Origin of the sequence: Aquabacter cavernae, from assembly GCF_003993795.1 — a bacterium.
In the GTDB taxonomy this organism is placed as follows: Bacteria; Pseudomonadota; Alphaproteobacteria; order Rhizobiales; family Xanthobacteraceae; genus Aquabacter; species Aquabacter cavernae.
Map to the genome: position 1 here is coordinate 224905 of NZ_RWKV01000008.1, position 57082 is coordinate 281986.

Consider the following 57082-nt stretch of genomic DNA (forward strand, 5'->3'; position numbering starts at 1 on the left):
TGCCGGAGGGCCGCCGCCTGTTCGCGGATGTGAGCGTGCGCGACAATATCCGCCTGGGCTTCGAGGCCCAGAAAGGGCAGGGGCGCTTTTCCGACAAGCTGGAAGGCATGCTGGACCTGTTCCCCCGCGTGCGCGATCGCATCAACCAGCGGGCGGGCACGCTCTCGGGCGGCGAGCAGGCCATGGTGGCGTTGGCGCGCGCGCTCATCGGCGAGCCGAAGCTGGTCGTCATGGACGAGCCCTCGCTCGGCCTCTCGCCCAAGCTCATCGACGAATATTTCGACACGGTGGCCGAGATCAACCGGCGCGGCACCACCGTCCTGCTCATCGAGCAGAATGCGGAGACCGCGCTCTCCATCGCCCATCGCGGCATCATGCTGGTGAAGGGGCGGGTGGTGGCCACAGGCAATGCGGCCGAGCTTCTGGCCAATGATGCCGTGCGGCATCTCTATCTATGAGCACGCTCGATCTTCTCGACCGGCTCATCGCCTTTCCAACCGCGAGCCGCGATCCCAATCGCGACCTCATCGCCTTCGTAGCGGAGTATCTTGGCGCGCGGGGCGTCGCGGCCGAGATCATCGCCACGCCGGACGGCCGCAAGGCCAATCTCTACGCCACCATCGGGCCGAAGGACCGGCCCGGAATCCTCCTGTCCGGCCATACGGACGTGGTGCCGGTGGACGGGCAGGCCTGGAGCAGCGATCCCTTCCGCCTGCGCGTGGCGGATGGGCGCGCCTATGGGCGCGGGGCGGCGGACATGAAGGGCTTCCTGGCCTGCGCGCTCGCGCTCGCGGACCGGGCGGCGGCGCAGGACGCTGCACAGGACTTGGCCGTGCCGCTCCATCTCGCCTTCAGCCATGACGAGGAAGTGGGGTGCCTGGGTGTGCGCTCGCTCATCGAGCGGCTGGCGCAGGCGCCCGTGCGCCCGCGCCTGTGCATCATCGGCGAGCCCACCTCGCTGCGCATCGCCACCGGCCACAAGGGCAAGCTGGCGGCCCGCGCCACCTGCTGCGGGGTGGAAGGCCATTCGGCCCTGGCCCCCAAGGCGCTCAACGCCATCCATCTCGCCTGCGATTTCGTCGGTCTGCTGCGCGCCGGGCAGGAGCGCCTCGCGGCCGAGGGCCCACGCGACGACGATTATGACGTGCCCTACACCACGCTCCATGCGGGCGTGATCGCGGGGGGCACCGCGCTGAACATCGTGCCGAACCGCTGCACCGTGGATTTCGAGATCCGCAACATCGCCCAGGACGATGCCTCCGCCATCCTCGCGGGGCTGATGGACGAGGCGGCCCGGCTGGTGGCCACGCGACGGGCGCAGTTTCCGCAGGCGGATATCGCCGTGGAGGTGGTGAATTCCTATCCCGGCCTCGCCACCCCGCCCGATGCGGAGGTGGTCTGCTTCGTGAAGGCGCTGGTGGCGGACCCCACCACCTTCAAGGTGGCTTTCGGTACCGAGGGCGGCCTGTTCGACGGCGCCCTCGCCATTCCCACCGTGGTCTGCGGGCCGGGCTCCATGGACCAGGGCCACAAGCCGGACGAGTTCGTGGCGCTGGACCAGCTCGCCGCCTGCGACCGGATGATGGACCGCCTGCTCGCGCGCCTGTCCGGCGCGCCTTCCCCTTCACTCTGAGGTAACGCCATGATCCACAAGCGTATCCGCCCGTTCAACACGGCCAAGACCTATCCCGAGCAGAAGCTGGACAACGACCTCGCCCAGGCGGTGGTGGCGCGCGGCACCACCATCTTCCTGCGCGGCCAGTGCCCGCAGGACCTGGACACGGCTGTGGACGTGGGCATCGGCGATCCCGTGGCCCAGACCCACAAGGTGATGCAGAACATCCGCCAGCTTGTGGAAGAGTCCGGCGGCACCATGGAGCATGTGTGCAAGCTGGTGGTCTATCTCACCGACGTGCGCCACCGCGAGCCGGTCTATCGCACCATGGGCGAGTATATCAAAGGCGTGCACCCGGTCTGCACCGGCCTCGTGGTGGTGGCGCTGGCCCGTCCCAGCTGGCTGGTGGAGATCGACGCCACCGCCGTGATCCCGGACTGACGGGGCACACCATGACCTTCTCCCTCGCCGCGCGCTGCGCGAAGACGGGCCGGTTCGGCATCGTCATCTCCTCCTCCTCGCCGGCGGTGGCCGCCCGCTGCGCCCATGTGCGCGCGGGCGTGGGCGCCGTCTGCTCGCAGAACATCACGGACCCGCGCCTCGGCCCGGCGGCGCTGGACCTGATGGCGCTTGGGGCGTCCGCCTCGGTCGCCGTGGAGACGCTGGTCGCCTCCCGGCCGCATATGGACCATCGCCAGCTCACCGCCGTGGACGGAAAGGGGCGCACCGCCACCTTCTCCGGCTCGGGCACGCTGGGCACCTGGGGGCTGAAGGAAGGGCGCGACTGCGTCGCCGCCGGAAACCTGCTGGCCCATGACGGGGTGCCCGCGGTGATGGTTGCCGCCTTCGAGGGCGCGGAAGGTGATTTGGGCGACCGGCTGATCGCGGCGCTGCAGGCGGGCCTTGCGGCGGGCGGGGAGGCAGGTCCGGTCCATTCCGCCGGTCTGCTCATGGCGGGCGAGGAAGCCTGGCCCATCACGGACCTGCGGGTGGACTGGGACGAGAGCGACCCCATCGGCCGCCTCGCCGCGCTCTGGACGCTGTGGAAGCCGCAGATGGAGGCTTACGTGCAGCGCGCCCTGGAGCCGGTGGCCGCGCCCAGCTACGGCGTGCCGGGAGACGAATGAAAGGCCGCGCAAGCACCGGCCGGGGCGCCTCGCGCGGAGCCCCGGAACAGGCTATTCAACGCTCCATGCGCTACACGCTGAGGCAGCTCGAATATTTCATCGCCGCCGGGGAGACGGGCTCCATCACGCTCGCCTCCGAGCGTATCAGCATTTCCCAGCCCTCCATCTCCACGGCCATCAGCCATCTGGAGCAGGAACTGGGCGTGCAGCTTTTCGTGCGCCACCATGCGCAGGGCCTGTCGCTCACGCCTGTGGGCCGCAAGCTGCTGGCGGAAGCCAAGCACCTGATAGAGCAGGCGGAAGGGCTTTATGCGGTGGCGTCCGAGGCCACCGACCAGGTGCGCGGTCAGCTTTCCGTGGGCTGCATGATCACGCTGGCGCCCATGATCATCCCGGAACTCTCCCACGGCTTCACCTCCGCCTTTCCGGGCACGCAGATCCGCCATGTGGAGGCCAACCAGGAATTGCTGCTGGAGGGGCTGCGGCGGGCGGAGATCGACATCGCCGTCACCTATGACCTGAAGATCCCGGACGGCATTTCCTTCACGCCCTTGGCCAGCCTGCCGCCCCATGTGGTGGTGAGCGAGGCCCATCCCTTCGCGCAGGCGTCCGCCGTGAGCCTTCAGGAACTGGCCGAGGAGCCCCTGATCCTCCTCGATCTGCCCATCAGCGCGGAATATTTCCTCGCGCTGTTCCTGAAGGAAGGTCTCCAGCCCCGGGTCCATTCGCGCTCCGCCCACCAGGAGGTGGTGCGCACCATGGTGGCCAATGGCTACGGCTATACGCTCGCCAATGTCCGGCCCCGCTCCGACCTTGCTTTGGACGGCCGCCGCGTGGTGCGGGTGCGCCTTGCGGGCGAGCACCGCCCCATGGTGGTGGGCCTGGCGACGGTGACCCATTTCAAGAAATCGCGGCTGCTCCAGGCGTTCCAGACGCACTGCCGCTCCTTCATTTCGGATGCCTACATCCCCGGCATGGTGGCCCCCGCCATCGACAGGCGCCAGCGCAAGGGGTGAGGCGGGAGGCCCGTGCGTAACCCACGGACCTCCCTCATGCCTGCTTCAGACCAGCCACTCATCGTGGGGCAGGGTGATGGTGGCGCCCGCCGCGAGGGTGACCATGGAGCCGCCGATCACGTTCCAGATCTCCGCCGTGACGCTGCCGCCCGTGAAGTCCTGGAATGCGCCGTCGGCGCTGATGAGGCCGCGTCCGTCCGTATAGGCTTCCGCGCCCACCGCATTGTCGGTCGCGAAATACTGGTAGGTCTCCGTCCGGTCCGCCGTGCCGTCGCCGTCGAAATCGAAGGTGAGGCGCATCTGCGTGCCGTTGGCGATGCCGGTTCCCGCATCCACCGGAAGGTTGAAGGCGATGCGGCCGCCATCATAGGCCCCGTGAATGTCCTGGGCGGTGAGCACCAGGGCCTCGTGGGGCGTGCCGATATAGCGGCCATGGTTCGCGCCCTCGATCTCCATGGCGGCGGCGGTGGTGAGCCGGATGCCGGCGGGGCCGGAGGACACCAGGAAATCACCGTCCGCCGGTATTTCCGGCTGGGGCTCGGGCTCCGGCTCCGGCTCGGGCTCGGGCTCGGGCATGGTGCCGGGGCCGGTCCCCGGCGTCGAGCTGCCGTCGAACTGGAATGGCAGGCTGAGGGAGGAGGTGGCGAGGTTCACCGCCAGCGCATGGGTTCCCAGCGCCGACCAGAGGTCCACCTTCACCGTGCCGCCATCGAGATCCTGCAGCGCCGCTCCGATGACGGACTTCAGGCCCCACGTGCTGGAATAGGCTTCCCAGCCGGGCACGTCATTGGTGGCGAAATAGGCGTAGGTCTCCACCCGGTCGAAGGTGCCGTCGCCGTCGAAGTCGTAGGAGACGGAGGCCTGCACCGCATCGCCCGCGCCGCCCGCATCCACGTTCAACAGGAAGCCGGTGGCCTGTCCCGAGATATGTGTCGCGGTCAGGTTCTCCAGCGTGAGGCTGGCGGCGGCATGGGGCGTGCCGTCATGGTTCGCGCCGCCCGCCGCGGCGAGCGTGACGGTGCCGCGCGCGGGGTCGAAGTCGGCCGCGCCGTCCACCAGGATCAGGCCGTTGCCGACCGCGTCCGGATTGGGTTCGGGATTGGGTTCCGGCTCCGGCTCCGGCTCGGGTTCCGGCTGGGGCTCGGGGTCCGGGTTCGGCCCGGCGGAGGCCGAGGCGAAAGGCAGGTCGAGGAGCGAGGCGGCAAGGTCCACCTTCACCGGGTGGGTGCCGAGCGCGGTCCACAGCTCGATGGTGACGGTGCCCCCCGTCATGTCCCGCAGCGCGCCGCCGGTGACCGAGCGCGGGCCGGAGGCGCTGGCATAGGTCTCCCATCCGTTCACCGGGTCGGTGGCGAAATAGCGATAGGTCTCCACCCGGTCGATCACGCCATCGCCGTCAAAGTCATAGGAGATGGCGGCCTGCACCGCATCGCCCGCACCGGAGCCCGCATCCACCTTCAGCGCGAAGGCGGCGGCCTGCCCGGCCTCATAGCCGGCGGTGACGTTCTCCAGCGTGAGCTTCGTGGAGGCGACCGGCGTGCCGTCCTGGTTGCGGCCCTGCGCCGAAACCAGGGTGACGGCGCCGCGCGCCGGATCGAAGCCGATCTGCCCGCCGGCCAGGACCAGTCCGTCGCCCGTGACCGGGACTTCCGGATCGGTGGGGACTTCGGGGTCCGTGGGCACTTCCGGATCGGTCGGCACTTCGGGATCGGTGGGCGTGCTGGTGCCCTCGAAGGTGAAGGGCAGGTCGAGCGAGGAGGCCGCGAGCGACACGGTTACCGCATGGGTGCCGAGCGCGGTCCACAGCTCCACCTTCACCGTGCCGCCGTCGAGGTCGCGCATGGCGCTGCCGGTGGCCGATTTGAGGCCCCAGTTCGCCCCGTAGGTCTCCCATCCGCTCACCGGGTCGGTGGCGAAATAGCGGTAGATCTCCACCCGGTCGATGATGCCGTCGCCGTTGAAATCATAGGAGATGGCGGCCTGCACCGCGTCGCCCGCGCCCGCCGCATCGATCTTCAGCGCGAAGCCGGTGGCGGAGGCATCATAATGTCCGGTGACGCCGGAAATGGTGAAGCTGGCCGGGGCATGGGGCGCCCCGTCATGGTTCGCGCCGCCCGCCGAGGCAAGCGTCACCGTGCTCCGCGCCGGATCAAATGCCAGAACGCCGTTTGACAGGACCAGCCCGGCGCTCACGGGCGCGGGGTCGGGATCGGTGCCAGGATCGGTGCCAGGATCCGTTCCGGGGTCCGTACCAGGATCCGTTCCGGGGTCCGTGCCCGGATCCGTCCCGGGCTCGGTGCCTGGTTCCGCTTCGGTGTCGCTGGAGAGGTCGAACAGGGTGACCACGCCGTCCCGCAGGGTGCCCATGGTGTCCGGCACCACGGTGAGCACGGTGCCGTCGGTGAAGTGCACCACGAGGTTCGCTTCGCCGGTATTGTAGGCCACGTAGGTGTTGACGCCGTTCTTGGTGAAGACGGCGTGGAAGGGCGTGTCGGCGCGCACGTCGGTGTTCAGCGTGCCCAGCGTGCTGAGCGAGGCGATCCAGAACAGGGTCTGCACATAGGAGCCCGAGCCGCCCTCATTGAGGCTGTAGTTCGGGTCCGCCATCAGCTCGGCCAGCGCCTGGTCGGGATTGGCCAGCGCCAGATAGCTCCACTGGATGTTCTTCCAATAACGTGGCTCGCCGCCGCTCTCGGCGGCCATCTCGGCGTAATTGGCGAGGATCTTCGCCTGCTCGGTGGCCAGATGCAGCGAGGTGGCCGCGCTGAAGGGCATCAGGTTGATGCCGTGGATGCGCTCGGGATCGTCGCTGAACCAGGTGGTGTGGCTGCCGCCGTCGCTCCACACCATGCCGAGCGCTTCATAGGGGAAGTCGTCCGGGAAGACGGCGTCGTCCACATCGAACCAATATTGCATTACCGCCGCGCTCTCCATGGAATGGAGGGCGATGCCGAAATCGCGCACCGCGTCCCGGTCCGTCACCGCGCCCCAGAGCGCGACCGAGGCCGCGAAATTGAGGGATTCGGAGGAGGATTCCAGGTTGTTGCCGGAGGCGAAGGCCGCGTGGCCCGACGCCCAGCTATGGCCGGCATAGGGATCGAGGCTGCGCAGATAGGGGAAGAGGTCGCTGTCGCGGTCGGTATTGGCCACGTCCGCGATCAGCACGTCCACCATGCCGCCCCACTGGTCCTGGGAGGCCCAGGCCTGGTCGAACATGCCCACCGTGGCCGCCGCCTGCACGAAATAGCCGTAGTGGAAATTGTGGTCGTTGAGCTGCTTCTCGCTGTCGAAGCTGGCGGGATAGCCGACCAGCGTGCCCCATTCGGCGTTGTAGACGAAGTGCTTGTCGTCGCCGCCCTCGGCGGTGAACCAGTCCTCCAGCTCCGCCTTCAGCACCGCCAAATAGGTGTCGCGGATGGCGATCTCGCCCAGCTGGTTGGCGATCTGCGCCAGCTCGGAGAGCCGGCCCAGCTCCTTGCCCGCCGTGTAGGTGTCCTGGAAGGGAATCTTGATGGAGCGGCTGTTCAGCTCCGCCACGTCCGCCTGCAGAAGCTGGCGCACCTGGGCCGCCAGCGCGCCGTCCAGCAGCGGCAGGACCGGCAGCATGGGGCTGGCGTCATAGGTGACGGTGAAGCTCGAATCCGAGGCGAGCTTCATCTCGCCCTTGGCGGAGATGTAGCTGAGGTCGCTGAGCGGCTCGTCGGTATTGATCCATTGGTGGCGATAAAGCGCCGCCAGCGGGTCCTCGCCGGTGGAGGTGGTGACGGAGAAGGTCTGCGTCACCGTTCCGGTGGCCGCGTCATAGTCGAACGCGACCGTGCTACCGGTCACCGCATTGTCCGCATGTTCAGCGAAATACTGGAGCGTCGCCACAGACTTCTCGGGCAGGACGGCCACCGAGAAGGTCTCCGCGCCGCCGAGATCGGACTTCAGCCCGGTCTCCGTCATCACCCAATTGGCGCCCGCCGGGCCGAAGATGCCGTAGTGCACGCCCTGGATGGTGACGCCCACCACGCCGTCGGCGTTGAACCACACCTCGCCCTTGCCGTCCCAGGAGAGGTTTTCCTGGGTGTTGCCCATGGTGTCCGTGACCGCCGCCGTTCCCGCCACCGGGGACAAAGCGGAGGGCGTGTCCGGGGTGGCGCCGCTGCGCAGATAGAGCGTGTCCACCGCCGTACCGGAGGCAACGAGGTTCGCGAAGGGGAGGGTGATGTTGGAGGGATGCGCCGCGCCCGCGGGCGTGTCGGTGCGCACGCCCGGCGTGCCCTCGCCGATGGCGTTCCACATCTCCACCTTCACGGAGCCGCCGGTGAAGTTGGCCATGGCGCCGGTAACGGAGGAGAGGCCCGCGCCCTGGGTGTAGGTCTCCCAGCCGGAAGCGTTGTCGGTGGGGAAGTAATTATAGGTCTCGACCCGGTCGAACTTTCCGTCGCCGTTGAAATCGTAGGAAACGCGCACCTGCGGCCCGTTGCCGATGCCGCTGGCGGCATCGATGGGCAAGGTGAAGGCGGTATTTCCCCCGTTGAAGGCGCCGCTCAGGCCGTCGATCGTGTAGACGAGCGGCATCACGGGATTGCCCACCCGGCTGATGGGCGCGGCTTCCAGCACATTGATGACCGCCGCCCCGTCCCCGCTGCGGTTGAAATAGACGAAGGGCAGGCCGTGGCCGAAGGTCGCCTGGAGCCCGCCGTCGCCATCGGCGTCCGCCCAGTCGGTCGTCACCGTCCAGTCCCCGTAATCGGAGACGGTCACCGTGCCGTTGCCCAGGTCTTCCACGCCCACATGCAGGCCGGGCGAGAAGAAATACTTGTATTGGATGTTGTCCTCGACCTGGAGGCCGGGCCCATCGATGAGCGTGACGTTGGTCTGATGGCCGATCCGGATGCCGGTGCTGTCCGTCTGCAGCGTCATGGGGTCCGCGAAGAGCGGGGCGGAGGTGGCGGATTCGAAATAGTTGAAGACCAGCGAGGACCACCAGTCATTTGTGGGCACGGGCGCCCCTGCGGCGCCGCCGCTCACCTGGGGAACGGCGTGCGTCCCGCTCCAGGTTTGGGGAGATGCAGCCCCTTCGGGCACGACAGTGGAATAGCCACCCAGACCAACCTTCTTCACAGACATGACAAGACCCTCGCCTTACGGCCGCAAATACAAAGCGATACCGTTCGGAATGGCGTGCGCCATCACCGCCCGTCGAAAGACACGACAGGGTCTCGGGCTAGTGCTGCCAGATCTCGGTGAAGTAAGGAGGCGTGCAGTCGCGGGTCAGCATGGGGTAGCGGTCATTCGCATTTGGCATATGGCACGCTTAAGCCGGACGGAAAGCGCCCGGCCTGACGGCCAAATCTGTCGGAAAAGGAATACACCGCCGCGCTGAAGCATGGCGTAAGAGATCATTACAATGTCACCTCCCATTTGGATATGGGAGATAACGGTAGGGAGGGTCACGCTCGCGTGAGCGTAACTGCGCCCGTCAGGCGCCGGTGCCGGGAGGGTCCATCGGCGTGCGGTTGTGCGGCATCATCGACACCACGCCCCCCTGGAACACCACGATGCTGTCCCGACCCGATTGCTTGGCTTGATAGAGGGCCGCGTCGGCCTCCTGGAACAGGCGGCACTGCTCCTTTTCATCGCCGGGCCCCATGCTTGAAACGCCGAGGCTGACGGTCGCCGCGAGCACGCGCCCATCGGACAGGGTGATGCGCGCCCGGTTGACCCGCCCCCGGATGTTCTCGGCCACGTTCAGGGCGCCATCGGGCAAGGTATTGGGCAGGAGCACGACGAACTCTTCACCGCCATAGCGGGCCACCACGTCGCTCGGCCGGCGCACGGCGCGGCTGAGGCGATCGGCGATCATCTGGAGCACCAGGTCGCCGCCCGCATGGCCGAATTCGTCATTGATCGCCTTGAAGTGGTCCCCGTCCAGCACGATCAGGCTCAGGGGCGTCTTGTTGCGGTTCGCGCGCTTCCATTCCCGCTGCAGGGCGTCGTCAAAGGCGCGGCGGTTGGCGAGGCCCGTGAGCGAATCCGTGAGGGCGGCGAGTTCGAGCGTCTCCTCCATGCGGTAGCTGCGCATGAGCATGCGGCGCAGCGCCAGCACCAGGGCGATGATGCCGGCGCTCATGGCCAGGGTCACGCCGGAGATGATCAGCGCCCGCTGGCGCCATTCCGCCATGGCGTCCGGCACGCTGAAGCCCACCGACAGGATCAGCGGAAAATTGGCCACGCGGGAATGCACATAGAAGCGCTTGGTGCCGTCGATGCGGGAGCGTTCCTCGAAAGGCCCCGCACCATGAAGCATGCGTTGGAAGATCGGGCTCGCCGACATGTTCTCGCCGAGATAGTCGGCGCCGTTCTCCGTGGGAGGATGCCGCAGGACGATGGTTCCGTCGGTGAGGATCAGCGTGATCACGTCGCCCGGGCGCAGCTTCACCTCTTTGAAAATGCTCGTGAAGAAGGCGAGCCGCATGGTGGCTGCCGCAACGCCCTGGAACGCGCCGCCGGGGCCGTTCAGGCGGCGGCTGACAGTGATGCTGGGATCGTTGTTGCGCAGTCGGCTGCGGAAGGGATGGCTGAGATAGGTCCCGGCATCCTTCTCGCGCTGCGCGGTGAAATAGTCGCGGTCGCCGAGATGGAGCGTGCGCGGCGTGGGCGAGGCGGAATCGTATTTGATGTGGCCCTGATCATCCAGGACCAGGAGGGAGCCGAGAAATTGCGCGCTGCTGGCCCTGTCGAAGAGGATGGTGTTGCGCAGGGATGGCGGCATGGCGTCGAGGCCGTCGATCTTCAGCGTGTCCTGGACGCCGATGAGCGACAATTCGAGGAGCGCCAGATTGCGCTCAATGCTGACGCGCAGCGTGGACTGGACATTCTCCGCCGACTGGATGGCGGCCCGCCACGCATCCTGCCGCGCCTGCCAGAGTGTCACGGCCTGCAGAAGGATGAAGGCGAAGACCAGGGCGAACGCGAAGAAGAGGGCGGAACGGCTCGCGAAAAGCCGGCGGGACCCCGTCACCATCCCTACGCCTCCACGCCTGATCCGCTTTCGGAGCGGTAGACGACCGTCCGAGCTGGATTCTCCGAATCTAGCGCATGCCCGCCAGCCCCGGAAGCAGCAAGACTATTCGGGCCTTCCCTAAGGTTCGGTTGAGGCGGCGGCCGTGGTGTAGGCATGTATCCGGCAGGCCCATAAAACTCACGCCATCAAGTGGTTAGCGGTAGGTTTTCTGCGGACGCCGTCTGAAGTGGGCGCGGGAGGCTCCCGCCGCATCAATCTTCCGTTCACGACGGCAGCGAGGAAAGCGCGCTCCCATAAGCCCGAGGGCCGCTCCTTAGGGTTCGCTTAAAGCCTGCCGTGCCACGTTTCAAAACGGTTCGGAGGGAGGGCGCGCGGGCGCCAGTGGCAAGGTGAGTGGCTTTCGACCAGAGAGTGCGGGAGCAGCATTCCTTGCCCGTTCGGCGCGCGCCGCGCGCACGGCGGGTGCCCTGGGGCATGTCCTCGGCCATGCCCGGCCGGATCTGGCCGCCGATCCCGGAAGCCTCGCCGTCTTTTCCGCCCATGCGGGCCGGGCCCTGCTGATGCTCGCCGTGCTGGCGGGCGGCTCGGGCGGTGCGCTCCTGGTGGCGCAGGCGACGGGTCTTCTTGTGGGCGCAGGCCCCGAGGCCGGATGGCTTCTGGCCTGCGGGCTCATCGCGGCGGCGCTGTCGGCCGTGGCCGTGGGCCTCTCACGGGCCGCCGCCGCCATGGTGCAGGCCGCCGCTTCGGCGCCCGTGTCCATGGAGATCGCGCGGGAAGAGACCGCGCCGCAGGGTTTCATCACGCTCCATGCCCGCACCGGCGAGACGCTGGCCATCGAGCGCGCGCCGGAGGGGATTGCCGGCCTTGCCCCCGAGGATCTGTCCGGGGCGGGCCTGTCGGAGCGCATTCAGGTGGCGGATCGTCCCGCCTTTCTTGCCGCGCTGTCGGCCTGCGCCGCCGATGGGCGGACGCGCCTTGTGGATCTTCGCCTGCGCTGCGGGGCGCTGGGCGAGGTGCCGCGCTTCATGGCGCTGGAGGCCCGCATCTGTGGAGACGGGCAGGGCACCGCACGGGTTCAGTGGCAGGACCGCGCCGCCCTGGCGGCGGCGGAGCTTCCGGTGGCGGACGACGCCCGCGCCAAGGCGGAACGGGCCAACGACGCCAAGAGCCGCTTCCTGCGCACCATGAGCCATGAATTGCGCACGCCGCTCAATTCCATCCTCGGCTTCTCGGAACTGCTCACCGGGGACGTGGGCGAGATGGACGCGGCGCGGCGGGCCGACTATGCGCGCATCATCCATGAGAGCGGGCAGCACCTGCTGGGCCTCGTCAACGGCATCCTCGATCTGTCGCGGGTGGAGGCGGGCGCCTATGAGCTGGCCTGCGAGGATCTGGACATTCACGGCATCGTGGCAGGCGCGCTGGAAATGCTGGCGCTGGAGGCCGACCGTCGCGGCATCCGCCTCGTCAATGCCATGCCGGCGCACTTGCCGCCTCTGGCCGCCGACCAGCGGGCGCTGCGCCAGGTTCTGCTCAACCTGTTGTCCAACGCGGTGAAGTTCACGCCCGCCGGCGGCGAGGTCGTGGTGGATGCCTCCGTGAGCGGCGGCTTGATGCACCTGAAGGTGCGCGACACGGGCGCGGGCATGCGGGCGGCGGATGTGGAACGGCTCGGCGAGCCCTTCTTCCAGGCCGGCGACATGGACCAGCGCCGGGCGGGCCACGGGCTCGGGCTCGCGGTGGTGCGGGCGCTGGTGGAATTGCACCGGGGTGCGTTCCAGGTGGCGAGCGTGCTGGGTGTCGGGACCACCGTCACCGTGGCTCTGCCCCTGTGCGGCCCCGAAGGGGTGGCGGCAACGCCCCTGCGCATCGCCCTTCCCATGATGGATGCCGGTGATGTTGACCGGAGGTCCGCATGAGCCACGCCATCCATGCCCGCCATTATGACGACGACGACCGGCATGATCCGCACCTGGACGCCTCCCATCTGGGCGCGGGACAGGGGAGTGGACGGGCCGGGCGCCTCGCCCATCGTTTTGCCGATGGGTTTGCTGCGCTTGCGGCGGTGGCTGCCACCGGGGCGGTGATCGCCAACATCTTCTTCCTGCAGCATGCCACGCTACGCTCGGCCTCCACGGGGGCCACCACCGTTTCCGTGGAGCCGAAAGCCCGTGCGTCCGCGTCGGGCGCGCCCGGCACGCCCGCCATGATCTTCGGGCCGCCCTCCGCCGCGACCGCTTCGCCGCCCGCCCCTGCGCGGTCCGCATCGGTGCCCGTCGCGCCTCCGCCGGCCGCCGCGCCCGTTCCGGCCGATGTGGCGGCATTGCTGCCGCCCGCGAGCCTGCCCACGCCCCGCACGCCCTCTCCCCTGGTGGCCGACATCCAGCGCGAGCTGGCCCGGCGCGGCTTCTATGACGGCACGGTGGACGGCCTCAGCGGGCCGCGCACCGAGGCGGCGGTGCGCGCCTTCGAGCAGGCGGCGCGCCTGCGCGTCTCCAGCGGCGAGCCGAACGAGACCGTCATGGCCGAACTGCGCCGTGTTCCGGCCGCCCAGGCGGTCGCCGCTCCGACGGCGCCTGCGGTCGCGCGGCCCGTGGCGGCGCCTCCTGCCGCGGCTCCTTCGGCCGGCCGTCCCATGCTGCCGCCCGCCGCCGTTCCGGGCGATGCGGGCGTTACCGGCTCGGTGCGCCCGCCCAGTGATCTCCAGGCTGCGTCCCCGCGCATCCTCTCCGTTCAGAAGGCGCTGGCGCGCCTCGGCTACGGACCCATCAAGCTGGACGGCCAGCCGGGCACCGAGACGCGCCTCGCCATCCAGCGCTTCGAGCGGGACCGGAACCTGCCCGCCACCGGCGATATCTCGGACCGCATGATGCGCGAACTGGCCGCCGTCTCCGGCGCGCCCATCGAGTGATGCGGCTCAAGAGCGCCATCTTCGTCGCGGCCCTGGTGCGCACCGCCAATGGTGCGGGCGCCTTCGCCGCCGTGCGTCGCCGGGGTTCGGAGGAGGCGGGCGCTGTGTTCGTGAAGGTCGCGACCTTGGACGGGCACGCCGCACTCTATGCGCCCGCGCCCCAGACCGACTTCGACGCCTCCTTTCCCGTCGACCGCCTGTTCCGCCTTGCGGTGGAGCCGGGCCATCCCGAAGCGGACAGCGAGGAGCGGATGGTCAAGGAAATGCGCTTCGATCCCGACCTTTGGTTCGTGGAGATCGAGGACCGGGAGGGGCGCTGCTTCGTGGATCTGGCGCCCGCGTGAAAACCGGGCTTAAGCTTTGGGAAACCATCCGGCCTTAAAGAGAGTTGTCATCACGCTACTCCCGAGGATCGGAGACAGGTGATGGGCACGCTGATTGCTTTTCTCTTGGAGCGTAACGCCCGCCAGAGCGCGCGGGTCGAGCCGGGACACGGTGCTGACATCGTCATCCTTCCGGTGGTGCGGATCGAGCGGCAGGAGGCTCCGGCATCGACGCCGATCCCGCTGCCCAGCCGCCTGCTGGAAGAGCCGCGTCCCGACACGTCCGGTCGCAAGGTCCGCTGAGCGCGGCGCCTGAGCCCGTGTCGGCGGCGCCTCAGTTGGACGAGGTGCAGCTCGCCGCTTCCAGCTGGCGTCGGATGGACTCGCGCAGGTCCGGATAGCGCGCATAGGCGCGGATCAGCACGATGCCCCGGTCCGCGGGGGATTCCACCACAAGGCGGTCCGCCGCCGTGATTTCCTCGTCCTCCGGCAGCGCCGCGCGCTGGCTGGGAGACAGCAGGTCCAATTCGATCACGCGCCCCGCCGCCTGATCGTTCAGCGCATAAAAGGCCAGGCCACGCGCGGTGTAGAACGACACCGACGTATAGTCCGCCGTGGCCGGAACGCGCACCCGCAGCGGGCGCTCCCGCAGATCATACAGGCACACTGCGCTCACGAAGGCCGGGTCCGTCATGGGCAAGGTCATGTCGGCGGGCGTGGCGTCGGGCAGCAGCGTCATGTGGTTCGGCTGCGCCATGTCCAGGAGCCGCTGGTACGCGCTCTTCTGAGCCAGCACCGGCATGGCCAGCACGGAGGCCAGATGCACGATGCCCGCAATCACCAGGATGAAGGCGAGCGGAAGCAGCACATGCTCCGGCAAGGCGGCGCGCATCCTGTCGAAGGCGCGGCGGACCCGGCGCAGCGGGTGCAGGCGCGACGTGCGCGGCAGCAGGCGCTGGCGGCGCAGGGAGGGGAGGAAGTCCGAGAGGCTCACGGGCAATGCTCCGTGGTCACCTGCGGCAGCGTCGAGCTTTCGCCGGTGGCGGACGAGAAGCTGAAGGGGGCATCATAGAGCCGCAGCGCCACCTTCACGCGCCCCCTGGCGCCCGTGGGCAGCCAGTTGCCCGCCTGGGCGCGGGGGGAGAGAACGAGGTCGATGGCGCCGTCCGGTCGATACACCACTTCATTGCTGGTGAAGCCGTAGCGATGGGCGTCGTTGGGGATCAGGTGGCCCTCCTCGTCCATGAGGGTCACGGTCCAGACCTGCGCCTGGGGGAGCGTGCCGGCAATGCGGATGTCGCAGCGTCCATCCAGAGGCGCGCCCGCCGAATCCTGCGCGGCCAGGAACAGCAGCCCGTCCGCCAGTTCCAGCGGCAGTTCGCCGGAGCGGGCGAAGGCGGCGCGGGCATAGGGATCGGCCTGGGTGGTGCCGGAGCGGGGCCATCCCGTCCAGGCGCCCGAGCGCACCGCGTCCATGCCGCGCGACTGGGTCACCGACACATAGGTGAGGCCGAGGCCGAGGGTCACGGCGACGGCGAGGGTGACGGCGAGGGGAAGAGGGCGCACGGCGTCAGTTGGCTTTGGTGGAAGGGCCGGGAATGGCGGCGGTGGGGCCTGTCGCGGGCACGGGCGGCGCCGCGCGCCGGAACAGCTTCTCCAGTTCCGACAGGCGCGCGGCCGAGCGGGGCGAGAGGGTGAGCGGGCGCAGCGAGGATTCCAGGCCCGGCACGTCCAGCGGGGCTGGCGGCTCGTCCAGCTTGGGCGCGGGCTGGTTGCCGATGCCGGGAATGTATTTCGGCTCGATGCCCTGATGGGCATAGGCCATCACCTTCTGCCAGGTCATGGCGGGCAGCGAGCCGCCGGTCATGCGGTTCATGGAGGTGTAGTCGTCATTGCCGAACCAGACGCCGCCCACATAATTGCCGGTGAAGGCCATGAACCACGCATCGCGATAGGCATTGGTGGTGCCGGTCTTGCCGGCCACCTTCACGTCCGGCAGCCGCGAGCGCCGCCCCGTGCCGTTCTCGATCACGTTGTTGAGCATGGGGTTGATCATGTCGATGGCGGAGGGCGGGATGACCTGGAGCGGCTGGGGCGCGTCGCGGTCATAGCGCCAGAGCACCTCGCCCGCGCCCGCCCGCATCTCCACCACGGCGTGAGGATAGACGCTCTTGCCGCCATTGGCGAACACCGCATAGGCGGTGGTCATGTCCACCACGGTCACTTCCACGGCGCCCAGCGGCAGGGGGGCGGTGGGGGTGAGATTGGCGGTGATGCCCATCTTGTGGGAGAGATCGATGATCTTCTGGCGCCCGAAGCGCTCGGCGAGCCGCACCGCCACCGTGTTCAGCGAGTGCTGGAGCGCGGTCTGGAGGGTGATGGAGCCCATATAGGAGCGCCCGTAATTCTGCGGGCACCAATTGCCCAGGCAGATGGGGGCGTCCTGCACGATGGTGTTGGGCTTCATGCCGTTCATGAGCGCCACAGTGTAGACGAACGGCTTGAACGAGGAGCCGGGCTGGCGCAGGGCGTCGGTGGCGCGGTTGAACTGGCTCTCGCCATAATCCCGCCCGCCCACCATGGCCCGCACCGTGCCGTTGGGCTCCATGATGACGATGGCGCCCTGGTTGACCTTGTAGTCCTTGCCGAACTGGCGGAGTGAGGAATCCAGCGCCGCTTCCGACACCTTCTGGATGTTCGGATCGAGGCCCGTGCGCACCACGAAGATGCGCTCCGTCACGCTCTTGGGGAAGGCATCCACGAGGCGGCGGACTTCGGAGAAGGCATAGTCGAGATAATAGTCCGGCACCGCCATGTCGCGCCGGTCCACGGGGGTGGCGGGGTTGCGGCGAGCGCCGAACACCTGACCCTCGGTCATGAAGCCCGCTTCCACCAGATTATCGAGCACCGTGGATGCCCGGGCGCGGGCGGCGGGCAGGTTGACGTGGGGCGCGAATTTGGAGGGCGCCTTGAACAGGCCCGCCAGCATGGCGGCCTCGGCGAGGTTCACCTCGCGGATGGACTTGCCGAAATAGTATTTCGCCGCCGCGTCCGCCCCATAGGCGCCGCCGCCCAGATAGGCGCGGTCCAGATAGAGCTTGAGGATCTGGCTCTTGGTGAGGCGGCTTTCCAGCCACAAGGCGAGGAACGCCTCCTTCACCTTGCGCTCGATGGTGCGCTCGTTGGAGAGGAACAGGTTCTTGGCGAGCTGCTGGGAGAGCGAGGAGCCGCCCTGTCGCACGCCGCCCGCCCGCGCATTAGTGACCACCGCGCGCAGCGTGCCCGCCACGTCGATGCCGAAATGCTCGTAGAAGCGCCGGTCCTCCGTGGCGAGAACGGCCTTCAGCAGATAATCGGGGAAATCCTCCAGCGGTACCGTGTCGTTCTGCCGGACACCGCGCTCGCCGATCACATTGCCGTAGCGATCGAGGAAGGTGACGGCGAGTTCGGTGCGCTTCAGCCAGTCGTCGGAGGTCTCGCGGAAGGCGGGAAGGGCCAGCGCCAGCAGGGCGATGGCACCGAACGTGCCCAGCGTGAAGCCTTCGGAGGTGAGGCCCACCAGCCAGCGTCGCCAGCCGGACAGCGAGAAGCGCTCCATGAAGGCGGAATAGCCGGAGGCCGCGCGCATGAACGCGGTTCCGATGCGGAACAGCGTGGAATCGATGCGCGCATCCGCGTCCAGCCACGCATTGCGCAGCCGCTTCTTCGAGGATGGGTCTTCGCTCTCGCTCACGTCCTGACGGTCTCGCGTTCGTGGACGCGCCGCAGCTTCGCGTCCCTCTCGGCCAGCCTGGAACCGCGACCGCCGGGTTGCCCCTTGCGATCCGGTCCGCCCTTATCCCGCCCCATCATCCTTCATGGTCGCGGTCCGGGGCGGAAACGCGGCAGGAAGGAGCCTGCCTCCGTCTATAGCGCGGGGCGGCGCCGACCGCGAGTCGCCCGCGCCCTTTGCGGCCGGCCGCAAGGCGGGTAGGAAGGCGGCATGGTTGATATCCCGTTCTGGCGCCGCAAGTCGCTTGCCGAAATGACCGCCCCGGAGTGGGAGAGCCTGTGCGACCGGTGCGGGCGGTGCTGCCTCGTGAAGCTGGAAGACGAGGACAGCGGTGACATCGCCTATACGGACGTGGCCTGCCGCCTGTTCGACACGGGGGCCTGCCGCTGCGCGGACTATGAGAACCGCCAGTCCAAGGTGCCGGACTGCGTTCGCCTGACGCCGGACGTGGTGGAGACCTTGTCCTGGCTGCCGCCCACCTGCGGCTATCGGCTGGTGCAGGAGGGGAAGGATTTGCCCTGGTGGCATCCCCTGGTCTCCGGCGATCCCGAGACCGTGCACAAAGCGGGCATTTCGGTGCGCGACCGCGTGGCGGGGCTGGAGGGGGCCTATGGGGTGTTCGAGCTGCTGGACCGCATCGTGTCCTGGCCGCTCAAATGGCCGCGTGGGGCTCGGGGGCGCCCCCGCGCCCCCTGAGCATTTTGGAAACTTGCCGCGGTCAGGCGCTTTTGGCGCGGCTCGCCATGAAGGTGCGGAAGCTGCCATAGGCGGTGATGTCCAGGCAGCCCTCGGCGCCCGCCGCCTCCGCCAGGAAGCCCGCCACCTCGCGCCCATCGGACAGGACCACGCGGCCGAACCCCAGCGGGCCGGGAATGCGGGCGAGCAGCCGCCCGATGCCCTCGAAGGGCAGGGACCAGACCTCGCCCGCAATGGCCGCGCCGCCGCTTGCCACGCGGGTGACGCCGGGGCGCGGGACGGCGCCCTTCAGCAGCGTCATGCGATAGAGCGGCGCGGTTTCCACCGGCGCCACGAGGCGGGCGCCCAGTTCCAGCAACTCGCCGTTCAGCCCCATGCCGGAGAGGTGGGCGCCGAACACGCACAAATCCATGCGCCCCGCCGTTTCCGCCGGCGGCAGGGCCGTGACGGGCGCGGTCTGGCCGCTGGCGCCCAGCGGCAGGTCGCCCGCCGCCACGAAGGCTCGGGCGATGGAGGCGACTTCCGCATCCTGTCCCGCCGGGGCGAGCAGGGTGATGCCGTAGGGAATGCCCTCCGGCGAGATGATGTTGGGCACGGCGGTGCCGCACAGATCCATCAGGTTCACGAAATTGGTGTAGGTGCCGTTGCGTGAATTGAGCCGGATATTGTCCGCCAGCACCGCTTCCAGCGTGTAGGCCGTGGGGGCGGTGGGCAGGAGGATGGCGTCGAAGTCGGCCAGGATGGGGTCCACCTTGGCCTTCAGCTCCCGCAGGCGGTAGGTGGCGCGGAAGGCGTCCGCGGCGCTCGCCTTGCCGCCGGGCTCGGTGATGGCGCGGGTGACGGGATGCACCGCGTCGGGATCGGTGGTGAGCAGCGGCTCCGCCACGATCCAGCGCTCGGCCACCCACGGGCCCTCATAGAGCAGGCGGGCGCATTCCGCGAAGGGCGCATAGTCGAATTCGACGGTTTCCGCGCCCAGCGACTGGAAGCGCGCGATGGCGGCCTCATAGGCGGCGGCGGCGGTGGCGTCGCCGAAGAATTCCCGCTGGTCCGGCGGCAGGATGCCGAGGCGCGGCGGGCGGGGGAGGGTGCCCAGCGTGCCGAGCGGCAGGGGGCGGGAGAAGGCGTCGGCGGCGTCATAGCCGGCCATCACCGCCAACGCGGCCATGGCATCGTCCACGGTGAGGGCGAAAATCGAGATGCAGTCCAAGGTCTTGCAGGCCGGGACGAGGCCGGTATTGGGCACGAGGCCGAGGCTCGGCTTCACGCCCACGATATTCTGGAGCATGGCAGGCACGCGGCCCGAGCCGGCGGTGTCGGTGCCGAGCGCGAGGGGCACGATGCCCGCCGACACGGCGCTGGCGGAGCCGGAGGAGGAGCCGCCGGGCACCAGGGTGGCGTTGAAGGCGTTGCGCGGCACGCCATAGGGCGAGCGGGTGCCCACGAGGCCGGTGGCGAACTGGTCGAGATTGGTCTTGCCGATGATGAGCGCACCGGCCGCTTTCAGGCGGGCGACCACAGTGGCGTCGGCCGTTGCCTCATAGGCGAAGGCGGGGCAGGCGGCGGTGGTGGGCACGCCCGCCACGTCGATATTGTCCTTTATCGCCATAGGGATGCCGTAGAGCGGCAGGTCGGTCTTGCCGCCCGCTTCCAAAGCGGCGGCTTCCGCCAGCAGCTCGGCCTCGGGGCGCAGGGTGATGAACATGGCCGGGTCGTCATGATCGGCGATCCGCCGATAGGTCTCGCGGACCGTGTCGCTCGGCGTGCGCCGTCCTTCGCGATGGGCGGAAAGAAGGGAGGCGAGCGTGTTCATGGCAACTCCTGAGGCCGGTCCAAAGGCAAGCGGCGCGGGGCCGCATGCGCGCGGAAGACCTAGCAGGAAGTGCGCCACTTCAGAGGAGGGGATCTGAAAAAGATAAGCTGTTGTTTTGTATTGTATTTTGTCCGCGCGGCCAGGGCTTGACCGTGCGGATGCGGCGGTGGTGGGCGGGCAAAATATGATTATAAAATATGCAAATTGATCATTTAATAATCAAAAAAGTGCGACTTGCATGCAGTTAAGCACGCTGTGCGCGTCCCCCGGAGCTTGCGCCCGGCGGGCCTCATCGCGTCGGAGTGGCGGGGGCCATGGGCGCGGCGGGCACGTTGGCCGGTGCGCTCTCGGTGGGCTCGGGCGTGCCGCGGCCGGAAAACATCACGGCAGCGCCCAGCGCCGCCGCAAAGATGACGGCGCCGAAGATCAAAGTCATGGAACGGGTCATGGTGCGTCACTCCGATGCTCTTTCGGATGTAACGCTGGGGAAGCGGAGATGGTTCACCTCCGCTTCGCCGTGGATCAGTCGCGGAACACCACGGTCTTGCTGCCGTTCAGCAGAACGCGGTCTTCCAGATGCCAGGAAATGGCCCGCGCCAGCACCCGGCGCTCGATGTCGCGGCCCTTGCGCACAAGATCGTCGGGCGTATCCTGGTGGGAAATACGCTCCACATCCTGCTCGATGATGGGGCCTTCATCCAGGTCCGAGGTGACGTAATGGGCGGTGGCGCCCATGAGCTTCACGCCGCGGGCATGGGCCTGGTGATAGGGCTTGGCACCCTTGAAGCCGGGCAGGAAGGAATGGTGGATGTTGATGCACCGGCCGCTCAATTTGGCCGACAAACCGTCCGAGAGCACCTGCATGTAACGCGCAAGAACCGCCAGTTCCGACTTGCTCTCGCGGAATATCCGCCAGATCTCCGCTTCCTGTTCCAGCTTCGTCGCCTTGGTCACCGGCAGGTGGAAAAACGGTATCGGGTTGAGGTCGAGATGGGCATAGGTCTCGCGGGGATGGTTCGAGATGATGCCGGAGATCTCCATGGGGATCTCGCCGATCCGCCAGCGATAGAGGAGGTCGGCCAGGCAGTGGTCGAACTTCGAGGCCAGCAGCAGCACCCGGCGCTTCTCGGCGCGGTCGCGCATCTGCCACGTCAGCGACAGGCCCTCGGCCACCTCCACGAAGGCGGCGCGGATCGCCGCCAGGTCCGCCTCGCCCTCCACCATGTTGAAGACGACGCGCATGAAGAAGCGGTTGCTCTCCCGGTCGTCGAACTGCTGGGCGTCGAGGATGTTGCCGCCCTGTTCGAACAGGAAGGTGGAGACCCGCGCCACGATGCCGGGGCGGTTGGGGCAGGAGAGGGTGAGGATGAACTGGCGGTCGGGCGCGGTATTTTCAGGCGCGGTCATAAGTCGTCTCGTCAGGAAAAGGGGATGTGAAAGGGCGGGGAGGGCAGCGCGCGTCGCGCCGCCGTCAACCTCGCGCGGGGCCCGCCATTTCAAGGCCGGCCGAGGCCGCGGCGCTCGCCAGTGCCCGCAGGAAGGCGGGGGCGAAGGAGCGGGGAATGGCGAAGCGATAGGCGGGGGAATCGTTGAGCTGCCAGAAGGTGAGCGGCATCAGCGCCACCAGGGTGGCGGCGGCATCGCCCGGCCTGAAGACGCTCGGGTCGAGGTCCACGGGCACCAGCTTGGCGAGCGTTTCCCCCACGGCCGGGCCGTAGAGGTCCAGCATCAGGTTGGCGTCGCTCTGGTCGGTGAGGGCGGCACCGTCGCCGAAGGCGTCCGTGAGGCGCGCCATCAGGGCTTCGGGCGCCTGCGAGGCGGTCACCAGCCAGCGGCCCGGGCCGGTGCCGATGAAGGCGATATCGGCGGTGAAGCTCACCTTCGGGGCATCCGCCAGCGCCACGCCGAACGCAGCCAGGGCCGCCTCGGTGATGCGGGGCACAGCACCCTTGCAGGCCACCAGGGTCGCCACGGCAAGGCGGGACAGAGGATGGGCGATGACACCGGGCGCGCCGTCGGCACGGCCATGGCGGCCGGGCGGCAGCAGGTCGGTGACGGGCAGGTCGGACAGGATCTCAGACACGCAACCGCTCCCCTTCCGGATCAACGAACGCCGGATGGCAGATTTCGACGGGAATGTCGCCGCCCCGCACCGGGTCATAGGCGCGCACGCTCTCGCCGATCCGCTCAGTGCCGCGCGCGATGAGCCCGAGGCCGATCCAGTGACCGAGCAGGGGCGAGAAGGCAACCGAGGTCATGTAGCCCTCGTCATTGGCCGTGGTGCCGCTGCGCCCATGGGGCAGGAAATGGGCGCCCGCCCGCAGCCGGTCGCCGGGATTGACCGGCTTGAAGCCCACGAAGCTCACCCGTCCCTCTTCGAGGAAGGCGGGGCGCTGGGAGAGGACGCGGCCCACATAGTCTTTCTTGGTGGAGGCCATGCGGCCGAGCCCGAGGTCGCGGGCCGAGGTCTGGCCGTTCAGTTCGTTGCCCGAGACATGGCCCTTCTCGATGCGCATGACGCCGAGCGCCTCGGTGCCGTAGGGCGTGATGCCGAAGGGCGCCCCGGCGGCCATGAGCGCTTCCGCGAGCCTGCGCCCCTGGCGGGCGGGAACGGCGATCTCATAGCCCAGCTCCCCGGAGAAGGAGACCCGGAAGATGCGGGCGGCCACGCCGCTGAGCACCGTGCCCTGCGCCACGCCCATATAGGGCAAGGCGGCATTGGACACGTCCAGTCCGTCCACCACCTGTTCCAGCACGGCGCGGGCCTGGGGGCCGGCAATGGAAATCTGCGCCCATTGCTCGGAGACCGAGGCCATCTGCACGTCCAGCTCCGGCCACAGCACCTGCAGGCAGAATTCCAGGTGCTGATAGACCTTGGCGGCATTGGCCGTGGTGGTGGTCATCAGATAATGGCGCTCGCCGAGGCGCGAGGTTGTGCCGTCATCCATGACGATGCCGTCCTCGCGCAGCATCACGCCATAGCGCGCGCGGCCCACCGGCAAGGTGGAGAAGGTGTTGATATAGACCCGGTCGAGGAAGGCGCCTGCGTCCGGCCCCTGGATGTCGATCTTGCCGAAGGTGGATACGTCGATGAGGCCGACGCCGGTGCGCGTGGCGGTCACCTCGCGGTTCACGGTCTCCAGCCAGTCCGTCTCTCCGGGGCGCGGGAAATATTGCGCCCGCAGCCACAGCCCGGCTTCCACGAACACCGCGCCCTGCGCGCGTGCCCAGTCATGGGTGGGCGTCGGCCGGGTGGCGCGGAAATCCTTGCCGCGATGGTGCCCCGCGATGGCGCCGAGCGCCACCGGCGTATAAGGCGGGCGGAACAGGGTGGTGCCGGTGGCGCCCACATCCTGGCCGGTGAGCACGGCCATCATGGCTAGGCCGGTCACGTTGGAGGTGCGCCCCTGGTCGGTGGCCATGCCCAGCGTGGTGTAGCGCTTCAGCAGTTCCACCGCCCGGAATCCTTCCGTGTGGGCGATGGTGATGTCCTTGGCGGTCACATCATTCTGCAGGTCCACGAAGGCCGGGCCGCGTGAGCCCGGCACATGCCAGAAGGGCGTGACGGTGATGGCGTTGTCCCGCGCCTGGGGAACCGGCGTGGCATAAGCGGAGAAGCCCAGTTCGCTCACGGCTTCCGCCGCCTCGGCCGCACCGGCCGCAAGGCAGCGGGCGAGCGAATAGTCGCCCCGCGCCGCGCCCGCCACCCGCATGCCGGGCGGGCAGGCGCCGGGCACGAAGCCCGCAATGTCGGCCCGGTAGACGGGCTTGCCGCCGAAATGGCTGGTGAGGCCCACATTGGGGCTGGAGCCGCCGGAAATGGCGAGCACCTCGGCGGCGATCTTCTCCTCCCCCGTGGCGCTGCGCACGGTGACGGAGGAGAGGAGCCGCCCCGAGGTCGCCACCACCTGACCGCCCTGGATGACGCGCACGCCGCGCCGCTTCGCCCGCTCCAGCTGGATGGGCGGGGCTTCCGGGCGCACATCCACGATGGCGGCGATGTCCACCCCGGCCTCGGCCGCGTCGAAGGCGGCGGACCAGGCATAGCCGTTATTGGCGAACACCACGGCGCGCTTGCCGGGATTGGCCGCGTAGCGCACGGCATAGGTGCGCAGCGCCTGGGCCGACATGACGCCCGGCCGGTCATTGCCGCCGAACACGATGGGCCGGTCGATGGCGCCCGCGCACAGCAGCGAGCGCTTGGCGACGATCTTCCAATAGCGCTGGCGGGGCGTGAAGGCGGGCGGAAGGGGCAGATGGTCCGCCACCCGCTCCAGTGCGCCGAACGTGCCGCCGTCATAGGCGCCGAAAACGGTGGTGCGGGGCAGCAGGCGCACATTGGGCAGAGCGGCCAGTTCCGCCACCGCCCGCTCCACGAAGGCGAGGGAAGGGGCGTCGTCAATCTCCGCGCGCTCGGCGAGGATGCGCCCGCCGAAGCGGAAATCCTCGTCGGCCAGGATCACCCGCGCGCCGCTGCGGCCCGCCGTGAGCGCGGCCATGAGCCCGGCCGCGCCGCCGCCGATCACCAGCAGGTCGCAGAAGGCGAAAGAGCGATCATAGCTGTCCGGGTCCGGCGCTTCCGCCGCCCGGCCGAGGCCCGCCGCGCGGCGGATGAGCGGCTCGTAGAGCTTTTCCCACAGCGCCGCCGGCCACATGAAGGTCTTGTAGTAGAAGCCGGCGCCCAGCAGCGGGCCCAACAGGCCGTTCACCGACTGGATGTCGAAATCGAGGCTCGGCCAGCGGTTCTGGCTGGCGGCGGAGAGGCCGTCATACAGCTCCACCACCGTGGCGCGGCTGTTGGGCTCGCGCCGCGCGCCGTCGCGCAGCTCCACCAGCGCGTTGGGCTCCTCGGAGCCCGACGAGAAGATGCCGCGCGGGCGGTGATATTTGAACGAGCGACCCACGAGGCGCACGTCATTGGCCAGCAGCGCAGAGGCCAGCGTGTCGCCCGCATAGCCGCGCATGGCCTTGCCGTCGAAGCTGAAGGCGAGGGGCTTGGAGCGGTCGATCAGCCCCCCTTCGGACAGGCGGCTCATGACGCATCTCCCGAAGCGCTTCCGGAGGCGAACGTCGCGCCGGCTATGGCATGGGTGCGGGTATCGCGGTCCACCACGATCCAGCGGCGGCATCCGGCGCCGTGGTACCACAGCTCGCGGATCGCCCCGGCCGGGTTGTCGCGCAGATAGACGTAATCGTGGAAGGCATCCGCCGCGTCCGGCGCGGCGGGGTCGGGACGGCGCGGGGCGGCATCTCCCAGATAGGAGAATTCATGGGCGTCGCGCACGCCGCAATAGGGGCAGGGAAGGCGCATGGCTCGCGTGCCTCGCTCAGAGCACGTTCCGATCTGATTGCCTCGCAAGCGGATCGGGAAAACGTTCTCTATCAATGAATTAGGTTCTAGTGGAGGTTCGGCTGGGCGCCGACCCCCTTCTCGTCGATCATGTGCCCGGTGCGGAAGCGGTCCAGACGGTAGGCGGCGTTGAGCGCGTGGGGCGCGTCCTTGGCCAGCGTCCAGGCGAAGCACCAGCCGGAGGCGGGCGTCGCCTTGAAGCCCCCGTAATTCCAGCCGCAATTCAGATAGAGGCCGGGCAGCGGCCCCACATCGATGATGGGCGAGCCGTCCATGCTCATGTCCATGATGCCGCCCCAGGAGCGCAGGACGCGCAGGCGGCCGATCTGCGGCATGAGCGCCATGCCCGCCTCGCACACATCCTCCACCACGGGCAGGTTGCCGCGCTGGGCATAGGAGTTGTAGCCGTCGATATCGCCGCCGAACACGAGCCCGCCCTTGTCCGACTGGCTCACATAGAAATGCCCCGCGCCGAAGGTGACGACGCCCGGCACGAGGGGCTTCAGCCCCTCGGAGACGAAGGCGGTGAGCACATGGCTCTCGATGGGCAGGCGCAGGTCCAGAAGGCGGGTGAGGCGCGAGGTGGAGCCCGCCACCGCAAGGCCCACCTTCCCCGCCCGGATGGGGCCGCGCGTGGTCTCCACGCCCACCACCACGCCGTTCTCGCGGATGAAGCCGGTGACCTCGCAATTCTGCACGATATCCACGCCCAGTTTGTCGGCGGCGCGGGCATAGCCCCACACCACCGCATCATGGCGCGCGGTGCCGCCCCGGCGCTGGAGCAGCCCGCCCTTGATGGGGAAGCGGGCATCGTCGAAATTCAGGAACGGCGCATAGGCGCGCACGCCCGCCTCGTCCAGCAACTCGCTGTCCGCGCCCGCCATTCGCATGGAATTGCCGCGCCGGGCATAGGCGTCGCGCTGGGCGTCGGAATGGTAGAGGTTCAGCACGCCGCGCTGGGAGACCATGGAATTGTAATTGACGTCCTGCTCCAGCCCTTCCCAGAGCTTCATGGACCATTCGTAGAAGGGTTCATTGCCGGGCAGCAGATAGTTGGAGCGGATGATGGTGGTGTTGCGCCCCGCATTGCCCGAGCCGATATGGCCCTTCTCCAGCACCGCCACGTTGCGGATGCCGTGTTCCTTGGCGAGGTAATAGGCGGTCGCGAGGCCGTGCCCGCCGCCGCCCACCACGATCACGTCATAAGCGGGCTTGGGCGCGGCATCGCGCCAGGCCGGGGTCCAGCCCTTCTGGCCGGTGAGGGCATTGGCGAGGAGGGAGAAGACCGAATAGCGGCTCCGCATGGCTCACAAGCTCCGCCGGATGGGCGTTGGGATGATTATGATAACTGAATATCTCATGCCCCAGCATGCTATGATATAAAACTTACTTATAGTGTGGCGGGGATGAGCGACATGGCGCGGGGCGAGGCACTTCCGTTCGACCTGCGGACCCTCGACATCTTCCTGGCGGTCTGCGACCTCGGCTCCATGGCGGGGGCGGCGCGCCATCTCTCGCTCACCCAGCCCGCCGTCTCCCAGGCGGTGGCGGAGCTGGAATCGCGCACCGGCACCATCCTGTTCGATCGCAGCGTGCGCCCGCTTGGTTTGACCCCGGCGGGAGGCGTGCTGCGCCAGCGGGCGAGCGCGCTGCTCACCGAGGCCCGGCAGATCGCCCCGGCGCTGCGCGACACGGAGCGCAGCCGCTATCCGCTGCTGCGGGTGGGGCTGGTGGATTCGCTCTCCCGCGCGCTGGCCGCCCCGCTCGCCTCCCATCTCATGGCGCAGGCGGACGAGGTGTCCGTGCTGGCGGGGCTCACCGCCTCCCATGCCAGCGCGCTCCTGACCCGGCAGCTCGATCTGCTGCTGGGCGCGGACGAGTTGGACGAGGTGGAGGGGCTGGAGCGCCTGCCCATCCTGAGCGAGCCCTATGTGCTGCTGGCGCCGTCCGGCACGGCGCGGCCGGAGCGGCTGGAGGATGTGGCGGCGCTGGCGGAGCGGCTGCCTTTCGTGCGCTATTCGGCGCGCTCGAAGACCGGCATCGAGGTGGAGCGGCATTTGCGGCGCGTGAAGCTGGAGCTGCCGCGCCGCCTGGAATTCGACACGCCCCAGGGCGTGACGGCGGTGGTGCTGCGGGGGGAGGGCTTCGCCATCTCCACGCCGCTCTGCTGGTACGAGGCACAGGTCGCCACGGAGGGGCTGGCCTGCTGGCCGCTGCCGGGACCGGCCTCGGTGCGCCGGCTGGTCCTTGTGGCGCGGCGCCACGAGCTGGGCCGCCTGCCGCGCGAGGTGGCGGCCTTCTGCCGGGAGGAATTGGAGGGGCATGTGTGTCCGGCCCTTCGCGCCGCCATGCCGTGGCTCGGCGGCGCGCTGACGGTGGGAGCCTGACCGGCCCGCCTCGGGGTTCGGCGGGCCGGTCAGGCCAACGGCTCCGGTCGAGGACCGGGGCCGAACGGGTTCAGATATCCAGCGTGTTGTCGCGCTCCCACTGGGTGAGGTGGCGGCAATAGGCGTTCCATTCCTCGGTCTTCAGCTTGAGATAGCCGGAGACGAACGCCTCCCCGAGGCCCTCGCGCAGCACCTTGGACTTCTCCAGCGCGCGCAGGGCATCCAGCATGTTGAGCGGCAGCTTCTTGGCGCCGCGCACCTTGTGGCCGTCCGTATACATGTTGATGTCGAGCCGCTTGCCGGGATCGCGGTTGTTGATGATGCCGTCGAGGCCCGCCGCCAGCATGCCCGCCTGGAGCAGATAGGGGTTGGCGGCGCCGTCCGCGAGGCGGAACTCGAAGCGGCCCGCATCGGGGATGCGGATCATGTGGGTGCGGTTATTGCCCGTATAGGTCACCGAATTGGGCGCCCAGGTGGCGCCGGAGAGGGTGCGCGGGGCATTGATGCGCTTGTATGAATTCACCGTGGGATTGGTGAGCGCGCACAGCGCGTCCGCATTGTGGATGAGCCCGCCGATGAAGGCATAGCCCAGCGCCGAGACGCCCAGCTCGCCCTTGGGATCGGAGAAGGCGTTCTTGCCCTTCTTCCACATGGACACATGGGCGTGGCAGCCGGAGCCGGTGAGGTTGATGAAGGGCTTCGGCATGAAGGTGGCGCGCAGGCCGTGCTTCTCGGCGATGCTCTTCACCATGTATTTGAAGAAGACGTGCCGGTCTGCGGTCAGCAGCGCGTCGTCATAGTTCCAGTTCATCTCGAACTGGCCGTTGGCGTCCTCATGGTCGTTCTGGTAGGCGCCCCAGCCGAGCGACAGCATGGCGTCGCAGATGTCCTTGATCACCTCGTAGCGGCGCATCAAAGCGGACTGGTCGTAGCAGGGCTTTTCCGCCGTATCGGCGCCATCCGAGATGGCGGTGCCGTCCGGCGAGATGAGGAAATATTCGCATTCCACGCCGGTCTTCATGTCGTAGCCGAGCGCGCGGGCGGCGGTGAGCTGGGCTTTCAGCACCGAGCGGGGCGCCTGCGCCACCAGCTTGCCGTCCATATAGAGGTCGGAGGCCAGCCAGCCGATTTCCGGCTTCCAGGGCAGCTGGATGAGCGAGGTGGGATCGGGGACCGCGAACAGGTCCGGGTCGGCGGGGGTCATGTCCAGCCAGGTGGCGAAGCCCGCGAAGCCCGCGCCCGCCGACTGCATCTCCTTGATGGCCGAGGCCGGCACCAGCTTGGCGCGCAGCGCGCCGAACAGGTCCACATAGGAGATGAGGAAGTATTTGATGCCCTTCTCCTTCGCCACCTTCTCAAGGTCGATGGCGGCGGCGGAGGAAGCGCGACCCTCAGTGTCGCGCGTGGCTTCTGGAAAGCGGATCATCATCGGGTTCCCTGGAAGGTCTGGACGGTTTTATTGGTTTGTTGCGCATGCAACCGCCGCGCCATCGAGGGCGCGGCGGGAAAGGGTCAGTAGCCGGTGCGGCCGGGGATCCAGTCGGTGCCCGCCAGCGGCACGCCGGCCATGGCGGCGGCTTCCACGGTGAGGGCCACGAGGTCTTCCGGCTCCAGATTGTGCAGGTGGCTCTTGCCGCAGGCGCGGGCGATGGTCTGCGCCTCCAGGGTCAGCACGCCGAGATAATTGGCGAGCCGCCGTCCCGCCTTCACGGGGTCGAGCCGCGCCCAAAGCTCCGGGTCCTGGGTGGTGATGCCCGCCGGGTCGCGGCCCTCGTGCCAGTCGTCATAGGCGCCTGCCGTGGAGCCCAGAGCCGCATAGTCGGCCTCATAGGCCGGGTCGTTGTCGCCCAGCGCCACGAGGGCGGCGGTGCCGATGGCCACCGCGTCCGCGCCCAGCGCCAGGGCTTTGGCCACATCCGCGCCGGAGCGGATGCCGCCGGAGACGATGAGCTGCACCTTCCGATGCATGCCCAGGTCCCGCAGCGCCTGCACGGCGGGGCGGATGGCGGAGAGGATCGGGATGCCCACATGCTCGATGAACACGTCCTGGGTGGCGGCGGTGCCGCCCTGCATGCCGTCCAGCACCACCACGTCCGCGCCGGACTTCACGGCCAGCGAGATGTCGTAATAGGGCCGCGAGGCACCCACCTTCACATAGATGGGCTTCTCCCAGTCGGTGATCTCGCGCAGTTCCTCGATCTTGATCTCCAGGTCGTCCGGCCCGGTCCAGTCGGGATGGCGGCAGGCGGAGCGCTGGTCGATGCCCTTGGGCAAGGTGCGCATGGCGGCCACGCGGTCGGAGATCTTCTGGCCCAGCAGCATGCCGCCGCCGCCGGGCTTGGCGCCCTGGCCGATCACCACCTCGATGGCGTCCGCCTTGCGCAGATCGTCCGGGTTCATGCCGTAGCGCGAGGGCAGATACTGGTAGACGAGGATGGAGGAATGCCCGCGCTCCTCCGGCGTCATGCCGCCATCGCCGGTGGTGGTGGAGGTGCCCATGGCGGAGGCGCCGCGCCCCAGCGCTTCCTTGGCCGGGGCGGAGAGGGCGCCGAAGCTCATGCCCGCAATGGTCACGGGGGTCTTCAGGTGGATGGGCTTCTTGGCGAAGCGGGTGCCCAGCACCACGTCGGTCCCGCACTTCTCGCGATAGCCTTCCAGCGGATAGCGGGAGACCGAGGCGCCGAGGAACAGCAGGTCGTCGAAATGGGGCAGCTTGCGCTTCGTGCCGCCGCCCCGGATGTCGTAGATGCCGGTCGCGGCCGCGCGGCGGATCTCCGAGAGGGTGTGGGGATCGAAGGTGGCGGAAAAGCGCGGCAGGGTGCGCGGGATATCGGAATGGGAGGTCATGGGATCCTCACGCGGGAAGAGGGATAGCATCTTCCCCTCTCCCCTTGCGGGAGAGGGTGCCGAGCGGAGCGAGGTGGGTGAGGGGGTGGGTGTCGCTCAGGGCGACCTTTGAGGTCAGCGCGGACGGGAGCGCCCCCTCACCCCAACCCTCTCCCGCGAGGGGAGAGGGGGCGCGTGGCACTTGATCCATCGCGTTTGCCTCAATACGCATCGGCATTGTCGATGTGGAAATTGTAGAGCTTGCGCGCCGAGCCGTAGCGCTTGAACTCCGAGATATCGATGCCGCCCGACAGGCCCGCCGCTTCCAGCTTCTGCGCGATCAGCGCCTTGTGCTTGTCGCGCATCTGCTTCTCGACGCAATCCGCGCCGAGGCTCTTCACGGTGCCGCGCACGAACAGCTTCGCCTCATAGAGGCTGTCGCCCAAAGCCTCGCCCGCATCGCCGAACACGATCAGCGCGCCCGCCTGGCCCATGAAGGCGCTCATATGGCCCACGGAGCCCTGGACGATGATGTCCACGCCCTTCATGGAGATGCCGCAGCGGGCCGAGGCATTGCCGTCGATCCGCAGCAGGCCGCCATGGGCGGTGGCGCCCGCCGCCTGGCTGGCATCGCCCTTCACATGGACGAAGCCGCTCATCATGTTTTCCGCGACGCCCACCCCGGCATTGCCGTGGACGATGACGCGGGCCTGCTGGTTCATGCCGGCGCAGTAATAGCCCACATGCCCGTCCACCTCGATGGTGAGGGGGGCGTTGACGCCCGCCGCCACGGCATGGCGGCCATTGGGGTTCAGCACGCGCCAGCGGCGCGCATTGCTCTCGCCCGTGGCCTGGTGGAGCGCGGCGTTCAGCTCGCGCAGCGGCGCCGCCGCGAGGTCGAAGGTGATGTCGGCGGTCATTGGGCGCGGTCCCAGAAATAGACGGTGGCGGGCTCGGGCTCGAAGACCTTGGCCTGGGCGATGCCCGGCAGGTCCACCAGCGCACGATATTCGGAGCCGAAGGCCACGTAGCGGTCAGTCTCGGCCATGACGGCGGGCTTGCAGGCGATGGGATCGCGCAGCACGCCGAAGCCGCTTTCCGTGCCCACCACGAAGGTGAAGAAGCCGTCCAGGTCCTTCAGGCCCGCTTCCAGCGCCGCGCCCAGGGACGCGCCCTCGCGCATGCGCCAGGTGAGATAGCCGGCGGCCACCTCGCTGTCATTGTCGGTGGCGAAGGCGATGCCCTCGCGCCGCAGCGCCCGGCGCAGGTCGTTATGGTTGGAGAGCGAGCCGTTATGCACGAGACACTGGTCGGCGCCCGTGGAGAAGGGATGGGCGCCCGCCGTGGTCACGGCGCTTTCCGTGGCCATGCGGGTGTGGCCGATGCCGTGGGTGCCGCGCATGCCCTCAAGGCCGAACCTCCCGGCGACATCGCGGGGCAGGCCGATTTCCTTGAAGATCTCCATGCGCGCGCCCGCGCCCACCACCGCCACGTCCGGGTGGGCGGCCAGCGCCGCGCGCACCTCGGCCTCATGGGCGACGGGAACCTCGATGATCGCATGGGTGGAGCGCACCGCCACCTTGGGTGCGCCGCCCGAGGACAAGGAGAGCGAGTTGGCGAGGCCCTGGAAATCATAGCCCTCGGCGGCGCGCAGCGAGAGCTTCACATGGCCCGGCGCGCCATCGCCATAAACAGCGAAACCGGCGCTGTCCGGCCCCCGGTCCGTCATCACGCAAAGCATGGAGGCAAGCATGGCGCCGAGATCCGGCTCCAGCTTAGGGTCCTTCAGGAAAAGTCCGACAATTCCGCACATACCGCGCTCCTGGCCCCACGCGGTGTCCCGAACAGGGGACGTCAGGGGCATCCGGGAAAAGAGGTACGGCGGGTCGTTGTCATCGTCAATGCGAAAAGAATATTTTTTTCCTGGAAAGAAACTATCGCCGTTCGTCCCGGGCATAGACGATGACGGAGAGATAGCTCATGGGCCGCACCAGCAGCGCCTCGGGGCCGTGGGCGGCGCCGGAATCGAACATGAGCGAATCCCCCGGCCGCAGGTGATACGCGCGGTCGGCGTGGCGATACATCACCTCGCCGGAGAGCATGAAGATGAACTCCACGCCCGCATGCCGGAACTCCGTATAGGGCACCGCCTCTTCCGACAGGGTGATAAGATAGGGCTCGATGACGATGTCGCCACCCAGGCCATGGCCCAGCAATTCATACTGGTGGCCGACCTTGGTGCCGCGCCGCTCGATGACCACGCCCTGGCCCGCGCGCACGAACGAGCAGTCGCGCCGCTCCTCGAACGCTGAGAACAGGGTGGTGATGGGCACGTTCAGCGCCTTGGCGATGGATTGCAGCGTGGAGAGGGACGGGGAGATCTGGCCGTTCTCGATCTTGGAGAGCATGCCCACGGAGATGCTCGCGGCGCCCGCAAGGTCGGAGACGGTGAGGTCCAGATGGCGCCGGAGCGCGCGCACCTGCGCACCCAGGGCGCTTTCCAGCGTGCCCTCCCGCGCCGCCGGGGCGCCGGAGCCGGTGTGATAGGCGGTGGGGTCAGCCTGCGCCCCTGCCGTTCCCGTCGCCGCGTCCGCGACCTTGGCCTTGCGTTCCGCCACCCGCTGTCATCCTTGTTTCCGCTCAGGAAACTATCCGTGATCGGGAAGGGTGGAAAGAGGGCCTGTGCCGCAGCTCATCCCGCACGGGTGCCGGAGGCGTGCGCGGCCCGGCTCGCGGGTGATCTCCAGCACCTCTTCCAGGTCGGCGCAGTCCGGAATGTAGAAGCCGAGCAATGGCTCCTTGCTCCGGGCGCAACACGTCCGCCGGAAAAATCCTCGCGCGCCTTTGGGCTCACCTTTGTAGTGCATGGGTCACGCGGGGCGGCTAGAGACGTGCGGTGTTACCGTGTATCCGCGGCCGGGGAAAAGCGATGCGGCGTCCTTTCTACAAGATCCTTTACGTGCAGGTGCTGATCGCGGTGGCGGCGGGCATTCTGCTCGGCCACTTCCTGCCCCATGCGGGCGAGGCCATGAAGCCGTTCGGCGACGGCTTCATCAAGCTGGTGAAGATGATCATCGCGCCCGTGGTGTTCTGCACCGTGGTGGTGGGCATCGCCAATATGGGCGACGTGAAGAAGGTGGGCCGGGTCGGCGGCAAGGCGCTGATCTATTTCGAGGTGGTCTCCTCCGTCGCCCTGGTGATCGGCCTGCTGGTGGGCAAGATCGTGCAGCCCGGCGCGGGCTTCAACGTGGATGCCTCCACGCTGGACGCCAAGTCCATCTCCGCCTTCACCTCCGGGGCATCCCATTCCTCCTTCACCGACTTCCTGCTGCACATCATCCCGGACACCATCGTCGGCGCGCTGGCGCAGGGCGAGATCCTCCAGGTGCTGTTCGTGGCGATCCTCACCGGCTTCGCGCTCAGCGCCATGGGCCCGGCGGGCGAGCCCGTGCTGCGGGCGGTGAAGGCGGCGGAGCAGGTGATCTTCACCATCGTCGGCATCGTCATGCGCGCGGCGCCCGTGGGCGCGTTCGGCGCCATGGCGTTCACCATCGGCGCCTACGGCCTCGCCTCCATCGGCAACCTGCTGGAGCTGATCGCCACCTTCTATCTCACCGCCTTGCTGTTCGTGTTGATCGTGCTGGGGCTGATCGCGCGCGTGGTGGGTTTCTCCATCCTCAAGCTGCTGCGCTACATCAAGGAAGAGCTGCTGATCGTGCTCGGCACCTCCTCCTCGGAAAGCGCGCTGCCGGCGCTCATGCGCAAGCTGGAGCATGCCGGCGCACCCAAGGGCGTCGTCTCCCTGGTGGTGCCCACGGGCTATTCGTTCAATCTGGACGGCACCAACATCTACATGACCCTGGCGACGCTGTTCATCGCCCAGGCCACCAACACCCCGCTCACCCTGGAACACGAACTGATGATCCTGGCGGTGGCCATGCTCACCTCCAAGGGCGCGGCGGCGGTGGCGGGCGGCGGCTTCATCACGCTCGCGGCCACGCTCCAGGTGGTGCCGGAAATTCCCGTGGTGGGCATCGCGCTGATCCTGGGCGTGGACCGCTTCATGTCGGAATGCCGCTCGCTCACCAATTTCGTGGGCAATGCGGTGGCGACCCTGGTGGTGGCCCGCTGGGAAGGCGAACTGGACCTCGCCCGCCTCAATGCGGTGCTGAACGGGTCCGTGGAAACGCCCGCCGAGCCGCTTTCCACCCCGCGCTGAGGGTTATGCAGGTGCTGGGGGCGGCGGGGTGAGGCGGGCCGCCCTCGGATGGTGCGAGCGCGATTTCCCCCTCCCAACCCTCCCCCGCAAGCGGGAGAGGGCTTTGCCGGGCGCAGCCTATCCTCCGAGCGCGACAGGTCTCCTCTCCAGCTTGCGCGGGAGGGGGCAGGGAAGGTTGGAGATAGAAAAGGGGGCGTTCCGCGAAAAGCCTTGAGGCCGGGTAGTATTTTCTGAACGGTCGGAACGCTTCCTGGTCAGGCTTCAGTCCGCCTGCCAGCGGGCGGCGGCGTGGTCGTCGCTGTCCTTGGCCGCCACCCAGTCGCCGCCGTCGGCGCGCTCTTCCTTTTTCCAGAAGGGCGCGCTGGTCTTCAGCCAGTCCATGAGGAAGCTCGCGGCGCTGAAGGCCGCCTCCCGGTGGGCCGAGGCGGTCACCACCAGAACGATCTGCTCGCCCGGCACGATGCGGCCGAAGCGGTGGATGATGGAGGCGCCCAGCAGCGGCCAGCGGGCGCGGGCCTCCTCCATGAGCCGCTCCATCTCGGCTTCCGCCATGCCGGGATAATGCTCCAGCACCAGAGCCGTGAGCGGCGTGGCCGCGCCGTCCGCGCTCTTGTCCGCCCGGCAGAAGCCGGTGAAGGACACGACGGCCCCCACATCGCCCGTCCCCGAAAGCGCGGCGATCTCGGCGGCCGCGTCGAACGGCTCGGCCTGCACGCGCACGCGGAAGGGAAGGGGAGCGGTCATGGTCAGCCCCCGGTCATGGGGGGGAAGAAGGCCACTTCCCGTGCCCCCGCCAGCAGGGTTTCGGGCTTCACATGGCGCCGGTCCAGGGCCGCGCGCACCACACCGGGCTTCTCGAACGCATGAGCATGGCCCGGCCCCCGGCCCGCCAGCCAGGCGGCGAGATCGGCCACCGTGCGCACGCTCTCGGGCGGGCTCACCTCTTCTTCCGCGAGGCCCACGCGCTCGCGCAGCCAGGCGAAATAGAGAACCTTCATCAGGCCTCCTCCACCAGATGGCGCGCCCCGGCCCGGAAATAGTCGAACCCGGTATAGATGGTGAGCACCGCCGACACCCACAGAAGGGTGAGGCCGATGAGCGTGATGCCGGGCACCAGCTTGTCGCCCGCCGGCCCCGCCAGGAGGACGCCCACCGCCACCAGCTGGAGCGTGGTCTTCCATTTGGCGAGCCGGGAGACCGGCACGCTCACGCGCAGCTCCGCCAGGAACTCCCGCAGGCCGGAGACCAGGATCTCGCGGCACAGGATGACCACCGCCGCCCAGAGCGACCAGCCCCGGATGGTGCCGTCGGACGCCAGCATGAGCAGGCTGGTGGAGACCAGCAGCTTGTCGGCGATGGGGTCCAGCATGCGGCCGATGGCCGATTGCTGGGAGAGGGCGCGGGCGAGATACCCGTCGAAGAAATCCGTGACGGCGGCGGCGATGAACAGGCCCAGCGCCACCCAGCGCAGCCAGACACCGCCATGCAGGATGTCGGCCCAGAACAGGCAGGCCGCCACCAGCGGCACCGCCGCGCAGCGGGAATAGGTGAGGAGGTTGGGCAGCGACAGGGCGCCGCCGCGTCCGGCGGGGCGCTCAGAGGCAGGGCGTGTCGTGGCGTCGGCCATGTCCATTCGATCTGCTCTTGTGCTGCCCTCAGGCAGCAAGGGGAGTGTGCACCCGGAAGCGGGCGGGGTCGAGGCGGCTGCGCCGACATCGCCCGATCCGGATCATTGCGGCGGCTGCTCGTGGAAATAGCCGTAGATGGCCATTGCCGTCGAGGCATTGATTCCATCCACCTGCTCAAGATCGGCCAGCGAGGCGCGCTCGATGGCCTTCAACGTGCCGAAATGGCGCAGCAAAGCGCGCTTTCGCGTGGGGCCGACGCCGGGAATGGACTGGAGCCCCGCCTCGCTGATGGCCTTCTTGCGCCGCGCCCGGTGGGAACCGATGGCGAAGCGGTGCGCCTCGTCGCGCAGGCGCTGGATGAAATAGAGAACCGGGTCGCGCGGCTCCATGCGGAACGGTGCGCGGCCGGGAATGTGGAACAGCTCGCGCCCCGCCTCCCGGTCCATGCCCTTGGCGATGCCCACCATGGGCACATGGGTGACGCCCAGTTCCCGCGCCACCTCCAAAGCTGCATTGAGCTGGCCCTGGCCGCCGTCGATGAGGACGAGGTCGGGCCACACGCCCGGCTCCTCCGCCACCGCATCCTGCGGGGTGTCGGCCAACTGGGCCTCGCCATCCGGCCCATCCTGGGGGAGGGGGCCGGGGGGCGCCTCCTTCAGCAGGCGCGAGAAGCGGCGATGCAGTACCTCGCGCATCATGCCGTAATCGTCGCCGGGGGTGAGGTCGGCGGACTTGATGTTGAACTTGCGGTACTGATTCTTCCGGAATCCCTCGGGCCCCGCCACGATCATGCCGCCCACCGCATTGGTGCCCATGATGTGGGAATTGTCATAGACCTCGATGCGGCGCGGAGTGGCGGGAAGGCCGAAGGCAGTGGCCAGCCCGTCCAGCAGGCGCGTCTGGGTGGCGGTCTCGGCCAGCTTGCGGCCCAGTGCCTCGCGCGCATTCTGCATGGCGTGGTCCACCAGGTCGCGCTTCTCGCCGCGCCGGGGCACCGCGACCTCCACCTTATATCCGGAGCGGGCGCTCAGCGCCTCGGCGAGAAGCTCGCGCTCCTCCACCTCATGGCTCACCAGCACGAGGCGGGGGCAGGGCTTGTCCTCGTAGAATTGCGAGAGGAAGGCGCCCAGCACCTCGGCCTCGCTCAGGGAGCGGTCGGCGCGGGGATAATAAGCGCGGTTGCCCCAGTTCTGGCCGGTGCGGAAGAAGAACACCTCCACGCAGGTGGCACCGCCCTCCTGGTGGCAGGCGAACACGTCCGCCTCCTCCACGGAGCGCGGATTGATTCCCTGGCTGCCCTGGACGGCGGACAAAGCGGCGAGGCGATCCCGCAGGCGCGCCGCGCGCTCGAATTCCAGCGCCTCGGCGGCCACTTCCATTTCGCGGGCCAGTTCCTCCTTCACCGTGCGCGAGCGGCCGGAGAGGAAGGCGCGGGCCTCGCGCACCAGTTCGGCATAGTCCGTATGGCTCAGTTCCCCCGTGCAGGGGCCGGAGCAGCGCTTGATCTGGAACAGCAGGCAGGGGCGCGTGCGATTCTCGTAATAGCTGTCCGAGCAGGAGCGCAGCAAAAACGCCCGCTGGAGCGCGTTGATGGTGCGATCCACCGCCCAGACGCTGGCGAAGGGGCCGTAATAATCCCCCGGCCGGCTGCGCGCGCCCCGGTGCTTCACGATCTGGGGCGAGGCGTGGTCGGCGGTGATGAGGATGTAGGGAAACGACTTGTCGTCGCGCAGCAGCACGTTGAAGCGCGGCTTCAGCTGCTTGATGAGGTTGGCCTCCAGCAGCAGCGCTTCCGGCTCGGTGCGCGTGGAGACGAATTCCATGGAGGCGGTGGCCGCGATCATGCGGGCGATGCGATTCGTATGGCCCACGGGCCGCGTATAGCTGAGCACCCGCTTCTTGATGCTCTTGGCCTTGCCCACATAGAGAACCGTGCCGTCCGCCGCGATCATGCGGTAGACGCCGGGACTCAGCGGCGCGTGCCGGGCCGCCTGGGTGATGGCCGCGCGCCCGAGCGCCAGCGGGCCTTCCTCCACCAGCCCTTCGTCTTCGGAGGCGAGCAGAAGCAGCGCCTCCTCCTCCGTCTCGGGGACCTCGGGGAGGACGGACGGGTCAAGGTCGTCGGCGGGCGGAGACTGGGGCGGGCGGGCACTCATGCCCCAGAAGTAAGGCGTCGGAGGCGCGAGGGCCAGGGGTGGCCCGTGCCCGTTTACCGGCCGTTCACCGCGCCGCCTAACCACTGATTCACCACGCTTTCGCATGGTGCAGTGCAAGGGCTTGGTGGCCAGACTTCGTTTGCCTTTTCGCCCTAACCCTGTCGGAAAGCACGCGGCTGAGGCCGCCGGGCTGAAAGGAGTTGACGATGAAATACCGTCTCGTGGCGGGCTTGGCCGCGCTGGGGGCGCTGGCGCTTCCGGCCGCCGCGGCCGACATGAACGGCTATGGCTACGCGCCTGCGGCGCCGGTGGGGCCCATGTCGTGGACCGGCTTCTATATCGGCGCCAATGCGGGCTATGGCTGGGGCACGGCCGGGCCCTATTCCCCGGGCGGCTTCCTGGGCGGGCTCCAGGCTGGATACAATTTGCAGTTTGCCGGTTCCGCCTTCGTGGCGGGCCTGGAAACGGACCTCGCCTGGACCGGCATGAATGAGGGCCCGTACAGCGTCAATTATATCGGCACCGTGCGCGCGCGGCTGGGATTCGCGTTTGAACGCTTCCTCGCCTACGGCACGGCCGGCCTTGCTTACGGTGCCGGGCAGTATGAAATCGCAGGTCTGAACAATGACCAGACCCATTGGGGCTGGACCATTGGTGTCGGCGGCGAGTTTGCCTTGGACCGTAACTGGAGTGCCAAGGCTGAATATCTGTACGTTGATCTTGGTAGTTCAACGTACAATTCTTTGATCGGACCCGCCTCCGTTGGGTTTGATGGAAACATTATCAGGGGAGGCGTGAACTATCGTTTCTGAACCGTTAACGCAGATAGTGTGTGCGGAAACGCCGATCTGCGAACGATTTGTGACCAGTCTTGAACGGTTTTGTGTTCACATATAGGCTGTTAACCACATTCCCGCCCCGTTTTCTTAGGGGGGGTGTTGCACTAGAGTTACAGACGACCAAGCCGGCCCGGTGTATATCCGAGCCATCGTGTTTCGTATCTCAACGAAGGGTGTATCCATGTTGAAGCGCGCTCTCGCCGGGGTCTCCGCCCTGGCTCTCCTCGGCGGTGCGGCCTCTGCGGCTGACCTCGCCACCAAGTACCCGGTTAAGGCCCCCGTGGTGGTTCCCGTGTTCTCCTGGACCGGTTTCTACATCGGCGCCAACGTCGGTTGGGCCTGGCAGAACAACGACCTGTCCGTGTCCCCGTCGTTCGGTATCCCGGCGACCAACATCAATGTCGGCTCGTCCAACGGCTTCACCGGTGGTCTGCAGGCTGGCTACAACTGGCAGTTCGCCAACAACGTTGTGCTCGGCCTCGAGGCTGACATCAACTGGACCGACCTCGGCAGCAACGGCGTCGTCGTCGTGAGCCCCGGCTTCGGCCTGGCCTCCGGCCTCGCCACCGGCTCCATGGACTACCTCGGCACGATCCGCGCTCGCCTCGGCTACGCCTTCGACCGCGTCCTGCCCTACGTCACCGGTGGTGTCGCTTACGGCAAGACCGACTTCGGCAACATCTATGGTCTCTCCACCTCCGAGACCAACTGGGGCTGGACGATCGGCGCTGGCGTCGAGTACGCCTTCACCAACAACATCACTGCCAAGCTCGAGTACCTGTATGTGGACCTGAACGGCTCCACCTACACCATCCCGAGCACCCTGGGTTCGGTCGAGGCCGACACCAACACCTCGCTCCTCAAGGTCGGCGTGAACTACAAGTTCTGATCGCCAATCTTTCGAGACTGCGTACGAACCCCGGGCGAAAGCCCGGGGTTTTTTCATGCGCGCACCGGAACGAATGCACCGCACCGCGGGTTGGCCAGACACGGAGACACCCCGTGCCCGCCACCGCTTCGCCACGAGCGGGTCACGGACCTGCCGAGGTGAAGGTGCATGGATGCACCAGAGCCTGGATTGGCCTGGACAGAGGTGCGTTGAATGAAATCGGTTTTCCTGATCGGGGCGACGGCGGGCATGCTTGCGGCTGGACCGGCCTTCGCCGCGGACCTTGCCCCCGCATCCGCATTGCCCGTGAAGGCGCCGGTCGCCCAGCCCGCGCCGGTCTTCTCCTGGACCGGATTCTATATCGGCGGCAATGCCGGCTATAGCTGGGGCTCGGGTAAGAGCGGCATCAGCGGGGTGGACCCCGACGGATGGCTCGCCGGTGGCCAGATCGGCTACAATTACCAGTTCCAGAACAATGTGCTGGTGGGCCTGGAGGCCGACATCCAGGGCGGCGACGTGAGCGGCGGCGCCCAGGGTCTCGACAGCAAGCTGGACTATCTCGGCACGGTGCGCGCGCGCCTCGGCTATTCGCTGGACCGCGTGCTGCCCTACGTGACGGGCGGTCTCGCCTATGGGCGCAATTCCATCACCGATTACGGCTTCGAATCGGCCAAGACCCATGTGGGCTGGACTGCCGGCGCCGGCATCGAGTATGCGCTGACCAACAATTGGACCGCGCGGGCCGAATATCTCTATACGGACCTCGGATCCAAGACCTACGACAATATCGGCACCGATGCCGGACTGACGAGTTCCAGCGCACGGCTCGGAATCAATTACAAGTTCTGACGCCGCAAGGCACGGGACAGGGCGCGCCGGGTCATCGGCGCGCCCTTTTGCTGTCCGGCGGCGGGCGAACCCGCGCGGCCCGGCGGTAATATGCCGACGCAATTATTGAACGTTTCCGCACAGCCGCGGAACGGCCTGTGTCTCGCTTGCGCCCCGTTTCCCGTGATAGAGCCGGGACAAGTGATTTGTCAGACATGAGGATCGACATGGCTCAGACCGACACCGCGCGTCCCCTCCGCGTGGGCGTGGCGGGAATCGGGATCATGGGATCCAACCACGCCCGCGTGCTGGCGGAACTGCCCGGCGCCGAGCTTGTGGCGATCGCCGACCCGGACACGGCCCAGGCCGGCCGCGTGGCGAGCTTCCTGGGGTGCGAGGCGGTGGAGGACCACCACGCGCTGATCGCGCGCGGGCTGGACGCCATCGTGGTGGCCGCGCCCACCCATCTGCATCATCCCGTGGCGCTGGACATCATCAATGCCGGCGTCTCGGTGCTGGTGGAGAAGCCGGTCGCCTCAACGGTGGAGGAGGGCCGCGAGATCGTCGCGGCCGCGCGGGCGAAGAATGTCACGCTCATGATCGGCCATGTGGAGCGCTTCAATCCGGCCGTGCAGGCGGTGAAGAAGGCCATTGCCGACGAGGAGTTGCTGTCCATCGCCATCACCCGCGTGGGTCCGTTTCCCCCGCGCATGTCCAATGTGGGCGTGGTGATCGATCTGGCCGTGCACGACATCGACCTGATCCGCTGGTTCACCGGCTCGGATATCATCGAGGTGCAGCCGCAGACCTCCTCCGCCATGGCGGAGCGCGAGGACATCGCGCTGCTTCAGTTCCGCACCGCCTCCGGCGTGCTGGCGCACATCAACACCAATTGGCTCACGCCCTTCAAGGCGCGCACGGTGCATGTGGCCACGCGCAAGAAATACGTGATCGGCGACCTGCTCACCCGGCAGGTCACCGAGTGCTTCGACTATCGTCCCGACGGCTCCTATTCCATGCGCCACCTGCCGGTGGCCTATGCGGAACCGCTGCGCTCCGAGCTGGAGCAGTTCCTGGGCGCGGTGCGCGGCGGCAAGCCGCCCGCCGTGAGCGGGGACGAGGGCGTCGCCAGCCTCGAAATCGCCATTTCCTGCCTCACTGGCCGCTCCGAAGCGAGCCAGCGCTCCTCCGCCGACCGCCGCCGGGTGGTGGGCTGACAACCGGAATCCAAGGCCGAATGACCACGCATGTGACGAGCCAGATGGCCCCCATCCCCTTCATCGACGTGGCGGCGCAGCGCGCCCGCCTGGGCACGCGCATCGACCGGGCGGTGACCTCGGTCCTGGATAGCTGCCGCTTCATCAATGGCCCGGAAGTGGCGATGCTGGAGGAGCAGCTTGCCGCCTTTGCCGGGGCCAAGCACGCCATTGCCTGCGCCAGCGGCACCGATGCCCTGGCCATGATTCTCATGTCCTGGGGCATCAAGGCGGGCGACGCGGTGTTCTGCCCCGCCTTCACCTTCTGCGCCACCGCCGAAGTGGTGGCGTGGGTGGGGGCGAGCCCGGTCTTCGTGGACGTGAAGCCCGACACCTTCAACATGGACCCCGAGAGCCTGGACCGGGCCGTGGCGGTCGCCAAGGCCGCCGGGCTCACCCCCCGCGTGGTGATGCCGGTGGACCTGTTCGGCCAGGCGGCGGACTATGACGCGCTGCTCCCCGTGGCGCAGAAGCACGGCCTCAAGGTTCTGTGCGATACCGCCCAGGGCTTCGGCGCCAGCTGGCACGGCCGTCGCACCGGCAGCATCGGCGATGCCTCCGCCACCTCCTTCTTCCCCGCCAAGCCGCTCGGCTGCTATGGCGACGGCGGCGCGGTCTTCACCGATGACGACGCGCTGGTGCCCGTGCTCAAGAGTGTGCGCGAGCACGGCCAGGGCGTGGACAAGTATGAGAATGTCCGCATCGGCATGACCGCCCGCCTTGACACCATCCAGGCGGCGGTGCTCATCGAGAAGCTGGACATCTTCGAGGACGAGATCGCGGCGCGCATGCGCATCGCGGCCCGCTACAACAGCCTTCTGGCGGATGTGGCCATCGTGCCCGCCATGGCGGAGGGCGCCACCTCCACCTGGGCGCAATACACCATCCGCCTCGCCCCCGGCCGCCGCGACGCGCTGGCCGACGCCCTGCGCAAGGATGGCGTGCCCACGGCGGTCTATTATCGCATCCCCATGCACAAGCAGCCCGCTTATGCCGCCTATCCGGCTGACCTTCTGCCGGTGAGCGAGGCGCTGTGCGCCGAGGTCATCAGCCTGCCCATGCATGCCTATCTGGACGATGCCACCCAGGACCGCATCGTCGCCGCCGTCCGCCGCGCCTTGACGGCGTGAGGGCAGGGGGGCGTCGGCGTGTTCGGCGCTTGAGTAGCCCCCTTCCTCCTCGCAACGGACTGCCCCCTCCCAACCCTCCCCCGCAAGCGGGAGAGGGCTTTCCGGTGTGAAGGCGGGGAGGGCGTGCGTTCATTCTCCCGCGCGACAGGTCCCCTCTCCCGCTTGCGGGGGAGGGATAGGGAGGGGGCGGCGCGAAGCGGCGCGCGAAGCTCGGGGTGCCGCCCTATCTGGACCCGCGATACGCGGAATCCTTTCCGCGCCAAGCGTGCGCGGCTCAGATTATTCGTACAATTTGTACGATGCGTGCTCTAGGCATGTGAAACTCAGCCACCCCCACGAATCGCCGAACCATGCTGCGCTCCATTCTTTCCGTCGGCGGATTGACGCTGGTCTCGCGGCTGGCGGGATTCGTGCGCGACGTGATCATGGCGGCGGTGCTGGGCGCGGGGCCGGTGGCGGATGCGTTCCTGGTCGCGTTCCGCCTGCCCAACCATTTCCGGGCCATCTTCGCGGAAGGGGCCTTCAACGCCGCCTTCGTGCCCACTTATGCCCGGCTGAAGGAGCAGGACGGCGTTCCCGTGGCGCGGGGCTTCGCGGACGAGATCCTCACCGGCATGATGCTGGTGCACGGCGTTCTGCTGGCCCTCGCGCTGGGGCTGACGCCGCAATTCGTCGGGCTGCTGGCGCCCGGCCTCGCGGAGGATCCGGCGCGCTTCGATCTGGCGGTGACGCTCACCCGCATCACCTTTCCCTATCTCGCCCTTATTTCCGTGGCCACATTGGCCTCCGGCGCGCTGAATGCGGTGAACCGCTTCGCCATGGCGGCGGCCTCGCCCATCCTGCTGAACATCTGCATGATCAGCACGCTGCTGTGCGCGGGTCTGTTCCCCACGGCGGGGCACGCGGCCGCCTGGGGGGTGCTGATTTCCGGCGTGGGGCAGGTGATGCTGCTGCTCTGGGATACCGAGCGCTCGGGAATCGGGCTGAGATTCGCCCGGCCCAAGCTCGATCCCGGCACGCGGCGCTTCCTGAAGGCGCTGGGGCCAGCCATCATTGGCTCGGCGGGTGTGCAGATCGCGCTGTTCGCGGACACGATCATCGCTACCTTCCTGCCGTCCGGCGCGCTCTCCGCGCTTTACTACGCGGATCGCATCAATCAATTGCCCATCGGCGTGGTCGGCATCGCGGTGGGCACGGTGCTGCTGCCGGAAATGTCCCGGCGCCTCGCGGCCAATGACGATGTGGGGGCCGCCAAGGCGCAGGCGCGGGCGGTGGAGTTCGCCGTGCTGCTGGCGGCGCCCTTCGTGGTGGCCTCGCTCCTCATTCCCGATCTCACCATGCGCGCCTTGTTCGCGCGCGGCGCGTTCACGGCAGGAGATGCGGCGGAGGCGGCGGCCACCCTCCAGGCCTATGCCCTGGGGCTCATCGCCTTCGTGGTGCTGCGCGGCTTCATCGCCCCCTTCCATGCCCGCAGCGACACCACCACGCCCATGATCGCCTCGCTCAGCGCGGTGGCAGTGAACGTGGCGCTGAAATTCGTGCTCATGGGCACGCTGGCGCAGGTGGGGCTTGCGCTGGCCACGGCGGTGGGCGGCTGGATCAACCTCGCGCTGCTCATCTTCTTCGCGTGGCGCAAGGGGCTGCCGCTCGGCGACAATCTCCTGGCCGGGCGGCTGGTGCGCCTGTTCATCTGCGCGCTGGTGCTGGCGGGAACGCTGTGGGCCACGCTGCCCTTTGCAAGCCGCCTTGCCGCCCATTTGCCGGACGCGCGTGAAGAAGTGACCTTGCTGCTGGTGGTTGCGGCCGGCGGCTTTGCCTATATAGTTGCGGTCATTGTGCTTTTGGGGCGCGGCGTGTTGCGCCCACTGCTGCGGCGTGCCGGGGGCGGACCACCGCAAACGCCTGCAAAATGAACGCAACTGGCATTTTGCACTGCGAAAAAGCTGTGCTATTCGACGCGAGCGAAAACGGCTCGTCAGTTGCGGGAGATGTCGAATTCGCCACTGACACCCCTCGTGGCGTTTCCGGCGCCCGATCGGAGCCGTAAGAATGTTGGTTTCCCCGCGCCTGACGCAAAAGCTCGCAATCCTCGCCCCCGTGCTCCTGCTGGCCGCCTGCGGCCAGCCGCAGCAGCAGCAGGGTGGCGGCGCGCCTCCGCCCCCCACCGTGACGGTGGCGAAGCCCCAGACGCGCAGCATCACCGAATTTGACGAGTATGTGGGCCGCTTCGTGGCCATCAACCACGTCCAGGTGAATGCCCGCGTCTCCGGCTACCTGGAGAAGATCAGCTTCACGGACGGCCAGATGGTGAAGGAGGGCGACCTGCTCTTCACCCTCGACCAGCGCCCCTACAAGATCGCGCTCCAGCAGGCCGAGGCGAACCTCGCCCAGGCCAAGGCCAATCTCGATTTCGCCACCACGGATCTGGAACGCGCCCGCACCCTCATCGAGGACAAGACCTCGAACGCCATCTCGAAGCAGGCTTTCGACCAGCGCACCCAGACCCAGCGCACCGCGTCCGCCACCGTGCAGGGGCAGGAGGCGGCCGTCGCCCAGGCCAAGCTCGACCTCCAGTTCACCGAGTTGCGCGCCCCCGTCACCGGCCGCATCGGCGACCGGCGCGTGTCCGTCGGCAATTACGTGATCGGCGGCGGCGGCGGCACGCCCACGCTGCTGGCTGTTATCGTCTCGACTGACCCCATCTATTTCGAGTTCACTTTCGATGAAGCCTCGCTGCTGCGCTATCAGCGCGCGCTCCAGAGCGGCGGCATCGACGGCTCGTCCGTCGATCTCAAGCTGATCGACGACAAGGGCTGGCCGTATCACGGCAAGATGGACTTCCTGAACAATCTGGTGGACCGCGAGACCGGCACCATCCGCGGCCGCGCCGTGTTCGACAATAAGAGCGACCTGTTCCGCCCCGGCATGTTCGGCCGCGTGCGCCTGCCCGCCAGCGCTCCGTATCAGGCGCTGACCGTGCCGGACATGGCCATCGGCAGCGAGCAGACCCAGAAGTTCGTCTATGTGGTGGGCCCGGAAAACACCGTGCAGATCCGCCCGGTGGTGCTCGGCCCGCTGGACGGGGACCGCCGCGTGGTGAAGACCGGCCTCAAGCCCGACGACGTGGTCGTGGTGAACGGCCTCATGCGCGTGCGTCCGGGCATAAAGGTGACGCCACAGGAGGAGAAGCCTCCGGCGCCGGCGGACGCGAACGCGCCCAACGGCTCCGCGTCGGCCAAGTGAGGAGGGCGATCTTATGCGCTTGTCCCACTTCTTCATCGACCGCCCCATCTTCGCATGGGTGGTGTCCATCGTCGTGATGCTGCTGGGCGCGATCTCGTATCTGCGCCTGCCCGTGGCTCAATATCCCGACATCGCGCCGCCGGTCATCAACGTGACCGGCCAGTTCCCCGGCGCCAGCGCCGAGACCGTGGCCGACACGGTGGTCGCGCCCATCGAGCAACAGATCAACGGCGTGGAGGGGATGCTCTACGTCTCCTCCAACTCCACCGCCGACGGCCGCTTCTCCATTGCGGTCACCTTTGACCTCGGCGTCGATCTCGACATCGCCCAGGTGCAGGTCCAGAACCGCGTGGCCATCGCCATGCCGCGCCTGCCGCAGGAAGTGCAGCAGATCGGCGTCATCACGGCCAAAAGCTCGCCCGATTTGATGCTGGTGGTGAGCCTCTATTCGCCGGACGGCTCGCGCGACCCGCTGTTCATCTCCAACGTGGCGAACGTCCAGATCAAGGACGTGCTCTCGCGCATCGACGGCGTCGGCTCCATCACGGTGTTCGGCAATCGCGACTACGCCATGCAGGTCTGGCTCGACCCCACCCGCCTCCAGGAGCTGAACCTGACGGTGGGCGACGTGACGGCGGCCCTCCAGGCGCAGAACGTGCAGGTGGCCTCCGGCGTGCTGAACCAGCCGCCCGTGCCCCAGCAGCGCGCCTTCCAGATCGCGGTGCGCACGCTCGGCCGCTTGACCACGCCCGAGCAGTTCGGCGACGTGGTGATCAAGCAGACCGAGACCGCCTTGGTGCGGCTGAAGGATGTGGCCCGGGTGGAGATTTCCGCCCAGGACTATTCCTCCACGTCCTATCTCGATCGCGACCTGTCCATCTCGCTCGGCGTGTTCCAGCGCCCCGGCTCCAACGCGCTCGCCACCGGCAATGCGGTGGTGGAGCACATGAAGGAGCTGGGCAAGCAACTGCCTGAAGGCGTGAAGTACGCCATCTATTACAACCCGACCGAGTTCATCCAGCAGTCGGTGGATGCGGTGGTGCACACCATCGTCGAGGCCATCGTGCTGGTGGTGATCGTGGTGCTGCTGTTCCTCCAGACGTGGCGGGCGGCGATCATCCCCATCGTGGCGATCCCCATCTCGCTGGTCGGCACCTTCTTCTTCATGTCGCTGTTCGGCTTCTCGCTGAACAACCTGTCTTTGTTCGGCCTTGTGCTCGCCATCGGCATCGTCGTGGACGACGCCATCGTGGTGGTGGAGAACGTGGAGCGGAATATCGCGGCCGGGCTGTCGCCGCGCGATGCCGCCTACCGCACCATGGACGAGGTGGGCGGGGCGCTGGTGGCCATCTCGCTGGTGCTGGCCTCGGTGTTCATTCCGAGCGCCTTCATCACCGGCATTTCGGGCGAGTTCTATCGCCAGTTCGCGCTCACCATCGCGGGCTCCACCATCATCTCGCTCATGGTGTCGCTGACGCTGTCTCCGGCCATGTGCGCCCTGCTGCTGAAGCCGCATCGCGAGGGCCATGCGGTGCCGTGGTATGCCAAGCCCATCGTGGGCTTCTTCCGCGGCTTCAACCGGGCCTTCGAGGGCCTGGGCAATGGCTATGCGTGGCTGACCAAGCGCCTCGTGCGCGTGGTGGCGCTCATGCTCATCGTCTATGCGGGGCTGGTGGCGTTCGGTGGCTACCTCTTCTCCACGACGCCCCAGGGCTTCATTCCGCAGCAGGACCGCGGCTACCTGATCATCGCGGCCCAGCTGCCGCCGGGCGCGTCCATGGAGCGGACGCAGGACGTGATGACCCGCGCGGCCAATCAGGTTCTGGGCACGCCGGGTGTGGGCCATATCGTCAACATCGTCGGCTTCTCGGGTGCCACCTTCACGAACGCGCCCAATGCCGGCGCCATGTTCGTGATCCTGGAGCCGTTCAGCGAGCGCGGCGGCGATCCCACCCGCACCGCCACGGCGGTGCAGCGGACGCTGTTCGGCAAGCTCGCCTCCATCCAGGAGGCCATGCTCATCGTCGTGCAGCCGCCCCCGGTCCAGGGCATCGGCAATGCGGGCGGTTTCCGCATGATGGTGGAGGACCGGGCGGGCATGGGCTATTCGGTCCTGCAGAGCACGGTCTACGCCATGATGGGCGCGGCGGCGCAGACGCCGGGCCTCATGCAGGTCTACTCGCTGTTCGAGACCTCCACGCCGCAGATGTATCTGGACATCGACCGCGAGCGCGCCCAGCTGCTCCAGGTGAACATGGCCAACGTGTTCGGCGCGCTGCAGACCTATATCGGCTCCAGCTATGTGAACGACTTCAACCTGTTCACCCGCACCTTCCGCGTGCAGGTGCAGGCGGATGCCGCGTTCCGCATGGATCCCAACGACCTGCTCAAGATCCGGGTGCGCAATGCACTGGGCGAGACGGTGCCGATCGGTTCCTTCGCGACGCTGAAGGACCTCTCCGGCCCCTATCGCGTGCCGCGCTACAACCTGTACCCGTCCGCCGAGCTGGATGGCTCACCGGCGCCGGGCTACTCGCAGGGCCAGGCCATGCAGATCATGCAGGGGCTGGCGGCGCGGGTGCTGCCGCAGGGCTTCGCCTATGAGTGGACGGCGCTCGCCTACCAGCAGCAGCGGGCCGGCAACACCGCCATCTTCGCCTTCGCGCTGGGCGTGGTGTTCGTCTTCCTGGTGCTGGCGGCACAATATGAGAGCCTGACACTGCCATTGGCGGTCATCCTCATCGTGCCCATGTGCCTTGTGGCGGCGCTGATCGGCGTGCTGATGCGAGGGCAGGACAACAACATCCTGACCCAGGTGGGCTTCATCGTGCTCATCGGATTGGCAGCGAAGAACGCGATCCTGATCGTGGAATTTGCCAAGCAACTGGAAGATCAGGGCGAGGGCCGTCAGGCGGCGGCTGTGGAAGCGGCGCGGCTGCGCCTGCGTCCCATCATCATGACCTCGCTGGCCTTCATCCTGGGCGTGGTGCCGCTGGTCTGGGCGGTGGGCGCGGGCGCCGAGCTGCGCCAGTCGCTGGGCACGGCGGTGTTCGCCGGCATGATCGGCGTGACCGGCTTCGGCCTCATCTTCACGCCCATCTTCTACGTCTTCGCCCGCTGGCTCGCCTCCTTCAGCGAGAAGCGCAAGGCGAAGCGGGAAGCGGGGCCGGACGATGACCACACGCCCCATACCAACCACCCGGCTCCGGCCGAATGATCGAAATGGCCGGGCTCTGCCCGGCCATTTTCATTTAGGGGCGGGCGCGCAGCCCAGGACACGGCAGACGCCTCCACGCCGCCCCCCGGGGGTTGACCCCCGGAGCCTGAAGGCAGACAGATGCGCCACCTCTGGAGCGTGATCGCGCCGCCTTAAAGCAAAGGCTTGCTCGAAGGCGGCATGTGAACCGCTCCCTATCACTGATTGAGAGGCTGATTCACCGACCGGGTCGCTTCAACCTGATCGGATCAGGCTCCAGGACTGGTTTTCCCATGCAGCCCTCTCCCTCCGGCCTCCCCTTCGACGACATCCGCCACCTCGTCTCCACCATGCCCGGCCCGGACGAGGCCGCGCGCGCGGAGGCGCTGGCACGGCAGGGGCAGTTGCTGAAGCCGCCCGGCGCGCTGGGCCGCCTGGAAGAGATCGCCATCCATCTGGCCGCCTGGCAGGGCAAGGCCATCCCCACCGCCAACCGGCCCATGGTGGCGGTGTTCGCGGGCACGCACGGCGTCGCGGAGCAGGGCGTCTCGCCTTATCCCTCGGCGGTCACCAAGCAGATGCTCGACGCCTTCACGGCGGGCAAGGCCGCGGTCAACCAGATCTGCTCCACCTTCGATGCCGGGCTGCGGGTGTTCGATCTCGCGCTCGACATCCCCACGGGCGACATCACCCGCGAGGCGGCGCTGGACGAGCGCGCCTGCGCGGCCACCATGGCCTTCGGCATGCAGGCCATTGCGGGCGGCGCGGACGTTCTGGTGCTGGGCGAGATGGGCATCGGCAACACCACGGTAGCCGCCGCCGTCTGCCACGGCCTCTATGGCGGGGCGCCGGAGGATTGGGTGGGCGCGGGAACCGGCGCCAGCGGCGAGGTTCTCGCCCGCAAGATCGAAGCGGTGCGCGCCGCCGTGGCGCTGCACGGCCCGGCTCTGTCGGATCCTCTGGAAGTGCTCCGCCGCCTCGGCGGGCGCGAACTGGCGGCCATTGCGGGCGCCATCCTCTCCGCCCGCCACGAGCAGGTGCCGGTGGTGCTGGATGGATATGTGGTGACGGCGGCGGCGGCCATTCTCCACGCGCTTGATGCGTCCGCGCTGGACCATTGCCTTGCCGGCCATGTCTCCGCCGAGCAGGCCCATGGGCGCCTGCTGGAACGGCTCGGCCTCAACCCGCTGCTGGATCTCGGCATGCGGCTCGGGGAAGGCTCCGGCGGTGCGCTTGCCGTTGGCGTGGTGAAGGCGGCCGTCGCCTGCCACAAGGGCATGGCCACCTTCGCTGAGGCGGGCGTTTCAGACGCCGGTTGAGGCAATCGCCCGCGCCCCTTCCGGGGCGTCGAAGGTCGGCAGGAGGCGTGCGGCCGGAAAGGTGACGGACGCCCGCGTGCCGCCCTCGGGGCGGGCGGACAAGGTCAGCTCCGCCCCATGGAGCCCCGCCAGCGCGCGCACGATGGTGAGGCCGAGGCCCGCGCCGCGCCCGGTGGTGGGGTCGAGCGTGCTCTCCCTGTGGCGCGCGGCAAGGTCCAGCGGCAATTCCGCCTCGCCGATGCCGGGGCCGGTATCGGTCACTTCCAGATATGGCGCGCCGCGCCCGTCGAGGCCGGTGCTGATATGCACCTCCCCGCCATGGGGCGTGAACTTGATGGCATTGCCCAGGAGGTTCAGCACCATCTGGCGCAGCGCCCGTTCATCGGCCCAGAGCCGCAGGGGCGTTTCGCCGGGCGCGCAGGTGAGGGTCACCGAGCGGGCGGCGGCGGACAGGCGCATCATGTGCGTGCAGTCGCCCGCAAGATCGGGAAGGGAGACGGCGGTCTCCAGCAAGGCCCTATGGCCTGTCTCGATGCGGGCGAGGTCCAATATGTCGTCGGCCAGCGCCAGCAGATGGCGGCCGGACGTGTGGATGTCGCGGGCATATTCGCCATAGGTGGAGACGGTGTGCGGCCCGAACACCTCATGGGCCATCATTTCGGAGAAGCCGATCACCGCATTGAGGGGCGTGCGCAGTTCGTGGCTCATTTCGGCCAGGAAGCGCGACTTGGCGGCATTCTCTTCCTCTGCCCGCGCCAGGGCGTCCTCCTGCGCGCGCAATTGAGCCTGCGCCACATCCAGCGCGTCCGCCCGGATCCGCCCGCGCCGGGCGGCGAGGAGGCCCAGCAGCCCGGCGCCCCACAGGACGCCGCCGCTCAAGGCCGCGATCTGCGATTCGCCCAGCATGCCGAAAGCGGCCAGTCCCGTGCCCGCCAGGAGGGCTGCCACGGGCCCCACCAATCCCTGGAATCCGGCCCCGTGCCCCGTCTCCGCGAATGCGGAAGGAGCCCTGGAAGCGCCAGAGGGGAGGGAAAGCGTCATGGCCCTCGATCCGCGCCCCGCCGGGAGGGTGAGTCCCGCCGGGAGAGGTTACGCATCGACTCCTGCGCCAAGAGGGTTAGCGAAACGTTAATGCAGCAAACCCGCATGGTGATTCATTTTAAGAGGTCAGGCGACTTCGAGGCCAAGGGCGTCGATGGCGGCTTCCAGATCGGCGAAACGCGAGATGACGCGCTCGGCACCCAGGTCGTGCGCGGGCACCTCTGTATAGCCGAACGTGACCGCCACGCAGGGCACCCCCGCCGCCTTGGCGGTGGCCACGTCCGTGGCGCTGTCGCCCACCATCACCGCATGGGCGGCGCTGCCCCCGCAGGCGGCGAGTGTGGAGAGCAGCGGCAGCGGGTTGGGCTTCGCCACGCCATAGGTGTCGGCCCCGGTGATGGCCGAAAAGTGCCGTGTCAGGTCCAGCCGGTCCAGCAGCAGGCGGGCGAGGCGCTCGGTCTTGTTGGTGCAGACGGCAAGCTTCGCGCCGCGCGCCGCCAGCCGGTCCAGCGCAGCCTCCACGCCAGGGAAGGGGCGGGAATCGTCGGCGATATGATCAGCATAATGGTCGATGAAGCGGCGGGTGAGGCCGTCCAGGGTGGCGACATCGGGCAGGGCGCCCGCCCGCTCCAGCGCGCGCACCAGCAGCATGCGCGCCCCGGCGCCGATCATGGTGCGGGTGGCCCCCCGGTCCACGGGGGCGACGCCGTATTCCTTCAGGATCACGTCCAGCGTGTTCAACAGGTCCGGGGCGCTGTCCACCAGGGTGCCGTCCAGGTCGAATGCGATCACGAGCGGGGAAGCCGGCATGGATGTCATCCTTTTTGCGCATCCTTTTCGCGGTACTGTGCCGCCGGGAAGTGCGTACAATCCTGCCGCTTTTGCTGTCCAGCCTTTCTCGCGCGCCGTTCGTCGGAGGGAATCATGTTCGGGGTGTCTTTTTGCAGTGGCGCGCGGGGGCGCGTGGGTACGGGGATGATCGGTCTTCTCGCGGTTCTGGCGCTGGCGCCCGCCGCCCAGGCCCAGCCGGCGCAAGGCGGCTTCTCCTTTGCCGCGCCGCCTTCCGACAAGGCGAACCGGGTCTATTCCGTGAACCGCCAGACCGGCGAGATGAATGCCTGCCAGTTCGAGCGGCCGGACGCGGCCCAGGTGGGCGTCACCCGCTGCTTCGCCAAGGGCGATGGCGCCGGGCCGCAGACCGCGAGCGCCTATGCGCTGGTCTCCACCGGCTTTTCGGGGGAGACGGGCGTGTTCCGCGTGAACATCAACACCGGCGAGATGAGCATCTGCTATGTGCGCGACGTGCCCAAGGCGGGCGGCGGCAACGAAGCGAAGATCCTCTGCACGCCGCAGGGCAAATGATCCAAGGGGAGCTGATCCCTGGGCAAGGGATCGGTTCCCGCTACGCCCGTTCGCCTGCCTTGCCGCCGCCGCGCGGGCGCGATAGAGCAACTCTGATCGGGAGGGCCAGCGGCCGTGCCGCCGGCCGTCTCGCCGTGAATTCTCCTCGCACCGTGAGCCGCTCATGTCCGATGCCGAAGCCCTGAAGCGCCAGGCCGCCGCCCGCGCGCTGGAATTCGTGACCGACGGCATGCGCCTCGGGCTCGGGACCGGCTCCACCGCGAAGCATTTCGTGGACCTTCTGGCCGAGCGCGTGAAGGCAGGCCTCACCGTAGTGGGCGTGCCCACCTCCGAGCGCACCCGGGAGCAGGCTTTGTCGCTGGGCGTGCCGCTGGCGACGCTGGACGAGCAGCCCGAACTTGATCTGTGCATCGACGGCGCTGACGAAGTGGGGCCCGGCCTTGCCCTCGTGAAGGGCGGGGGCGGTGCGCTGCTGCGCGAGAAGCTGGTGGCGAGCGCGGCCAAGGAAATGATCGTCATCGCCGACGCCTCCAAGCATGTGGAGATGCTGGGGGCCTTCCCGCTGCCCATCGAGGTGGTGGATTTCGGGCTGGCGGCGCTGCTGCCGCGCCTGGAAGCCGCCATTGCCTCGGTCGGCTGCGGCGGCCCGCTGGACCTGCGCCGCGACGCCTCCGGCGCGCCTTATCGCACCGACCAGGGCAATGTGATCATCGATGCCCGACTGGGGCGCATTCCCGACCCGGACGCCCTGGCGCGTGCGCTGGACGGCGTGGTGGGCGTGGTGGAGCACGGGCTGTTCCTGGGCCTTGCGCGCCGCGTGGTTCTGGCCGCGCCCGAAGGCGTACAGCTCCTCATCAATCCCGCCTGAGGCGCGCCGGTTCGGCTTTCACAAAATCATCGAGGAGAGGTTGCCATCCGCCGGGCGCGTTGCCCAGGGGCGGGAGGTGATCTAGAACCTTTCGCAAATCGGAGAACGCCATATGCGCCGCTCGACTGCCACCCGCCTCGGTCTCGGGGCTCTCTTCCTCGCCCTCTCTCTCGGCACCGCCGCCGCCCAGACGGCTGCGCCCGCTGCGGCTCCCAGCGCCGCCCAGGCCCCGAGCGCAAGCGCGATGCAGGTGGCGCGTGAGCTGGTGCAGTCCAACGGTGAGGCCGCGGCCTTCAACGGCGTGCTCCAGAACCTGCTGGACGGCGCCGCGCTCGGCTTCCTCCAGACCAATCCCGACCTCGCGCCCCAGCTGCGCGAGGCGGCCATCGCGCTGCGCCCCGAATTCGACAAGCGCCAGTCCGAGATCGTGGACATCCTCGCCACCGCCTATGCGGAGCATTTTTCCGAGGATGAGCTGAAGCAGGCGCTCACCTTCTACAAGTCCGCCGTGGGCAAGAAGCTGGTCACCGACCGTCCGGCCATCGTCCAGCAGGCCGTGCAGAACATCCAGCAGTGGGGCGCGCGGGTGAATGGCGAAGCCATGGAGCGCATTCGCGCCGAGATGAAGAAGAAGGGCTACGATCTCTGATCGCAGCCTGAGCGGTTTGCAGTGTTCAAGGGCGGTCCTTCGCGGGGCCGCCTTTTTTCATGGGTTTGACGTCTCATTGGCTTTTGGGCTGGGAGGAAACCCAGGCGCGCTGGATTTGTGCGCCCCATTTCCCCCTCCCTAACCCTCCCCCGCAAGCGGGAGAGGGGACCTGTTGCGCTGGGTGGAGATGGGTGCGCGCCTTCCGCCTTCGGGCGGCAAAGCCCTCTCCCGCTTGCGGGGGAGGGTTGGGAGGGGGAAACCCTACAGGGAGAGCACGCCGAAGCAAACCCCGCACAGGTCCGGAAGCCGGCTTTCAGATCCCGTCCGTGCGCGGGTCGCGCGGGCCTTCCGGGGCGGCGGCGAGGGTGGCGTGGAGGCTCACGCGGGAGAGGTTGGGATTGTAGTGCGGGTCCACCAGGGTCCGCGTGCCCCACAGATCCTCCATGCGCCGCCGCTGCGCCTTCAGCCGGTTGCGGTGGGCACGGGAACGCTTCCGCCCGCGGGAGGCCGATTCGTGGTGGATCAGGCAGGCGAAGGGCGTGAACACCACCTCATAACCCGCGCGCCGTGCCCGCAGGCACAAATCGATGTCGTTGCAATCCTCCGCGAAGCGCTCCGCATCCAGGGGGCCGGTCTTCTCCCACACGTCGCGGCGGATCATGAGGCAGGCGCCCGTCACCGCGCTCACATTGGCGCGGGCGACGAGGCGGCCGAACGGGCCGGGCAGGTCGCGGTCCGCATGGGAGAACCAGTGGGCGGCATAGCGGAACAGGCCGACCATGACGCCCGCATGCTGGATGGTGCGGTCGGGGAACAGGAGCTTGGCGCCCACGATTCCGGTGCGCGGCAGGCTGGCCAGGGCCACCATCTCGTCCAGCCAGCGCCCGTCCACCACCTCGATGTCGTTGTTCAGCAGGCAGATGAGGCTGCCGCGTGCCGCCGCCACCCCGGCATTGCAGATGCGCGGATAGTTGAACGGCCCATCGTCGCGCACCACCACGGTGTCGGGCCATGCGGCCTTGATCTCCTCGAACAAAGCGAAGGTGGCGGGCTCCACCGAGCCGTTGTCCACGATGACGATCTCGAAGTTGCGATAGTCCGTCTCGCCGATCAGCGAGCGCAGCGCCATGCCCATGAGGTCCGCCCGGTCACGGGTGGGCACCACGAAGGAGACGAGCGGCTGCGGGGACGGCATGGGCGGAAGCGGCCGCAGCCGTCCGTCCGCCATGATGGTGACGGAGGTGCCCACCACCTCTTCCAGCGCCCGCGCGGCGGGATGGGGATCGGCAAGGCCCGACGGCCGGTCGCTGAAGGCCACACGCGGAATATGGCGGATGGCGGCGGCAGGCAGGGTTTCGGCGAGGCGCAGCAGCAGGTGATAGCGCGCCGCAGGCCCATGATACGGATCGATCCCGCCCACAGTCTGCACGGCATCCACCCGCGCGGCGACGAGATGACCGAGATAGTCCTCCGCCTGGAGGAGGTGGCGGTTGAAGGCGGGCTTGAAGAGGCCCGCCTCCGGGCGTCCCTCGGCGTCCAGCACCTCCTCGTCCGTATAGGCAAGGCGGCAGTCGGGGTGGCGGGCGAAGGCATCCCGGATCATGGCCA

Annotated in this window: 48 protein-coding genes (2 of these 48 running past the window's edge); 24 read left to right on the forward strand and 24 right to left on the reverse strand. The window is 68.2% G+C overall.

Going from position 1 to position 57082, the window contains the following annotated elements; translation table 11 throughout:
- The 5 genes from EJJ38_RS05845 to EJJ38_RS05865 form a co-directional block, all read left to right on the forward strand.
- Positions 1-458, forward strand: the 3' portion of a protein-coding gene (locus EJJ38_RS05845; protein WP_127089177.1) for an ABC transporter ATP-binding protein. It extends 241 nt beyond the left edge of the window; 458 of the gene's 699 nt are visible here — the last part of the coding sequence; its start codon lies beyond the left edge, outside the window; its stop codon occupies positions 456-458.
- A complete protein-coding gene (gene argE / locus EJJ38_RS05850) occupies positions 455-1633 on the forward strand; it encodes an acetylornithine deacetylase (protein WP_127089178.1) in 1179 nt (392 codons plus the stop codon). The genes EJJ38_RS05845 and argE overlap by 4 nt, the downstream gene beginning before the upstream one ends.
- A gap of 9 nt (positions 1634-1642) precedes the next feature.
- Positions 1643-2056 carry a RidA family protein gene (locus EJJ38_RS05855; protein WP_127089179.1) on the forward strand — a complete coding sequence of 138 codons (414 nt, stop codon included), beginning with the start codon at positions 1643-1645 and terminating at the stop codon, positions 2054-2056.
- An 11-nt stretch (positions 2057-2067) separates the two neighbouring features.
- Positions 2068-2742 (forward strand): DUF1028 domain-containing protein, encoded by a 675-nt coding sequence (locus EJJ38_RS05860; protein WP_127089180.1) that lies wholly within the window; start codon positions 2068-2070, stop codon positions 2740-2742.
- Between the two features lie 65 nt (positions 2743-2807).
- Entirely contained in the window at positions 2808-3758 is a 951-nt protein-coding gene (locus tag EJJ38_RS05865; protein WP_127089181.1) for a LysR family transcriptional regulator, read from the forward strand.
- 45 nt (positions 3759-3803) lie between these two features.
- Here the strand turns inward: EJJ38_RS05865 and EJJ38_RS20425 are convergent, their stop codons facing one another.
- Entirely contained in the window at positions 3804-8876 is a 5073-nt protein-coding gene (locus tag EJJ38_RS20425; protein WP_205666114.1) for a glycosyl hydrolase, read from the reverse strand.
- Between the two features lie 352 nt (positions 8877-9228).
- Positions 9229-10773 carry a sensor domain-containing diguanylate cyclase gene (locus EJJ38_RS05880; protein ID WP_127089183.1) on the reverse strand — a complete coding sequence of 515 codons (1545 nt, stop codon included), beginning with the start codon at positions 10771-10773 and terminating at the stop codon, positions 9229-9231.
- Positions 10774-11162: 389 nt separating this feature from the next.
- On the opposite strand from EJJ38_RS05880, the gene EJJ38_RS05885 reads away from it, so the two are divergent.
- The 4 genes from EJJ38_RS05885 (at position 11163) to EJJ38_RS05900 (ending at position 14310) form a co-directional block, all read left to right on the forward strand.
- Positions 11163-12692, forward strand: coding sequence for a sensor histidine kinase (locus tag EJJ38_RS05885; RefSeq protein WP_127089184.1), 1530 nt, complete (start codon positions 11163-11165; stop codon positions 12690-12692).
- Positions 12689-13684, forward strand: coding sequence for a peptidoglycan-binding domain-containing protein (locus EJJ38_RS05890; RefSeq protein WP_127089185.1), 996 nt, complete (start codon positions 12689-12691; stop codon positions 13682-13684). The genes EJJ38_RS05885 and EJJ38_RS05890 overlap by 4 nt, the downstream gene beginning before the upstream one ends.
- Entirely contained in the window at positions 13684-14028 is a 345-nt protein-coding gene (locus EJJ38_RS05895; RefSeq protein ID WP_127089186.1) for a DUF1491 family protein, read from the forward strand. The genes EJJ38_RS05890 and EJJ38_RS05895 overlap by 1 nt, the downstream gene beginning before the upstream one ends.
- A gap of 81 nt (positions 14029-14109) precedes the next feature.
- The gene (locus EJJ38_RS05900; RefSeq protein ID WP_127089187.1) at positions 14110-14310 is read left to right on the forward strand and encodes a hypothetical protein; all 201 of its coding nucleotides are present in this window, start codon (positions 14110-14112) and stop codon (positions 14308-14310) included.
- A 31-nt stretch (positions 14311-14341) separates the two neighbouring features.
- On the opposite strand, the gene EJJ38_RS05905 is transcribed toward EJJ38_RS05900, so the two are convergent.
- From EJJ38_RS05905 to EJJ38_RS05920, 3 genes are read right to left on the reverse strand one after another with little or no spacing between them, the layout of a single operon-like run.
- The gene (locus EJJ38_RS05905) at positions 14342-15001 is read right to left on the reverse strand and encodes a DUF1254 domain-containing protein (RefSeq protein ID WP_245454131.1); all 660 of its coding nucleotides are present in this window, start codon (positions 14999-15001) and stop codon (positions 14342-14344) included.
- Positions 14998-15573 (reverse strand): DUF1214 domain-containing protein, encoded by a 576-nt coding sequence (locus tag EJJ38_RS05915; RefSeq protein ID WP_245454132.1) that lies wholly within the window; start codon positions 15571-15573, stop codon positions 14998-15000. The genes EJJ38_RS05905 and EJJ38_RS05915 overlap by 4 nt, the downstream gene beginning before the upstream one ends.
- A 4-nt stretch (positions 15574-15577) precedes the next feature.
- Positions 15578-17740: a transglycosylase domain-containing protein gene (locus EJJ38_RS05920; protein WP_245454133.1), complete on the reverse strand. Its 2163-nt coding sequence runs from the start codon at positions 17738-17740 to the stop codon at positions 15578-15580.
- Between the two features lie 249 nt (positions 17741-17989).
- Between EJJ38_RS05920 and EJJ38_RS05925 the strand changes: the two genes are divergently transcribed.
- Positions 17990-18475, forward strand: a complete 486-nt coding sequence (locus tag EJJ38_RS05925) for a YcgN family cysteine cluster protein (RefSeq protein ID WP_127089188.1) — start codon at positions 17990-17992, stop codon at positions 18473-18475.
- 22 nt (positions 18476-18497) lie between these two features.
- On the opposite strand, the gene atzF is transcribed toward EJJ38_RS05925, so the two are convergent.
- The 7 genes from atzF to EJJ38_RS05955 all read right to left on the reverse strand — a co-directional run bounded on the left by atzF (position 18498) and on the right by EJJ38_RS05955 (position 26942).
- Positions 18498-20288, reverse strand: coding sequence for an allophanate hydrolase (gene atzF / locus EJJ38_RS05930; RefSeq protein ID WP_127089189.1), 1791 nt, complete (start codon positions 20286-20288; stop codon positions 18498-18500).
- Between the two features lie 289 nt (positions 20289-20577).
- The gene (locus EJJ38_RS20265) at positions 20578-20736 is read right to left on the reverse strand and encodes a hypothetical protein (protein ID WP_164738427.1); all 159 of its coding nucleotides are present in this window, start codon (positions 20734-20736) and stop codon (positions 20578-20580) included.
- A 74-nt stretch (positions 20737-20810) separates the two neighbouring features.
- Positions 20811-21695, reverse strand: coding sequence for a formyltetrahydrofolate deformylase (purU, locus tag EJJ38_RS05935; protein ID WP_127089190.1), 885 nt, complete (start codon positions 21693-21695; stop codon positions 20811-20813).
- A 64-nt stretch (positions 21696-21759) separates the two neighbouring features.
- Complete coding sequence (locus EJJ38_RS05940; protein ID WP_164738428.1) at positions 21760-22371, reverse strand: sarcosine oxidase subunit gamma; 612 nt, start codon at positions 22369-22371, stop codon at positions 21760-21762.
- On the reverse strand, positions 22364-25324 hold the full coding sequence (locus EJJ38_RS05945) for a sarcosine oxidase subunit alpha family protein (protein ID WP_127089192.1): 2961 nt from the start codon (positions 25322-25324) through the stop codon (positions 22364-22366). Before EJJ38_RS05945 ends, EJJ38_RS05940 begins: the two co-directional genes overlap by 8 nt.
- Positions 25321-25599 carry a sarcosine oxidase subunit delta gene (locus tag EJJ38_RS05950; RefSeq protein WP_127089193.1) on the reverse strand — a complete coding sequence of 93 codons (279 nt, stop codon included), beginning with the start codon at positions 25597-25599 and terminating at the stop codon, positions 25321-25323. The genes EJJ38_RS05945 and EJJ38_RS05950 overlap by 4 nt, the downstream gene beginning before the upstream one ends.
- Before the next feature lie 86 nt (positions 25600-25685).
- On the reverse strand, positions 25686-26942 hold the full coding sequence (locus EJJ38_RS05955; protein ID WP_127089194.1) for a sarcosine oxidase subunit beta family protein: 1257 nt from the start codon (positions 26940-26942) through the stop codon (positions 25686-25688).
- Positions 26943-27053: 111 nt separating this feature from the next.
- Between EJJ38_RS05955 and EJJ38_RS05960 the strand changes: the two genes are divergently transcribed.
- Positions 27054-28025 carry a LysR family transcriptional regulator gene (locus tag EJJ38_RS05960; RefSeq protein WP_127090289.1) on the forward strand — a complete coding sequence of 324 codons (972 nt, stop codon included), beginning with the start codon at positions 27054-27056 and terminating at the stop codon, positions 28023-28025.
- A 70-nt stretch (positions 28026-28095) separates the two neighbouring features.
- Here EJJ38_RS05960 and glnT read toward each other — a convergent pair whose 3' ends face one another.
- From glnT to EJJ38_RS05985, 5 genes are all read right to left on the reverse strand, one after another.
- Positions 28096-29451 (reverse strand): type III glutamate--ammonia ligase, encoded by a 1356-nt coding sequence (gene glnT, locus EJJ38_RS05965; RefSeq protein WP_127089195.1) that lies wholly within the window; start codon positions 29449-29451, stop codon positions 28096-28098.
- An 86-nt stretch (positions 29452-29537) separates the two neighbouring features.
- Positions 29538-30872, reverse strand: coding sequence for an FMN-binding glutamate synthase family protein (locus tag EJJ38_RS05970; protein WP_127089196.1), 1335 nt, complete (start codon positions 30870-30872; stop codon positions 29538-29540).
- A 200-nt stretch (positions 30873-31072) separates the two neighbouring features.
- Positions 31073-31771 carry a protein glxC gene (locus EJJ38_RS05975; RefSeq protein WP_127089197.1) on the reverse strand — a complete coding sequence of 233 codons (699 nt, stop codon included), beginning with the start codon at positions 31769-31771 and terminating at the stop codon, positions 31073-31075.
- On the reverse strand, positions 31768-32664 hold the full coding sequence (locus EJJ38_RS05980) for a class II glutamine amidotransferase (protein WP_127089198.1): 897 nt from the start codon (positions 32662-32664) through the stop codon (positions 31768-31770). Before EJJ38_RS05980 ends, EJJ38_RS05975 begins: the two co-directional genes overlap by 4 nt.
- 121 nt (positions 32665-32785) lie before the next feature.
- Positions 32786-33469 carry a helix-turn-helix domain-containing protein gene (locus EJJ38_RS05985; RefSeq protein WP_127089199.1) on the reverse strand — a complete coding sequence of 228 codons (684 nt, stop codon included), beginning with the start codon at positions 33467-33469 and terminating at the stop codon, positions 32786-32788.
- A gap of 311 nt (positions 33470-33780) precedes the next feature.
- Here EJJ38_RS05985 and EJJ38_RS05995 point away from each other — a divergent pair, with 311 nt between their 5' ends.
- The gene (locus tag EJJ38_RS05995; RefSeq protein WP_127089200.1) at positions 33781-35070 is read left to right on the forward strand and encodes a dicarboxylate/amino acid:cation symporter; all 1290 of its coding nucleotides are present in this window, start codon (positions 33781-33783) and stop codon (positions 35068-35070) included.
- A gap of 261 nt (positions 35071-35331) precedes the next feature.
- On the opposite strand, the gene EJJ38_RS06000 is transcribed toward EJJ38_RS05995, so the two are convergent.
- The 4 genes from EJJ38_RS06000 to uvrC form a co-directional block, all read right to left on the reverse strand.
- Complete coding sequence (locus tag EJJ38_RS06000) at positions 35332-35814, reverse strand: molybdenum cofactor biosynthesis protein MoaE (RefSeq protein ID WP_127089201.1); 483 nt, start codon at positions 35812-35814, stop codon at positions 35332-35334.
- A 2-nt stretch (positions 35815-35816) separates the two neighbouring features.
- The gene (gene moaD / locus EJJ38_RS06005) at positions 35817-36068 is read right to left on the reverse strand and encodes a molybdopterin converting factor subunit 1 (protein WP_127089202.1); all 252 of its coding nucleotides are present in this window, start codon (positions 36066-36068) and stop codon (positions 35817-35819) included.
- Complete coding sequence (gene pgsA / locus EJJ38_RS06010; RefSeq protein ID WP_205666147.1) at positions 36068-36697, reverse strand: CDP-diacylglycerol--glycerol-3-phosphate 3-phosphatidyltransferase; 630 nt, start codon at positions 36695-36697, stop codon at positions 36068-36070. Before pgsA ends, moaD begins: the two co-directional genes overlap by 1 nt.
- Positions 36698-36799: 102 nt before the next feature.
- Positions 36800-38938, reverse strand: a complete 2139-nt coding sequence (gene uvrC, locus EJJ38_RS06015; protein ID WP_420836867.1) for an excinuclease ABC subunit UvrC — start codon at positions 38936-38938, stop codon at positions 36800-36802.
- 122 nt (positions 38939-39060) lie between these two features.
- On the opposite strand from uvrC, the gene EJJ38_RS06020 reads away from it, so the two are divergent.
- The 9 genes from EJJ38_RS06020 (at position 39061) to cobT (ending at position 51554) form a co-directional block, all read left to right on the forward strand.
- Entirely contained in the window at positions 39061-39666 is a 606-nt protein-coding gene (locus tag EJJ38_RS06020) for an outer membrane protein (RefSeq protein WP_127089204.1), read from the forward strand.
- A 208-nt stretch (positions 39667-39874) separates the two neighbouring features.
- On the forward strand, positions 39875-40582 hold the full coding sequence (locus EJJ38_RS06025; RefSeq protein WP_127089205.1) for an outer membrane protein: 708 nt from the start codon (positions 39875-39877) through the stop codon (positions 40580-40582).
- A 213-nt stretch (positions 40583-40795) separates the two neighbouring features.
- A complete protein-coding gene (locus tag EJJ38_RS06030; RefSeq protein WP_127089206.1) occupies positions 40796-41431 on the forward strand; it encodes an outer membrane protein in 636 nt (211 codons plus the stop codon).
- A gap of 206 nt (positions 41432-41637) precedes the next feature.
- On the forward strand, positions 41638-42627 hold the full coding sequence (locus EJJ38_RS06035) for a Gfo/Idh/MocA family protein (RefSeq protein WP_127089207.1): 990 nt from the start codon (positions 41638-41640) through the stop codon (positions 42625-42627).
- A gap of 20 nt (positions 42628-42647) precedes the next feature.
- Entirely contained in the window at positions 42648-43796 is a 1149-nt protein-coding gene (locus EJJ38_RS06040) for a DegT/DnrJ/EryC1/StrS family aminotransferase (protein WP_127089208.1), read from the forward strand.
- A gap of 350 nt (positions 43797-44146) precedes the next feature.
- Complete coding sequence (gene murJ / locus EJJ38_RS06045) at positions 44147-45709, forward strand: murein biosynthesis integral membrane protein MurJ (RefSeq protein ID WP_127089209.1); 1563 nt, start codon at positions 44147-44149, stop codon at positions 45707-45709.
- A 136-nt stretch (positions 45710-45845) separates the two neighbouring features.
- Entirely contained in the window at positions 45846-47039 is a 1194-nt protein-coding gene (locus tag EJJ38_RS06050; RefSeq protein WP_127089210.1) for an efflux RND transporter periplasmic adaptor subunit, read from the forward strand.
- 13 nt (positions 47040-47052) lie between these two features.
- Positions 47053-50256: an efflux RND transporter permease subunit gene (locus tag EJJ38_RS06055; RefSeq protein WP_127089211.1), complete on the forward strand. Its 3204-nt coding sequence runs from the start codon at positions 47053-47055 to the stop codon at positions 50254-50256.
- Between the two features lie 272 nt (positions 50257-50528).
- Positions 50529-51554 (forward strand): nicotinate-nucleotide--dimethylbenzimidazole phosphoribosyltransferase, encoded by a 1026-nt coding sequence (gene cobT / locus EJJ38_RS06060; RefSeq protein WP_127089212.1) that lies wholly within the window; start codon positions 50529-50531, stop codon positions 51552-51554.
- Here cobT and EJJ38_RS06065 read toward each other — a convergent pair.
- Together EJJ38_RS06065 and gph are read right to left on the reverse strand one after the other, a co-directional pair.
- Positions 51540-52502 (reverse strand): sensor histidine kinase, encoded by a 963-nt coding sequence (locus tag EJJ38_RS06065; protein WP_127089213.1) that lies wholly within the window; start codon positions 52500-52502, stop codon positions 51540-51542. The two genes, cobT and EJJ38_RS06065, sit on opposite strands and share 15 nt — an antisense overlap.
- A 219-nt stretch (positions 52503-52721) precedes the next feature.
- Positions 52722-53405 carry a phosphoglycolate phosphatase gene (gph, locus tag EJJ38_RS06070; RefSeq protein ID WP_338021857.1) on the reverse strand — a complete coding sequence of 228 codons (684 nt, stop codon included), beginning with the start codon at positions 53403-53405 and terminating at the stop codon, positions 52722-52724.
- A gap of 165 nt (positions 53406-53570) precedes the next feature.
- Between gph and EJJ38_RS06075 the strand changes: the two genes are divergently transcribed.
- The 3 genes from EJJ38_RS06075 (at position 53571) to EJJ38_RS06085 (ending at position 55474) form a co-directional block, all read left to right on the forward strand.
- Complete coding sequence (locus tag EJJ38_RS06075; RefSeq protein ID WP_127089215.1) at positions 53571-53957, forward strand: hypothetical protein; 387 nt, start codon at positions 53571-53573, stop codon at positions 53955-53957.
- Positions 53958-54120: 163 nt separating this feature from the next.
- On the forward strand, positions 54121-54825 hold the full coding sequence (gene rpiA, locus EJJ38_RS06080) for a ribose-5-phosphate isomerase RpiA (RefSeq protein WP_127089216.1): 705 nt from the start codon (positions 54121-54123) through the stop codon (positions 54823-54825).
- 112 nt (positions 54826-54937) lie between these two features.
- Positions 54938-55474 (forward strand): DUF2059 domain-containing protein, encoded by a 537-nt coding sequence (locus EJJ38_RS06085; RefSeq protein WP_127089217.1) that lies wholly within the window; start codon positions 54938-54940, stop codon positions 55472-55474.
- 313 nt (positions 55475-55787) lie between these two features.
- On the opposite strand, the gene EJJ38_RS06090 is transcribed toward EJJ38_RS06085, so the two are convergent.
- Positions 55788-57082, reverse strand: partial view of a glycosyltransferase family 2 protein gene (locus EJJ38_RS06090; RefSeq protein ID WP_164738429.1) — the 3' portion only. It continues 862 nt past the right edge of the window; 1295 of the gene's 2157 nt are visible here — the last part of the coding sequence; its start codon lies beyond the right edge, outside the window; its stop codon occupies positions 55788-55790.

Excerpts from the sequence above, each read along its gene's own strand:
- argE (WP_127089178.1), top strand. The coding sequence starts at position 455 with ATGAGCACGCTCGATCTTCTCGACCGGCTCATCGCCTTTCCAACCGCG.
- EJJ38_RS05855 (WP_127089179.1), top strand. The coding sequence starts at position 1,643 with ATGATCCACAAGCGTATCCGCCCGTTCAACACGGCCAAGACCTATCCC.
- EJJ38_RS05860 (WP_127089180.1), top strand. The coding sequence starts at position 2,068 with ATGACCTTCTCCCTCGCCGCGCGCTGCGCGAAGACGGGCCGGTTCGGC.
- EJJ38_RS05865 (WP_127089181.1), top strand. The coding sequence starts at position 2,808 with ATGCGCTACACGCTGAGGCAGCTCGAATATTTCATCGCCGCCGGGGAG.
- EJJ38_RS20425 (WP_205666114.1), bottom strand. The coding sequence starts at position 8,876 with ATGTCTGTGAAGAAGGTTGGTCTGGGTGGCTATTCCACTGTCGTGCCC.
- EJJ38_RS05880 (WP_127089183.1), bottom strand. The coding sequence starts at position 10,773 with ATGGTGACGGGGTCCCGCCGGCTTTTCGCGAGCCGTTCCGCCCTCTTC.
- EJJ38_RS05890 (WP_127089185.1), top strand. The coding sequence starts at position 12,689 with ATGAGCCACGCCATCCATGCCCGCCATTATGACGACGACGACCGGCAT.
- EJJ38_RS05895 (WP_127089186.1), top strand. The coding sequence starts at position 13,684 with ATGCGGCTCAAGAGCGCCATCTTCGTCGCGGCCCTGGTGCGCACCGCC.
- EJJ38_RS05900 (WP_127089187.1), top strand. The coding sequence starts at position 14,110 with ATGGGCACGCTGATTGCTTTTCTCTTGGAGCGTAACGCCCGCCAGAGC.
- EJJ38_RS05925 (WP_127089188.1), top strand. The coding sequence starts at position 17,990 with ATGGTTGATATCCCGTTCTGGCGCCGCAAGTCGCTTGCCGAAATGACC.
- atzF (WP_127089189.1), bottom strand. The coding sequence starts at position 20,288 with ATGAACACGCTCGCCTCCCTTCTTTCCGCCCATCGCGAAGGACGGCGC.
- EJJ38_RS20265 (WP_164738427.1), bottom strand. The coding sequence starts at position 20,736 with ATGACCCGTTCCATGACTTTGATCTTCGGCGCCGTCATCTTTGCGGCG.
- purU (WP_127089190.1), bottom strand. The coding sequence starts at position 21,695 with ATGACCGCGCCTGAAAATACCGCGCCCGACCGCCAGTTCATCCTCACC.
- EJJ38_RS05945 (WP_127089192.1), bottom strand. The coding sequence starts at position 25,324 with ATGAGCCGCCTGTCCGAAGGGGGGCTGATCGACCGCTCCAAGCCCCTC.
- EJJ38_RS05950 (WP_127089193.1), bottom strand. The coding sequence starts at position 25,599 with ATGCGCCTTCCCTGCCCCTATTGCGGCGTGCGCGACGCCCATGAATTC.
- EJJ38_RS05955 (WP_127089194.1), bottom strand. The coding sequence starts at position 26,942 with ATGCGGAGCCGCTATTCGGTCTTCTCCCTCCTCGCCAATGCCCTCACC.
- EJJ38_RS05960 (WP_127090289.1), top strand. The coding sequence starts at position 27,054 with ATGGCGCGGGGCGAGGCACTTCCGTTCGACCTGCGGACCCTCGACATC.
- glnT (WP_127089195.1), bottom strand. The coding sequence starts at position 29,451 with ATGATCCGCTTTCCAGAAGCCACGCGCGACACTGAGGGTCGCGCTTCC.
- EJJ38_RS05970 (WP_127089196.1), bottom strand. The coding sequence starts at position 30,872 with ATGACCTCCCATTCCGATATCCCGCGCACCCTGCCGCGCTTTTCCGCC.
- EJJ38_RS05975 (WP_127089197.1), bottom strand. The coding sequence starts at position 31,771 with ATGACCGCCGACATCACCTTCGACCTCGCGGCGGCGCCGCTGCGCGAG.
- EJJ38_RS05980 (WP_127089198.1), bottom strand. The coding sequence starts at position 32,664 with ATGTGCGGAATTGTCGGACTTTTCCTGAAGGACCCTAAGCTGGAGCCG.
- EJJ38_RS05995 (WP_127089200.1), top strand. The coding sequence starts at position 33,781 with ATGCGGCGTCCTTTCTACAAGATCCTTTACGTGCAGGTGCTGATCGCG.
- EJJ38_RS06000 (WP_127089201.1), bottom strand. The coding sequence starts at position 35,814 with ATGACCGCTCCCCTTCCCTTCCGCGTGCGCGTGCAGGCCGAGCCGTTC.
- moaD (WP_127089202.1), bottom strand. The coding sequence starts at position 36,068 with ATGAAGGTTCTCTATTTCGCCTGGCTGCGCGAGCGCGTGGGCCTCGCG.
- pgsA (WP_205666147.1), bottom strand. The coding sequence starts at position 36,697 with ATGGCCGACGCCACGACACGCCCTGCCTCTGAGCGCCCCGCCGGACGC.
- EJJ38_RS06020 (WP_127089204.1), top strand. The coding sequence starts at position 39,061 with ATGAAATACCGTCTCGTGGCGGGCTTGGCCGCGCTGGGGGCGCTGGCG.
- EJJ38_RS06025 (WP_127089205.1), top strand. The coding sequence starts at position 39,875 with ATGTTGAAGCGCGCTCTCGCCGGGGTCTCCGCCCTGGCTCTCCTCGGC.
- EJJ38_RS06030 (WP_127089206.1), top strand. The coding sequence starts at position 40,796 with ATGAAATCGGTTTTCCTGATCGGGGCGACGGCGGGCATGCTTGCGGCT.
- EJJ38_RS06035 (WP_127089207.1), top strand. The coding sequence starts at position 41,638 with ATGGCTCAGACCGACACCGCGCGTCCCCTCCGCGTGGGCGTGGCGGGA.
- EJJ38_RS06040 (WP_127089208.1), top strand. The coding sequence starts at position 42,648 with ATGACCACGCATGTGACGAGCCAGATGGCCCCCATCCCCTTCATCGAC.
- murJ (WP_127089209.1), top strand. The coding sequence starts at position 44,147 with ATGCTGCGCTCCATTCTTTCCGTCGGCGGATTGACGCTGGTCTCGCGG.
- EJJ38_RS06050 (WP_127089210.1), top strand. The coding sequence starts at position 45,846 with ATGTTGGTTTCCCCGCGCCTGACGCAAAAGCTCGCAATCCTCGCCCCC.
- EJJ38_RS06055 (WP_127089211.1), top strand. The coding sequence starts at position 47,053 with ATGCGCTTGTCCCACTTCTTCATCGACCGCCCCATCTTCGCATGGGTG.
- cobT (WP_127089212.1), top strand. The coding sequence starts at position 50,529 with ATGCAGCCCTCTCCCTCCGGCCTCCCCTTCGACGACATCCGCCACCTC.
- gph (WP_338021857.1), bottom strand. The coding sequence starts at position 53,405 with ATGCCGGCTTCCCCGCTCGTGATCGCATTCGACCTGGACGGCACCCTG.
- EJJ38_RS06075 (WP_127089215.1), top strand. The coding sequence starts at position 53,571 with ATGATCGGTCTTCTCGCGGTTCTGGCGCTGGCGCCCGCCGCCCAGGCC.
- rpiA (WP_127089216.1), top strand. The coding sequence starts at position 54,121 with ATGTCCGATGCCGAAGCCCTGAAGCGCCAGGCCGCCGCCCGCGCGCTG.
- EJJ38_RS06085 (WP_127089217.1), top strand. The coding sequence starts at position 54,938 with ATGCGCCGCTCGACTGCCACCCGCCTCGGTCTCGGGGCTCTCTTCCTC.